Source organism: Citrobacter sp. XY323 (assembly GCF_025106035.1).
Lineage (GTDB): Bacteria > Pseudomonadota > Gammaproteobacteria > Enterobacterales > Enterobacteriaceae > Citrobacter > Citrobacter braakii.
Genome location: NZ_JANYUK010000009.1, coordinates 173,015 through 230,685 on the forward strand (window position 1 = coordinate 173,015; position 57,671 = coordinate 230,685).

52 protein-coding genes and 1 other RNA gene (2 of these 53 running past the window's edge) are annotated in these 57,671 nt (G+C 53.3%); 19 read left to right on the plus strand and 34 right to left on the minus strand.

Going from position 1 to position 57,671, the window contains the following annotated elements; all coding sequences use genetic code 11:
• Together N0B36_RS13520 and bglA are read left to right on the plus strand one after the other, a co-directional pair.
• Nucleotides 1–38, plus strand: the final stretch of a protein-coding gene (locus tag N0B36_RS13520) for a MurR/RpiR family transcriptional regulator (protein ID WP_259688511.1). The gene continues 691 nt to the left of window position 1, outside the view; the window shows 38 of its 729 coding nt (coding positions 692–729); its start codon lies off the left edge, out of view; it ends in the stop codon at nucleotides 36–38.
• Between the two features lie 121 nt (nucleotides 39–159).
• Nucleotides 160–1,593: a 6-phospho-beta-glucosidase BglA gene (gene bglA, locus N0B36_RS13525; RefSeq protein ID WP_016154353.1), complete on the plus strand. Its 1,434-nt coding sequence runs from the start codon at nucleotides 160–162 to the stop codon at nucleotides 1,591–1,593.
• A gap of 94 nt (nucleotides 1,594–1,687) precedes the next feature.
• Here the strand turns inward: bglA and N0B36_RS13530 are convergent, their stop codons facing one another.
• The 8 genes from N0B36_RS13530 to N0B36_RS13565 all read right to left on the minus strand — a co-directional run bounded on the left by N0B36_RS13530 (nucleotide 1,688) and on the right by N0B36_RS13565 (nucleotide 11,950).
• Nucleotides 1,688–2,431, minus strand: coding sequence for an SDR family oxidoreductase (locus N0B36_RS13530; RefSeq protein WP_259688486.1), 744 nt, complete (start codon nucleotides 2,429–2,431; stop codon nucleotides 1,688–1,690).
• Nucleotides 2,432–2,492: 61 nt separating this feature from the next.
• Complete coding sequence (gene gcvP, locus N0B36_RS13535; RefSeq protein ID WP_259688487.1) at nucleotides 2,493–5,366, minus strand: aminomethyl-transferring glycine dehydrogenase; 2,874 nt, start codon at nucleotides 5,364–5,366, stop codon at nucleotides 2,493–2,495.
• 176 nt (nucleotides 5,367–5,542) lie between these two features.
• Nucleotides 5,543–5,932, minus strand: coding sequence for a glycine cleavage system protein GcvH (gene gcvH, locus N0B36_RS13540; RefSeq protein WP_003026965.1), 390 nt, complete (start codon nucleotides 5,930–5,932; stop codon nucleotides 5,543–5,545).
• 25 nt (nucleotides 5,933–5,957) lie between these two features.
• Nucleotides 5,958–7,052, minus strand: a complete 1,095-nt coding sequence (gcvT, locus tag N0B36_RS13545; RefSeq protein WP_047499315.1) for a glycine cleavage system aminomethyltransferase GcvT — start codon at nucleotides 7,050–7,052, stop codon at nucleotides 5,958–5,960.
• Between the two features lie 452 nt (nucleotides 7,053–7,504).
• A complete protein-coding gene (gene ubiI, locus N0B36_RS13550; RefSeq protein WP_016154357.1) occupies nucleotides 7,505–8,707 on the minus strand; it encodes an FAD-dependent 2-octaprenylphenol hydroxylase in 1,203 nt (400 codons plus the stop codon).
• A gap of 139 nt (nucleotides 8,708–8,846) precedes the next feature.
• Nucleotides 8,847–10,025, minus strand: a complete 1,179-nt coding sequence (ubiH, locus tag N0B36_RS13555; protein WP_200047150.1) for a 2-octaprenyl-6-methoxyphenyl hydroxylase — start codon at nucleotides 10,023–10,025, stop codon at nucleotides 8,847–8,849.
• The gene (gene pepP, locus N0B36_RS13560; RefSeq protein WP_259688489.1) at nucleotides 10,022–11,347 is read right to left on the minus strand and encodes a Xaa-Pro aminopeptidase; all 1,326 of its coding nucleotides are present in this window, start codon (nucleotides 11,345–11,347) and stop codon (nucleotides 10,022–10,024) included. Before pepP ends, ubiH begins: the two co-directional genes overlap by 4 nt.
• A gap of 24 nt (nucleotides 11,348–11,371) precedes the next feature.
• Nucleotides 11,372–11,950, minus strand: a complete 579-nt coding sequence (locus tag N0B36_RS13565) for a YecA family protein (RefSeq protein ID WP_141875622.1) — start codon at nucleotides 11,948–11,950, stop codon at nucleotides 11,372–11,374.
• Nucleotides 11,951–12,117: 167 nt separating this feature from the next.
• Here N0B36_RS13565 and zapA point away from each other — a divergent pair, with 167 nt between their 5' ends.
• The 3 genes from zapA (at nucleotide 12,118) to N0B36_RS13580 (ending at nucleotide 13,288) form a co-directional block, all read left to right on the plus strand.
• Nucleotides 12,118–12,447: a cell division protein ZapA gene (zapA, locus tag N0B36_RS13570; protein WP_003026980.1), complete on the plus strand. Its 330-nt coding sequence runs from the start codon at nucleotides 12,118–12,120 to the stop codon at nucleotides 12,445–12,447.
• 41 nt (nucleotides 12,448–12,488) lie between these two features.
• A non-coding RNA gene (ssrS, locus tag N0B36_RS13575) (6S RNA) lies at nucleotides 12,489–12,672 on the plus strand.
• Between the two features lie 19 nt (nucleotides 12,673–12,691).
• On the plus strand, nucleotides 12,692–13,288 hold the full coding sequence (locus N0B36_RS13580) for a 5-formyltetrahydrofolate cyclo-ligase (RefSeq protein ID WP_047414432.1): 597 nt from the start codon (nucleotides 12,692–12,694) through the stop codon (nucleotides 13,286–13,288).
• A gap of 381 nt (nucleotides 13,289–13,669) precedes the next feature.
• Here the strand turns inward: N0B36_RS13580 and serA are convergent, their stop codons facing one another.
• Nucleotides 13,670–14,902, minus strand: a complete 1,233-nt coding sequence (gene serA / locus N0B36_RS13585; protein ID WP_016154363.1) for a phosphoglycerate dehydrogenase — start codon at nucleotides 14,900–14,902, stop codon at nucleotides 13,670–13,672.
• A gap of 270 nt (nucleotides 14,903–15,172) precedes the next feature.
• On the minus strand, nucleotides 15,173–15,832 hold the full coding sequence (gene rpiA / locus N0B36_RS13590) for a ribose-5-phosphate isomerase RpiA (protein ID WP_016154364.1): 660 nt from the start codon (nucleotides 15,830–15,832) through the stop codon (nucleotides 15,173–15,175).
• A 170-nt stretch (nucleotides 15,833–16,002) separates the two neighbouring features.
• Here rpiA and argP point away from each other — a divergent pair, with 170 nt between their 5' ends.
• From argP to N0B36_RS13615, 5 genes are all read left to right on the plus strand, one after another.
• A complete protein-coding gene (argP, locus tag N0B36_RS13595) occupies nucleotides 16,003–16,896 on the plus strand; it encodes a DNA-binding transcriptional regulator ArgP (protein WP_003825477.1) in 894 nt (297 codons plus the stop codon).
• Nucleotides 16,897–17,122: 226 nt separating this feature from the next.
• Complete coding sequence (gene scpA / locus N0B36_RS13600; protein WP_181626959.1) at nucleotides 17,123–19,267, plus strand: methylmalonyl-CoA mutase; 2,145 nt, start codon at nucleotides 17,123–17,125, stop codon at nucleotides 19,265–19,267.
• Nucleotides 19,260–20,255 carry a methylmalonyl Co-A mutase-associated GTPase MeaB gene (meaB, locus tag N0B36_RS13605; RefSeq protein ID WP_181626958.1) on the plus strand — a complete coding sequence of 332 codons (996 nt, stop codon included), beginning with the start codon at nucleotides 19,260–19,262 and terminating at the stop codon, nucleotides 20,253–20,255. Before scpA ends, meaB begins: the two co-directional genes overlap by 8 nt.
• A 10-nt stretch (nucleotides 20,256–20,265) precedes the next feature.
• Nucleotides 20,266–21,051 (plus strand): methylmalonyl-CoA decarboxylase, encoded by a 786-nt coding sequence (gene scpB / locus N0B36_RS13610; protein ID WP_016154367.1) that lies wholly within the window; start codon nucleotides 20,266–20,268, stop codon nucleotides 21,049–21,051.
• A 24-nt stretch (nucleotides 21,052–21,075) separates the two neighbouring features.
• On the plus strand, nucleotides 21,076–22,542 hold the full coding sequence (locus N0B36_RS13615) for an acetyl-CoA hydrolase/transferase family protein (protein ID WP_149382400.1): 1,467 nt from the start codon (nucleotides 21,076–21,078) through the stop codon (nucleotides 22,540–22,542).
• On the opposite strand, the gene srsR is transcribed toward N0B36_RS13615, so the two are convergent.
• The 3 genes from srsR to argO all read right to left on the minus strand — a co-directional run bounded on the left by srsR (nucleotide 22,539) and on the right by argO (nucleotide 25,073).
• Nucleotides 22,539–23,435 carry a LysR family transcriptional regulator SrsR gene (srsR, locus tag N0B36_RS13620; protein ID WP_046274941.1) on the minus strand — a complete coding sequence of 299 codons (897 nt, stop codon included), beginning with the start codon at nucleotides 23,433–23,435 and terminating at the stop codon, nucleotides 22,539–22,541. The genes N0B36_RS13615 and srsR overlap by 4 nt on opposite strands.
• 186 nt (nucleotides 23,436–23,621) lie before the next feature.
• A complete protein-coding gene (locus N0B36_RS13625) occupies nucleotides 23,622–24,344 on the minus strand; it encodes an oxidative stress defense protein (protein ID WP_029139653.1) in 723 nt (240 codons plus the stop codon).
• Between the two features lie 93 nt (nucleotides 24,345–24,437).
• The gene (gene argO, locus N0B36_RS13630; RefSeq protein WP_259688490.1) at nucleotides 24,438–25,073 is read right to left on the minus strand and encodes an arginine exporter ArgO; all 636 of its coding nucleotides are present in this window, start codon (nucleotides 25,071–25,073) and stop codon (nucleotides 24,438–24,440) included.
• A gap of 200 nt (nucleotides 25,074–25,273) precedes the next feature.
• Here argO and dctP point away from each other — a divergent pair, with 200 nt between their 5' ends.
• A complete protein-coding gene (gene dctP / locus N0B36_RS13635) occupies nucleotides 25,274–26,320 on the plus strand; it encodes a TRAP transporter substrate-binding protein DctP (protein ID WP_259688492.1) in 1,047 nt (348 codons plus the stop codon).
• Nucleotides 26,321–26,361: 41 nt separating this feature from the next.
• Here the strand turns inward: dctP and N0B36_RS13640 are convergent, their stop codons facing one another.
• The 6 genes from N0B36_RS13640 to N0B36_RS13665 form a co-directional block, all read right to left on the minus strand.
• Entirely contained in the window at nucleotides 26,362–27,222 is an 861-nt protein-coding gene (locus N0B36_RS13640) for a small-conductance mechanosensitive channel MscS (RefSeq protein WP_019077645.1), read from the minus strand.
• Nucleotides 27,223–27,349: 127 nt separating this feature from the next.
• Nucleotides 27,350–28,282, minus strand: coding sequence for an HTH-type transcriptional activator AllS (allS, locus tag N0B36_RS13645; RefSeq protein ID WP_032931810.1), 933 nt, complete (start codon nucleotides 28,280–28,282; stop codon nucleotides 27,350–27,352).
• Nucleotides 28,200–29,072, minus strand: a complete 873-nt coding sequence (locus N0B36_RS13650) for a DUF2877 domain-containing protein (RefSeq protein WP_259688493.1) — start codon at nucleotides 29,070–29,072, stop codon at nucleotides 28,200–28,202. The genes allS and N0B36_RS13650 overlap by 83 nt, the downstream gene beginning before the upstream one ends.
• Nucleotides 29,073–29,182: 110 nt before the next feature.
• Nucleotides 29,183–30,445 carry a DUF1116 domain-containing protein gene (locus N0B36_RS13655; protein WP_047357831.1) on the minus strand — a complete coding sequence of 421 codons (1,263 nt, stop codon included), beginning with the start codon at nucleotides 30,443–30,445 and terminating at the stop codon, nucleotides 29,183–29,185.
• Nucleotides 30,446–30,461: 16 nt separating this feature from the next.
• Nucleotides 30,462–32,123 carry an acyl-CoA synthetase FdrA gene (locus N0B36_RS13660; RefSeq protein WP_220221983.1) on the minus strand — a complete coding sequence of 554 codons (1,662 nt, stop codon included), beginning with the start codon at nucleotides 32,121–32,123 and terminating at the stop codon, nucleotides 30,462–30,464.
• Nucleotides 32,124–32,136: 13 nt separating this feature from the next.
• Nucleotides 32,137–33,360: an MFS transporter gene (locus tag N0B36_RS13665; RefSeq protein WP_016157430.1), complete on the minus strand. Its 1,224-nt coding sequence runs from the start codon at nucleotides 33,358–33,360 to the stop codon at nucleotides 32,137–32,139.
• Nucleotides 33,361–33,698: 338 nt separating this feature from the next.
• On the opposite strand from N0B36_RS13665, the gene N0B36_RS13670 reads away from it, so the two are divergent.
• Nucleotides 33,699–34,604, plus strand: a complete 906-nt coding sequence (locus N0B36_RS13670) for a carbamate kinase (RefSeq protein WP_016154378.1) — start codon at nucleotides 33,699–33,701, stop codon at nucleotides 34,602–34,604.
• Between the two features lie 48 nt (nucleotides 34,605–34,652).
• Here the strand turns inward: N0B36_RS13670 and fbaA are convergent, their stop codons facing one another.
• From fbaA to tkt, 10 genes are all read right to left on the minus strand, one after another.
• Nucleotides 34,653–35,732 (minus strand): class II fructose-bisphosphate aldolase, encoded by a 1,080-nt coding sequence (fbaA, locus tag N0B36_RS13675; protein ID WP_003027029.1) that lies wholly within the window; start codon nucleotides 35,730–35,732, stop codon nucleotides 34,653–34,655.
• Between the two features lie 88 nt (nucleotides 35,733–35,820).
• The gene (pgk, locus tag N0B36_RS13680) at nucleotides 35,821–36,984 is read right to left on the minus strand and encodes a phosphoglycerate kinase (protein WP_003027032.1); all 1,164 of its coding nucleotides are present in this window, start codon (nucleotides 36,982–36,984) and stop codon (nucleotides 35,821–35,823) included.
• A 39-nt stretch (nucleotides 36,985–37,023) separates the two neighbouring features.
• The gene (gene epd / locus N0B36_RS13685) at nucleotides 37,024–38,052 is read right to left on the minus strand and encodes an erythrose-4-phosphate dehydrogenase (RefSeq protein WP_016154379.1); all 1,029 of its coding nucleotides are present in this window, start codon (nucleotides 38,050–38,052) and stop codon (nucleotides 37,024–37,026) included.
• A 287-nt stretch (nucleotides 38,053–38,339) separates the two neighbouring features.
• Entirely contained in the window at nucleotides 38,340–39,050 is a 711-nt protein-coding gene (locus N0B36_RS13690; RefSeq protein WP_216403478.1) for a nucleoside/nucleotide kinase family protein, read from the minus strand.
• The gene (locus tag N0B36_RS13695; protein ID WP_016154381.1) at nucleotides 39,047–39,556 is read right to left on the minus strand and encodes an MltR family transcriptional regulator; all 510 of its coding nucleotides are present in this window, start codon (nucleotides 39,554–39,556) and stop codon (nucleotides 39,047–39,049) included. Before N0B36_RS13695 ends, N0B36_RS13690 begins: the two co-directional genes overlap by 4 nt.
• 15 nt (nucleotides 39,557–39,571) lie before the next feature.
• Nucleotides 39,572–40,543, minus strand: a complete 972-nt coding sequence (gene glpX, locus N0B36_RS13700; protein ID WP_047499297.1) for a class II fructose-bisphosphatase — start codon at nucleotides 40,541–40,543, stop codon at nucleotides 39,572–39,574.
• Nucleotides 40,540–41,817 carry a zinc-binding dehydrogenase gene (locus N0B36_RS13705; protein ID WP_016154383.1) on the minus strand — a complete coding sequence of 426 codons (1,278 nt, stop codon included), beginning with the start codon at nucleotides 41,815–41,817 and terminating at the stop codon, nucleotides 40,540–40,542. Before N0B36_RS13705 ends, glpX begins: the two co-directional genes overlap by 4 nt.
• Nucleotides 41,818–41,841: 24 nt before the next feature.
• Nucleotides 41,842–43,221, minus strand: coding sequence for a PTS mannitol transporter subunit IICB (locus N0B36_RS13710; RefSeq protein ID WP_141875630.1), 1,380 nt, complete (start codon nucleotides 43,219–43,221; stop codon nucleotides 41,842–41,844).
• Between the two features lie 27 nt (nucleotides 43,222–43,248).
• Complete coding sequence (gene cmtB, locus N0B36_RS13715; protein ID WP_047499293.1) at nucleotides 43,249–43,692, minus strand: PTS mannitol transporter subunit IIA; 444 nt, start codon at nucleotides 43,690–43,692, stop codon at nucleotides 43,249–43,251.
• A 316-nt stretch (nucleotides 43,693–44,008) separates the two neighbouring features.
• Complete coding sequence (tkt, locus tag N0B36_RS13720) at nucleotides 44,009–46,000, minus strand: transketolase (RefSeq protein WP_016154386.1); 1,992 nt, start codon at nucleotides 45,998–46,000, stop codon at nucleotides 44,009–44,011.
• 279 nt (nucleotides 46,001–46,279) lie between these two features.
• On the opposite strand from tkt, the gene N0B36_RS13725 reads away from it, so the two are divergent.
• Nucleotides 46,280–47,038, plus strand: coding sequence for a M48 family metallopeptidase (locus N0B36_RS13725; protein WP_016154387.1), 759 nt, complete (start codon nucleotides 46,280–46,282; stop codon nucleotides 47,036–47,038).
• A 111-nt stretch (nucleotides 47,039–47,149) separates the two neighbouring features.
• Here the strand turns inward: N0B36_RS13725 and speB are convergent, their stop codons facing one another.
• The 5 genes from speB to N0B36_RS24410 form a co-directional block, all read right to left on the minus strand.
• Complete coding sequence (gene speB / locus N0B36_RS13730) at nucleotides 47,150–48,070, minus strand: agmatinase (RefSeq protein WP_038633575.1); 921 nt, start codon at nucleotides 48,068–48,070, stop codon at nucleotides 47,150–47,152.
• Nucleotides 48,071–48,202: 132 nt separating this feature from the next.
• On the minus strand, nucleotides 48,203–48,934 hold the full coding sequence (locus tag N0B36_RS13735) for a hypothetical protein (protein WP_153690032.1): 732 nt from the start codon (nucleotides 48,932–48,934) through the stop codon (nucleotides 48,203–48,205).
• Between the two features lie 152 nt (nucleotides 48,935–49,086).
• A complete protein-coding gene (gene speA / locus N0B36_RS13740) occupies nucleotides 49,087–51,063 on the minus strand; it encodes a biosynthetic arginine decarboxylase (protein ID WP_016154389.1) in 1,977 nt (658 codons plus the stop codon).
• Nucleotides 51,064–51,071: 8 nt separating this feature from the next.
• A complete protein-coding gene (gene yqgB, locus N0B36_RS13745) occupies nucleotides 51,072–51,203 on the minus strand; it encodes an acid stress response protein YqgB (protein ID WP_049041971.1) in 132 nt (43 codons plus the stop codon).
• A 91-nt stretch (nucleotides 51,204–51,294) separates the two neighbouring features.
• Nucleotides 51,295–51,432 carry a hypothetical protein gene (locus N0B36_RS24410; RefSeq protein WP_269149342.1) on the minus strand — a complete coding sequence of 46 codons (138 nt, stop codon included), beginning with the start codon at nucleotides 51,430–51,432 and terminating at the stop codon, nucleotides 51,295–51,297.
• Nucleotides 51,433–51,970: 538 nt separating this feature from the next.
• On the opposite strand from N0B36_RS24410, the gene metK reads away from it, so the two are divergent.
• The 6 genes from metK to gshB form a co-directional block, all read left to right on the plus strand.
• Nucleotides 51,971–53,125 (plus strand): methionine adenosyltransferase, encoded by a 1,155-nt coding sequence (metK, locus tag N0B36_RS13750; RefSeq protein WP_003027071.1) that lies wholly within the window; start codon nucleotides 51,971–51,973, stop codon nucleotides 53,123–53,125.
• A 398-nt stretch (nucleotides 53,126–53,523) separates the two neighbouring features.
• Complete coding sequence (gene galP, locus N0B36_RS13755) at nucleotides 53,524–54,918, plus strand: galactose/proton symporter (RefSeq protein ID WP_016154390.1); 1,395 nt, start codon at nucleotides 53,524–53,526, stop codon at nucleotides 54,916–54,918.
• 77 nt (nucleotides 54,919–54,995) lie between these two features.
• Nucleotides 54,996–55,493, plus strand: a complete 498-nt coding sequence (locus N0B36_RS13760; protein WP_016154391.1) for a SprT family zinc-dependent metalloprotease — start codon at nucleotides 54,996–54,998, stop codon at nucleotides 55,491–55,493.
• 94 nt (nucleotides 55,494–55,587) lie between these two features.
• The gene (gene endA, locus N0B36_RS13765) at nucleotides 55,588–56,295 is read left to right on the plus strand and encodes a deoxyribonuclease I (RefSeq protein WP_016154392.1); all 708 of its coding nucleotides are present in this window, start codon (nucleotides 55,588–55,590) and stop codon (nucleotides 56,293–56,295) included.
• A gap of 75 nt (nucleotides 56,296–56,370) precedes the next feature.
• A complete protein-coding gene (gene rsmE / locus N0B36_RS13770; RefSeq protein WP_181220827.1) occupies nucleotides 56,371–57,102 on the plus strand; it encodes a 16S rRNA (uracil(1498)-N(3))-methyltransferase in 732 nt (243 codons plus the stop codon).
• A 12-nt stretch (nucleotides 57,103–57,114) separates the two neighbouring features.
• A protein-coding gene (gene gshB, locus N0B36_RS13775; protein WP_016154394.1) for a glutathione synthase crosses the window boundary here: on the plus strand, nucleotides 57,115–57,671 show its 5' portion. The gene runs 391 nt beyond the window's last position; the window shows 557 of its 948 coding nt (coding positions 1–557); the start codon lies at nucleotides 57,115–57,117; its stop codon lies off the right edge, out of view.

The following is a 57,671-nucleotide window of genomic DNA, read 5'->3' on the forward strand; positions in this document are numbered from 1 at the left end:
AATCACTCGGTCGCAAGCTGGCGAAAAGAATAGCGTAAAAAAAACAATATGTTTTTTTGATGTAACAAATCACATTAACGCTATTTTGTTATATCGTGACATTTATCTTTCCTTTGTTAGACTCAAAATCAGATTGTATTAATTTGAAACTGAGCGCAGATGAAAAAACTTACCTTACCAAACGATTTTTTATGGGGCGGCGCGGTTGCGGCGCATCAGGTTGAAGGCGGCTGGAATAAAGGTGGCAAAGGGCCCAGCATTTGCGACGTACTGACCGGGGGGGCACACGGCGTTCCGCGAGAAATCACTCAGGACGTCGTGCCAGGTAAGTACTACCCCAACCACGAAGCCGTCGATTTTTACGGACATTACAAAGAAGACATTAAGCTGTTTGCCGAGATGGGCTTCAAATGCTTCCGTACGTCAATTGCCTGGACCCGTATCTTCCCCAAAGGGGACGAAACCCAGCCAAACGAAGAAGGGCTAAAATTCTACGACGACATGTTTGATGAACTGCTGAAGTACAATATCGAACCGGTCATCACCCTTTCCCACTTCGAAATGCCGCTACACCTGGTTCAACAGTACGGTAGCTGGACCAATCGTAAAGTCGTTGATTTCTTTGTCCGTTTTGCTGAAGTGGTCTTTGAGCGCTACAAGCACAAGGTCAAATACTGGATGACCTTCAACGAAATCAACAACCAGCGTAACTGGCGTGCACCGCTGTTTGGCTATTGCTGCTCCGGCGTGGTGTATACCGAGCATGAAAACCCGGAAGAGACTATGTACCAGGTGCTGCACCACCAGTTCGTGGCCAGCGCTCTGGCGGTGAAAGCCGCACGTCGCATCAACCCTGAAATGAAAGTCGGTTGCATGCTGGCAATGGTCCCGCTATACCCGTACTCCTGTAAGCCTGAAGATGTGATGTTCGCGCAGGAATCAATGCGTGAACGCTATGTATTCACCGACGTTCAACTGCGCGGCTACTATCCATCTTATGTACTGAACGAGTGGGAGCGCCGCGAATTCAATATTCGAATGGAAGCTGGCGATGAACAAATCCTGCGTGAAGGCACCTGCGACTATCTCGGATTTAGCTACTACATGACCAACGCGGTAAAAGCGGAAGGTGGTAGCGGCGATGCTATTTCCGGTTTTGAGGGCAGCGTGCCGAACCCGCACGTCAAAGCATCCGACTGGGGCTGGCAGATTGATCCGGTTGGCCTGCGTTACGCCTTATGCGAACTGTACGAGCGTTATCAGAAGCCATTGTTTATCGTTGAAAACGGATTTGGCGCTTACGACAAAGTTGAAGAAGACGGCAGCATCCACGATGACTACCGCATCGACTATCTGCGCGCCCACGTCGAAGAGATGATGAAAGCGGTAACGTATGACGGCGTAGATCTGATGGGCTACACGCCGTGGGGCTGCATCGACTGCGTCTCGTTCACCACCGGCCAGTACAGCAAACGCTACGGTTTTATCTACGTGAACAAACACGACGACGGCACCGGCGATATGTCGCGTTCGCGTAAGAAAAGTTTTGAGTGGTATAAAGCGGTGATTGCCAGCAACGGCGAGAATCTGTAATTTTTTGCCGGATGGCGCTGCGCTTATCGGATTTACGGGAACTGAACCTGTAGACCAGAGCAAACATTTACGCCGCCATCCGGCAAGCAACGCATTACTTCCCGCCGGCCAGCTCCAAAAAACTGCCCGTGACGTAAGACGCCTTCTCACTCAGCAGCCAGGTAATCGCCTGCGCGACCTCTTCCGGCTGTCCGCCGCGCTGCATAGGCAACATGGATTTCACGCGATCGACCCTTCCCGGCTCGCCGCCTGACGCATGCATTTCCGTGTAGATAAGACCGGGTCGCACGCAGTTCACGCGTATCCCCTGCGCCGCAACCTCCAACGCGAGGCCGGTGGTAAGCGTGTCCACCGCACCTTTTGAGGCTGCATAATCAACGTATTCGAACGGGGCGCCAAGCCGTGACGCCGCCGAAGAGACATTCACAATCGCCCCGCCCTGACCGCCGTGCTTAAACGACATGCGCTTTACCGCTTCCCGACAACACAGAAAATAGCCGGTAACATTAGTCGCCAGGACGCGATTAATACGCTCAGCGGTTAGACTTTCCACCGTGCTCTGTTCAAACAAAATCCCGGCATTGTTCACCAGAGCAGTCAGCGGCTCGCCCTCGCGGTCAATGGACTCAAACATCGCCCCGACCTGGCTTTCATCGCTGATATCTGCCCGCAGAGCAAACGCCTTTCCTCCCGCAGCGGCGATATTGTTCACCACCTCCGTTGCCGCACGAATATTGTGATGAAAGTTAACGGCGACCGTGTAACCCTCTAGCGCTAACTGCATCGCGGTTGCCCGACCAATACCGCGACTGCCCCCCGTAACCAGTGCTATAGCCATCACTATTCTCCCCAAAAATAAAGGCGCCGAAGCGCCTTTAAAAGATAGCTGAATCAGTCGATTACTGATAATCGCTCAGCGGCACGCAGGAGCAGAACAGGTTACGGTCACCGTAAACGTCATCAAGGCGTTTCACGGTCGGCCAGTATTTGTTCGCTACGCCCACCGGGAAGACGGCGATTTCGCGGCTGTAACCGTGATTCCACTCCGCGACCAGCTCATTTTGCGTGTGCGGGGAGTTAACCAGCGGGTTATCTGTAAGCGACCATTCACCGGCTTTCACGCGATCGATCTCTGCGCGGATTGCCAGCATCGCATTGATAAAGCGATCCAGTTCCACTTTGCTTTCCGATTCAGTCGGTTCCACCATCAGCGTACCCGCTACCGGGAACGACATGGTCGGCGCATGGAAACCGTAATCGATCAGACGCTTGGCAATATCCAGTTCGCTGATGCCGGTCTCTTCTTTCAGTGGGCGAATGTCGAGAATACATTCATGTGCCACGCGACCATCGCGACCGGTATACAGCACCGGATAGGCATCTTTCAGACGGCTGGCAATGTAGTTAGCGTTCAGGATCGCCACCTGGCTTGCCTGCTTCAGACCTTCTGCGCCCATCATACGGATGTACATCCAGCTGATCGGCAGAATGGATGCGCTACCGAACGGTGCCGCAGAAACCGCGCCCTGACGGGTGAGCATCCCTTCAATCTGTACTACGCTATGACCCGGCACGAACGGCGCCAGATGCGATTTAACACCGATTGGTCCCATACCTGGGCCGCCGCCGCCGTGCGGAATGCAGAATGTTTTATGCAGGTTAAGGTGTGAGACATCGGCACCGATAAAGCCCGGTGTGGTGATCCCAACCTGAGCATTCATGTTCGCGCCATCAAGATAAACCTGGCCGCCAAACTGGTGCACAACGTCGCACACTTCACGGATCGTTTCTTCATACACGCCATGAGTAGAGGGATAGGTCACCATGATGCAGGAGAGGTTTTCACCCGCCTGCGCCGCTTTTTCACGCAGATCGCCAAGATCGATGTTGCCGTTCTTATCACAGGCGACAACCACTACCTGCATACCCGCCATCTGTGCGGAGGCCGGGTTGGTACCGTGGGCAGAGGCCGGGATCAGACAGATATCGCGATGGCCTTCGTTACGGCTTTCGTGATAATGGCGAATCGCCAGCAGACCCGCATACTCGCCCTGCGCGCCGGAGTTCGGCTGCATGCAGACTGCGTCATAACCAGTCAGTTTTACCAGCCATTCGGAAAGCTGGCCGATCATCTGGTGATAACCTTCTGCCTGCTCTGGCGGGCAGAACGGATGCAGTTCAGCGAATTCCGGCCAAGTGATAGGGATCATCTCGGCGGCAGCGTTCAGCTTCATGGTGCAAGACCCCAGCGGGATCATTGCCTGGTTCAGGGCCAGATCTTTGCGCTCCAGCGAGTGCATGTAACGCATCATCTCGGTTTCGCTGTGATAGCGATTAAACACCGGATGGCTGAGGATCGCATCGTCGCGCAGCATGCTGTCCTGAATGGAACGGCTGTCGAGCGCCACGTCTTTGTCCAGCGTTTCGATGTTCAGACCGCGGCTGTCTCCCAGCAGAACATTGAACAACTGCACCACGTTTTCACGGGTGGTGGTTTCATCGAGCGTAATACCTACCGCGTTATGGATATCGCTACGCAGGTTGATTTCTGCTGCTTCAGCACGCGCCAGTACCGCAGCCTTATCGGCCACTTCAACACACAAAGTGTCAAAGTAGTGCGCATGACGCAGCTTCAATCCTTTCTGTTGCAGACCGGCTGCCAGAATATCGGTCAGACGATGGATGCGATTAGCGATGCGTTTCAGGCCAACCGGGCCATGATAAACGGCATACAGGCTGGCGATGTTGGCCAGCAGAACCTGCGAGGTACAAATGTTGGAGTTCGCTTTCTCGCGGCGGATATGCTGTTCGCGAGTCTGCATCGCCATGCGCAGGGCGGTATTACCCGCTGCATCTTTGGAGACGCCGATAATACGGCCTGGCATGGAGCGCTTGAATTCGTCTTTAGCGGCAAAGAATGCCGCGTGCGGGCCGCCGTAGCCCATCGGTACGCCGAAGCGTTGCGCAGAGCCGAAAACGATATCCGCGCCCTGTTTGCCCGGTGCAGTCAGCAGTACCAGCGCCATAAAGTCGGCAGCGACGCTGACCACTATTTTACGGGATTTCAGCTCAGCCATCAGGGCGCTGTAGTCGTGCACTTCACCGGTGGTGCCAACCTGCTGCAACAGCACGCCGAACACATCCTGATGATCCAATGCTTTTGCCGCGTCATCAACAATGACGTCAAAACCAAAAGTTTGCGCACGAGTACGCACTACGTCCAGCGTTTGCGGATGAACATCAGCCGCCACAAAGAAACGGTTAGCGTTTTTCAGTTTGCTGACGCGTTTGGCCATCGCCATGGCTTCAGCTGCAGCAGTAGCTTCATCCAGCAGAGAAGCGGAAGCCATGTCCAGGCCGGTCAGGTCCAGCGTCACCTGCTGGAAGTTCAGCAGTGCTTCCAGACGGCCCTGGGAGACTTCCGGTTGATACGGGGTGTAGGCGGTGTACCAACCCGGGTTTTCCAGCATGTTACGCAGGATAACCGGTGGCAGCTGCACGGCGGTGTAGCCCATGCCAATGTAGGACGTGAAGCGCTTGTTACGCCCGGCGATGGCTTTTAATTCAGCCAGCGCAGCGTATTCGGTCGCCGCCTCGCCCACCTGTGGCGGGGTTGCGAGCTGAATGTCTTTCGGCACAATCTGGCCGATCAGCGCGTTTAACGACTCGGCGCCAACCGCATTCAGCATCTCTTGCTGCTGCGCGGCGTCCGGTCCGATGTGGCGTTCAATGAAAGCGCCGCTATTTTCAAGCTGGCTTAACGTCTGTGTCATGGGCGATGGTTCCTGAAACGTGCAGTGAATCGTAGGTGTCTCTACTTACCTGAATACGCAAAAAATTCGCGTTGCAGGAAGGCGGCGACGCAGCACATCCCCAGGAGCTTACATCAGTAAGTAACTGAGGTGTGCAAGAAAGCCAACACACCTGCAACGTGAAGAATGAAGCGTATTTATTCGTCTTCTAACAAAGCTTCATATGCAGTCGCATCCAGCAGCGATTCAATTTCGCTTTCATCGCTGGCTTTGATTTTGAAGATCCAGCCCCCTGCATACGGCTCGCTGTTGACCAGTTCCGGGGAGTCGCTGAGCGCGTCGTTAACCGCAACAATCTCACCGCCTACTGGCGCATAAATATCGGATGCCGCTTTTACGGATTCCGCAACGGCGCAGTCATCGCCCGCGCTGACGGTTGCGCCAACTTCGGGCAGGTCAACGAAAACCATGTCACCTAACAGCTCCTGAGCATGTTCGGTGATCCCAACGGTGTAAGAGCCGTCAGCTTCTTTGCGCAGCCATTCGTGTTCTTTGCTGTATTTCAGTTCTGCAGGTACGTTGCTCATCAATCAATCTCCAAAAAAGGATGAATTACGCGACGGCTTTGCCGTTACGCACAAAAACAGGTTTAGTCACTTTTACCGGCATTTCGCGGTTACGGATCTGTACGATCGCGGTCTCACCAATACCCGCAGGGACACGCGCCAGCGCGATGCTGTAACCCAGGGTTGGGGAGAATGTCCCGCTGGTGATAATACCTTCCTGCTGATTGCCGGAAGCATCGGTGAAACGCACCGGCAGTTCATTACGCAGTACGCCTTTCTCGGTCATCACCAGTCCAACCAACTGTTCGTGGCCTTTTTCACGCTGCATTTCCAGCGCTTCCCGACCGATAAAGTCGCGGTCAGTCGGTTCCCACGCGATAGTCCAGCCCATGTTGGCCGCCAGCGGGGAAATGCCTTCGTCCATCTCCTGACCGTACAGGTTCATGCCGGCTTCCAGACGCAGCGTGTCGCGCGCGCCAAGACCGCAAGGTTTGACACCTGCTTGTACCAGCGCACGCCAGAAGTCTGCCGCCTTTTCACTCGGCATGGCAATTTCATAGCCTGCTTCGCCGGTATAACCGGTGGTTGCGATAAACAAATCACCCGCCTGAACGCCGAAGAACGGCTTCATGCCTTCTACCGCCTGGCGCTGCTCGTCAGTAAACAATGTGGCTGCTTTTTCCTGCGCGTTTGGGCCCTGCACCGCAATCAGCGACAGATCATCTCGAACGGTGATGTCGATGGCGTAAGGTTCAGCGTGTTGGGTAATCCAGGAGAGGTCTTTTTCGCGGGTGGCGGAGTTTACAACGAGGCGGAAGAAATCTTCAGTGAAGTAGTAGACAATCAGGTCATCTATCACGCCGCCCGACGCGTTGAGCATACCGGAGTAGAGGGCTTTACCCGTCTTCGTTAGCTTCGCGACGTCGTTTGCCAGCAGATAACGCAAGAACTCCCGGGTGCGGCTACCGCGCAGGTCGACGATGGTCATATGTGACACATCAAACATTCCGGCATCGGTGCGAACAGCATGGTGTTCATCAAGCTGAGAACCGTAATGCAGTGGCATCATCCAGCCATGGAAATCTACCATGCGCGCGCCACATAGCGTGTGTTGTTCGTACAAAGGAGTCTGTTGAGCCATCTTTTCCTCGTTGAATAAGCGGGGCTACCAACTCTTTCGCGGTGAAATTTTCGCCACGAAACCCAGCACCGCAGCCGCTCCAGGGGCCACGACGCAAACGTTCTCTTTGTCCTGAACTTACCACCGAAACAGACGCTAAACCATAAGGCAAAATTAACCATCACATTAGCTTATGGCCAAAAACAGCAAAATCACCGGCAGAACAAAACCCCACCCATACGACAAATAATCAGAACAAAAAATAAATACAAGCTGGAATTAACAGCACCAACCAACATTAAATGTGGAAAAATTGTCAAAAATGGCGTTATGAAAAAAACGTAATATTAAAAAAACTAATGCGAAAAAAGGCGTGGAATTAGATTATTTCAAATGAGAGAAGCACCCCGGCGCGCAGGCCGGGAGTGGAAAGTGTGACGGGTCTCAAACTCTTAAGATTGTCCTTACGGACGCTAGCGTAACCACTCAGGAAGATCGTTCAGTCCCATCGCCTGGCGGATGAGCTGTGGTTTTACGCCTGGCAGGGTATCGGCCAGTTTCAGACCAATATCACGCAGCAGTTTTTTCGCCGGATTCTCGCCAGCAAACAGTTCACGAAAGCCCTGCATACCGGCCAGCATCATCGCTGCGCTGTGCTTACGGCTGCGCTCGTAGCGGCGCAAATAGAGATACTGACCAATATCTTTGCCCTGACGCTGTAGCCGCTTCAGCTCATCGATCAGCTCCGCCGCATCCATAAAGCCAAGGTTAACCCCCTGACCCGCAAGCGGGTGGATGGTATGCGCCGCATCCCCCACCAGCGCCAGACGATGAGCAGCGAATTGACGGGCATAGCGTCCCGTCAGCGGAAACGCCTGACGCTCGCTTTCAAGGCTGCACAGCCCCAGGCGATTATCAAAAGCGATATTCAGCGCCTGATTAAACTCATCAACGCTTGCCTGCTGCATGCGTTCTGCTTCCTGCGGCGAGAGCGACCAGACGATAGAGCACAGGTGCGGGTCACTGAGCGGCAGGAACGCCAGGATCCCCTCACCGTGAAACGCCTGCCGCGCAACCGCGCCGTGAGCTTCCTGCGTACGGATAGTCGCCACCAGCGCATGATGACGGTAATCCCAGAAAGTGAGCGGAATATCCGCTTTGTTGCGCAGCCAGGAGTTAGCGCCATCGGCGCCGACCACCAGGCGAGCGGTCAGCATTGCGCCATCTTTCAGGGACAGAAATGCCTCATTCTCACCCCAGGCTACCTGCTGTAACTCAGCGGGCGCCATCAGCGTAATGTCCGCTGAACGCTGCGCTTTTTGCCAGAGTGCGTAATGGATCTCTGAGTTTTCAACGATGTGGCCTAAATGGCTGTAGCCCATGCTCTGGTCATCAAACGCAATACGCCCAAAGCTGTCTTTGTCCCAGACTTCCATGCCGTGGTAGCAACAAGCGCGACGGGCAACAATGTCGGACCAGACGCCCAGTCGGCTAAGCAGTTTTTCACTGGCGGCATTAATGGCCGATACGCGAAGCTGAGGAGGTGCATCCGCCGCCAAAGGCTGCGGAACATGTTGTTCTAACACCGCAACGCGCAACCCGCTGCCCTGCAAGCCGCAGGCAACCGCCAGTCCCACCATGCCGCCACCAACAATTGCTACATCAACACTTTGCACTGTTTGCTCCTGAAAATAGGACAATCAAAAACCGTAGGCCGGATAATGCAAATCCGCCATCCGGCATTACTTCCGCGACATTGCCTGATGGCGCTGCGCTAATCAGGCCAGCTTCTTTAATTCGGCCTACAGGATATATCTATCGCGCAACCCAACCGAGGGTCCGCTCCGCCAGCGCATCGCGTGCAGGCGTGAATAATTCCATCGCCATCAGCCCGACATTACGCCCAACGATCAGCGGGGCCCAGCGATTGGCAAACAAATACACCAAATTGTTGGTCACACCAATCGTCGTTTCGCGATCGCGTTCGCGGCGCTGCTGATAGCGTGCCAGTACCGCATAATCACCGATATCTTCCGCGCAGTTTTGCGCCTGCGTCAACGTCTCAGCCAGGCTCATCACATCGCGCAGACCAAGGTTGAAACCTTGTCCGGCAATGGGATGCAGCGTCTGTGCTGCGTTCCCCACCAGCACAGTACGATGGATAATGGCTTTTTGCGCCGAGGTTAATGAAAGCGGATAGGCGTTGCGTTTACCGGCCTGGGTAATACGCCCCAACCGCCAGCCAAACGCAGTTTGCAGTTCGCGGCAAAATTGTTCGTCGGACCAGGCCATAATCTCATCACGCCGCTCCAGCGGATGGCACCACACCAGCGAGCAGCGACCATCAGACATCGGTAGCATTGCCAGCGGACCATATTGTGTGAAACGTTCAAACGCTCGCCCGTCATGCGCAACGGAGGTCGTGACGTTGGCAATCACCGCCAGTTGTTCATAGGGTTGTTGCTGCCAGTCAACGCCGCAGGCGGTAGCCAGTGCGGAGCGCGTGCCATCGGCGGCCACCAACAGGCGACCATTGATCATCTCGCCATTTTCCAGCGTAACCTCAACGCGTTCCTGCGTGCGTGACACGCTGGCTACACGGTCGGGGCAGTGTAGCGTGATGCCCGGCGCTTTACGCAGCAGCGCAAACAAACGCAGCCCGACATCGTGCAGTTCCACCACCTGGCCCAGCGCCGGAATACGGTATTCCTGCGCATCCAGCGTCACAAATCCGGCATGGCCGCGATCGCTGACGTGAACCGTTTTGATCGCCGTTGCGCAATCGGCAATCGCCTGCCATACGCCAATTCGCGCCAGCTGTTGGCAGGTCCCTGCCGCCAGCGCGATCGCCCGGGCGTCAAACCCTGGATGGCGGTCAGTTTCAGGTTCGCTCGCTTCTATCAGGTGAACAGGCAGAGTCCCGTGGCTGAGCTGAGAAATGGCCAGCGCCAGCGTTGCACCGACCATACCACCGCCAACGATAATCACGCTCATTGCAGCCGCGCCGCAGCCATTAAGGCTTCAATGTCATCCGCTTTCTTCACCACGCTGGCGGTCAGGTTCTCATTGCCGTCCTCGGTGATGAGGATGTCATCTTCAATACGAATGCCGATACCACGATAAGCAGGCGGCACATCGGCGTCCGGCGCGATATACAGCCCCGGTTCGACGGTGAGCACCATTCCTGGCTCGAGAATACGTGAGCGGTCCTGACCATAAACGCCAACGTCGTGCACATCCAGTCCCAGCCAATGGCTAAGACCATGCATAAAGAATGGGCGATGCGCATTTTCGGTAATCAGTTGGTCGATCTCGCCGTGCAAAATGCCAAGCTTCACCAGACCCGTAATCATGATGCGCACCACTTCGCCGGTGACTTCCTGGATGGACGTCCCCGGGCGATACAGGCGCAGACTGGTCTCTAATGACTCCAGTACGATGTCGTAGATTTCACGCTGAGCAGGGGAAAATTTGCCGTTTACCGGGAAGGTACGCGTAATGTCGCCCGCATAACCTTTGTATTCACACCCGGCGTCAATCAACACCAGATCGCCATCGCGCATTTCACTTTCATTTTCGGTGTAATGGAGAATACAGCCGTTTTCGCCGCTGCCGACAATCGTGTTATAGGATGGGTAACGCGCGCCATGGCGAGTAAACTCGTGGTGAATCTCCCCTTCCAACTGGTATTCAAACATTCCCGGACGGCATTTTTCCATCGCGCGGGTATGCGCCAGCGCACTGATCTCTCCGGCACGGCGCATGACCGCAATTTCTTCTGCTGATTTGAACAGGCGCATTTCATGCACCATTGGACGCCAGTCGATGACCGCAGCGGGTGCGTGCAGATTTTGTCTGGAGCCTTTACGCAGTTTATCCAACGCCGTGCACACAATCTCATCTGCCCAGGCATATTCGCCCTGTGCGTGGTACACCGCGTCCAGGCCATTGAGCAACAGGTGCAGTTGTTGGTTGATTTCACTGAAGGCCAGCGCCCGGTCAACGCCGAGTTTTGCCGGTGCGGCGTCCTGGCCCAGACGGCGGCCAAACCAGATCTCCGCCGTCAGATCGCGAACCCGATTAAACAAAACGCTGTGGTTATGAGTGTCATCACTTTTAATCAGCACCAGCACGGCTTCCGGTTCGTTAAAACCGGTGAAGTACCAGAAATCACTGCTTTGGCGGTACGGGTATTCACTGTCCGCGCTGCGCGTCGCTTCAGGCGCGGCAAAAATCAGCGCGGCGCTGCCGGGCTGCATTTGTGCCAGTAAAGCCTGGCGACGACGCTGGAATTCTTGCTGAGATATCTCGCTCATCACACTCTCCTTTGCGTTTCGTTCTTAGTGCAGAGTCGGTTTACGGATTTCCGGCGCGGTCGGCTGCTGACGCGTAAACGTGTCATGACACAGCAAGGCGGCTACGCGCACGTATTCGATAATCTCTTCGAGCGACATTTCCAGCTCTTCCTGATCTTCGTCTTCGTCATATCCCAACTGAGCGATATTGCGCAGGTCGTCAATCGCTTCACCGGTTTCACCGGTCACCTTGTCGAGCTTTGGCTGCGTAACGCCAAGGCCCAGCAAAAAGTGGTTTACCCACCCCGCCAGCGCATCGGCACGATCAAACACGCTAACATCGTCGCCTTCAGGCAGATAAAGCTGAAAAAGGAAACCGTCGTCCTCGAGGGCATCGCTGGTGGCAGAGTGCATTTTCATCAGTGCCTGAGCCAGCTCGTGACCGAAGGCCAAACCTTCGTTCGTCAGGTCGTGCAGCAGCGGCTGCCATGAGCTGTCGTTGTTGCCGCCGCAAATCATCCCGCTGATCAAGCCGTGCATTTCGGCCGGGGTTAATCCAGCCCCTTGTTGGTTCAAAAACTGGCTAACGTCGTTGTAGCCAGGCATTTCGTTCTGTATAGACATAAGCATTCGTCATCAAAGGGAGGAATATTCATGGTATGCTACCACTTTGGGCCCTGGTGGACCAGAAAAGGGCTTGTATCTTGATACCAGGGTAGCTATAGTGTCGCCCCTTCGCGGACCCAAGGTCTGGAGACGAAGGCAGCGCAGTCAATCAGCAGGAAGGTGGCATGTCTGCACAACCCGTCGATATCCAAATATTTGGCCGTTCACTGCGAGTGAATTGCCCGCCTGAACAAAGGGATGCGTTGAATCAGGCTGCGGACGATCTCAATCAGCGATTGCAAGATCTGAAAGTTCGCACTAGAGTCACAAATACTGAGCAGTTGGTTTTCATCGCCGCGTTGAACATCAGCTATGAATTAACTCAGGAAAAAGCGAAGACGCGTGAGTACGCGGCGAGCATGGAACAACGTATTCGGATGCTACAACAGACCATCGAACAGGCGTTGCTTGATCAGGGTCGCATAACCGAAAAAACGGGCCAAAACTTTGAATAACACTTTTCGGTTTACTGTGGTAGAGTGACCGTGAAGACAAAATTTCTCTGAGATGTTTGCAAGCGGGCCAGTCCCCTGAGCCGATATTTCATACCACAAGAATGTGGCGCTCCATGGTTGGTGAGCATGCTCGGCCCGTCCGAGAAGCCTTAAAACTGTGACGACGCATTCACCTTGAACCAAGGGTTCAAGGGTTACAGCCTGCGGCGGCATCTCGGAGATTCCCTTCTACCTGGCAACAGCCATGACACTACTTTCTGAACTCCCTTTATCCCGGCAAGAAATTCGTCAACTGATTCGACAGCGTCGTCGCGCGCTGACCTCTGAACAGCAACGACACTACGGTCAGCAAGCCGCGACCCGAATGCTCAGTTTTCCCCCTGTTGTACTCGCGCATACTGTGGCGGTATTTCTCTCGTTCGATGGCGAACTCGATACCCAGCCGCTGATAGATCAGCTGTGGCGAGCGGGCAAGCGCGTTTACCTTCCGGTTCTTCATCCCTTCAGTCCCGGTAATTTACTGTTCCTGCACTATCATCCGCGCAGCGACCTGGTGACCAATCGCTTAAAGATCCAGGAACCACGGCTTGATGTACGCGACGTATTGCCGCTGTCAAAGCTGGACGTACTGATTACGCCGTTAGTGGCATTTGATGAGGACGGGCAACGCCTGGGCATGGGCGGCGGATTTTACGACCGCACGCTACAAAACTGGCAGCAGCATAAGATCCAACCCGTGGGCTACGCGCATGACTGCCAGTTGGTAGAAAAATTGCCGGTTGAAGAGTGGGATATCCCGCTGCCAGCGGTGGTGACGCCGTCCAAAATCTGGGAGTGGTAGCCGTTTTTTGCCGATTGACAGCGCCGTTTTTTTGACCTAAATTCCTCGGTGAAGGGTGAGGGAGGCGAACCTCCCTCCTGCGTACTCTCTGTTAATATGCTGGGCAAGCGATGATTAACAGGATCAGCAGCATGATGACGTATCTCATCATCGTCCCTTTCCTTTTTAGAGCCCCTGCTTCGGTAGGGGCTTTCCCGTTTCAGCGCTATGCTGCGCCCCTATCGTAAATTCCTTTTATTGCTGTACAACACGCAACGCTGCCTTTAGTTGCCAACTGCGGCAAAGCTCGAAAACAGAATGTATGCGTTACAGAAAGAGATTTTGAGGCAGGGAAATCAGAGGAAAGATGGGCAGGTCAACCGCCTGCCCATGTAGAGGAAATCAGTACAGCAGACGAGCGCGAATGGTTCCAGGAAGGGCTTTCATCGCCAGCAGCGCTTTCTCCGCCACATCTTCATCCGCTTCAATATCGATAACCACATAACCTACCTGCGCGGAAGTTTGCAGATACTGCGCGGCAATGTTGACGCCCTGCTCGGCAAAAATCTGGTTCAGTGCCGTCAGTACGCCCGGACGGTTTTCGTGAATGTGCATCAGACGACGACCACCGTGCAGCGGCAGCGAAACTTCCGGGAAGTTTACCGCAGACAGCGTAGACCCGTTGTCGGAATACTTGGTCAGTTTCCCAGCTACTTCCAGACCGATGTTTTCCTGCGCTTCCAGCGTTGAACCACCAATGTGCGGCGTCAGGATCACGTTATCGAAATCACACAGCGGCGAAGTGAAAGGATCGCTGTTAGTTGCCGGCTCGGTTGGGAATACGTCGATTGCAGCCCCCGCCAGATGTTTAGTCGCTAATGCGTCGCACAACGCAGGAATATCAACAACCGTACCGCGTGCGGCGTTAATCAGCAGCGCCCCCGGCTTCATCAGCGAAATCTCACGCGCGCCCATCAGGTTTTTGGTGGAGGCATTTTCCGGCACGTGCAGACTGACCACGTCGCTCATATTGAGCAGGTCGGAAAGATGCTGTACCTGCGTGGCATTGCCAAGCGGGAGTTTATTTTCAATATCATAGAAAAAGACATGCATCCCGAGCGATTCCGCCAGAATGCCCAACTGAGTACCAATGTGGCCGTAGCCGATGATCCCCAGTTTTTTACCACGCGCTTCAAAAGAGCCGGTAGCCAGTTTATTCCACACGCCGCGGTGCGCTTTGGCGTTCGCTTCGGGTACGCCACGTAGCAGTAGCAGCAGTTCGCCAATCACCAGCTCAGCAACGGAACGTGTGTTAGAGAATGGTGCGTTAAATACAGGGATCCCGCGCTTTGCCGCTGCACTTAGATCAACCTGGTTGGTGCCAATGCAGAAGCAGCCAATCGCGACCAGTTTCTCTGCGGCGTCAATCACATCTTCAGTCAGATGGGTACGGGATCGCAGGCCAATGAAGTGGGCATCACGGATGGACTCTTTCAGTTGTTCAGTGTCCAGAGCACCTTTGTGAAACTCGATGTTGGTATAACCTGCTGCACGAAGGCTTTCGAGTGCTTTTTGGTGCACGCCTTCAACCAGCAGAAATTTAATCTTATCTTTCTCCAGTGATACCTTTGCCATTTCCCCGACCCTGTCTTTTTTGTTCAAACTGATGTGTTGTGTGTGGGATTTTCATCCGTCTCTTCAACATATCAAAAAATAATATTGCGGCAATATGAACGTTTGCGTCGCCGTGCTGAAGAAATGTCATTCAACGGGAAATGTCAGAGGAAAATACTGGCGATAACTTTTTCTTTGGAGAGATCGGCAGGACAATATTATAAACGTGACACAAGTCACCAAATTTGCCCTGCCAAAATTTTTTTAACGGGAGAAGACGCTCCCGTCAGATCATTTTACGATAGTTTTCACGCCGTCAGGCGTACCGATCAGCGCGACATCCGCACCACGGTTGGCAAACAGGCCGACGGTTACCACACCTGGAATCGCATTGATGGCATTTTCCAGCGCGATGGCGTCGAGGATCTCCAGACCGTGCACATCGAGGATGACGTTGCCGTTGTCCGTCACGACGCCCTGACGGTATTCAGGACGACCGCCCAGCTTCACCAACTGGCGAGCCACAGCGCTGCGCGCCATTGGGATCACTTCGACCGGCAGCGGGAAGTTGCCGAGAATATCGACTTCTTTAGACGCATCCGCGATGCAAATAAATTTCTTCGCCACGGAAGCAATGATTTTTTCACGGGTCAACGCTGCGCCGCCGCCCTTGATCATCTGCATGTGACCGTTGATTTCATCCGCGCCGTCAACGTATACGCCGAGGCTATCCACTTCGTTAAGATCGAACACGTGGATGCCAAGGCTTTTGAGTTTTTCAGTCGATGCGTCCGAACTGGATACCGCACCTTCAATCTGACCTTTCATTGTGCCCAGCGCATCAATAAAGTGTGCGGCTGTTGAACCTGTACCTACGCCCACAATGGTGCCGGGCTGTACATACTGAAGTGCCGCCCATCCTACTGCTTTTTTCAGTTCATCCTGCGTCATGATCGTTTCGCCTGTGGTGTGAATATGGTGGGAAAATTCACGCGCATTATAGAACATTGTGCAGAAAAATGTCCCCACACCCGCTCGCAAGCGGCGGATTTCGTCTTTACCCAATCAAAAATTGTGTCATAGTGCAGAACAAGCAAAAATTTCAGGAGTGCGTCAAAGCAATGAAACGTCCGGACTACAGAACACTACAAGCACTGGATGCGGTTATTCGTGAACGAGGATTTGAACGCGCGGCGCAAAAGCTGTGCATCACGCAATCCGCGGTTTCACAGCGCATAAAACAGCTTGAGAATATGTTCGGACAACCGCTGCTGGTGCGCACCGTACCGCCGCGCCCAACGGAACAGGGACAGAAACTACTGGCGCTTCTGCGCCAGGTTGAACTGCTGGAAGACGAGTGGCTGGGCGATGAACAAACCGGCTCGACGCCGCTTCTGCTTTCGCTGGCGGTGAACGCCGACAGTCTGGCGACCTGGTTACTTCCGGCGCTGGCCCCGGTACTGGCTAATTCACCGATTCGACTGAACCTGCAAGTTGAAGATGAAACCCGAACCCAGGAACGTCTGCGTCGTGGTGAAGTAGTCGGTGCGGTGAGTATTCAACATCAGGCGCTGCCAAGCTGTCTGGTGGATAAACTGGGCGCGCTGGACTACCTGTTTGTTGGCTCTAAACCTTTCGCCGAGCGTTATTTCCCAAACGGCGTCACCCGTTCCGCCCTGCTGAAAGCCCCGGCGGTCGCGTTTGACCATCTTGATGATATGCACCAGGCGTTCTTGCAACAAAACTTCGACCTGCCGCCGGGCAGCGTACCGTGCCATATCGTTAACTCGTCTGAAGCCTTCGTCCAGTTAGCCCGTCAGGGAACAACCTGCTGCATGATCCCACACTTACAGATTGAGAAAGAGCTGGAAAGCGGTGAGCTTATCGACTTAACGCCAGGCCTGTTCCAGCGTCGGATGCTATACTGGCACCGCTTTGCACCAGAAAGCCGCATGATGCGCAACGTCACCGACGCGCTGCTGGCCTATGGCCACAACGTACTGCGTCAGGATTAATTCCTCGAACAGAGGCCGGATAGCGGCGTGACGCCTTATCCGGCCTGCAAGCCTTTCCCCTCTTTTCATGCTATTCCCGCCACGTCTTTGAAATACATCACAAAATAAAACACGCCACACGGCAAAAAACGACGTCCTGTTGGCTATTTTTTGCTGGCGACAAGCCAAATGAAAAAGCACACCGTATTCGCAAAGATTCAACTTATTGCGTAATACGGAGCAAAAAATGGCTAATGTGCAGGAGTGGCAAACACTCGCCAATAAAGAACTCAGTCGACGGGAAAAAACCGTTGAGTCGCTGGAAAGACAGACGGCGGAAGGGATTACCATCAAGCCGCTGTACACCGAAGCGGACCTCGATAATTTGGAAGTCACGGGCACCCTGCCCGGTCTGCCGCCTTACGTGCGTGGCCCGCGCGCCACAATGTATACCGCGCAGCCGTGGACGATTCGCCAATACGCCGGTTTCTCTACCGCCAAAGAGTCCAACGCCTTTTACCGCCGTAACCTCGCCGCTGGGCAAAAAGGGCTTTCCGTCGCCTTTGACCTTGCCACTCATCGTGGTTATGACTCAGACAACCCGCGCGTAGCGGGCGACGTCGGCAAAGCCGGCGTGGCGATCGATACCGTCGAAGATATGAAGGTGCTGTTCGACCAGATCCCGCTGGATAAGATGTCGGTATCGATGACCATGAACGGCGCGGTGCTGCCGGTGCTGGCGTTTTATATCGTCGCGGCGCAGGAGCAAGGCGTGACGCCGGAACAGCTCACCGGGACCATTCAGAACGATATTCTGAAAGAGTACTTGTGCCGCAACACCTACATTTATCCGCCAAAACCCTCCATGCGCATTATCGCCGACATCATCGCCTGGTGCTCAGGCAACATGCCGCGCTTTAACACCATCAGCATCAGCGGCTATCACATGGGTGAAGCCGGGGCAAACTGCGTACAGCAGGTGGCGTTTACGCTGGCAGACGGTATTGAATACATCAAGGCCGCGCTTTCCGCCGGACTGAAAATTGATGACTTCGCCCCGCGCCTGTCATTCTTCTTCGGCATCGGCATGGATCTGTTTATGAACGTCGCCATGCTGCGCGCTGCACGGTATCTGTGGAGCGAAGCGGTCAGCAGTTTTGGCGCGACCAACCCGAAATCTCTCGCTCTGCGTACCCACTGCCAGACCTCAGGCTGGAGCCTGACCGAGCAGGACCCGTACAACAACGTGGTACGAACCACCATTGAAGCGCTCGGCGCTACGCTTGGCGGCACCCAGTCTCTGCATACCAACGCTTTTGATGAAGCACTCGGTCTGCCCACCGATTTCTCCGCCCGTATTGCGCGTAATACGCAGATCATCATTCAGGAAGAATCAGAGATCTGCCGCACCGTCGATCCGCTGGCCGGATCGTATTACGTCGAATCACTCACCGATCAAATCGTGAAGCAGGCGCGCACGATCATCAAGCAGATTGATGAGGCAGGCGGCATGGCGAAGGCGATTGAAGCCGGACTTCCTAAACGGATGATCGAAGAAGCGTCCGCGCGCGAACAGTCGCTGATCGACCAGGGTAAGCGCGTTATCGTCGGGGTGAACAAATACAAGCTGGATAAAGAAGACGACACGTCGGTGCTGGAGATCGACAACGTGAAGGTGCGCAACGAGCAGATTGCCTCACTGCAGCATATCCGCGCCACCCGCGACAATGATGCGGTTAAAGCCGCGCTATCCGCGCTGACCCACGCTGCGCAACAGAATGAAAATCTGCTGGCCGCCGCCGTCAACGCCGCCCGCGTTCGCGCCACGCTCGGTGAAATCTCCGATGCGCTCGAGGCCGCCTTTGACCGTTATCTGGTTCCCAGCCAGTGCGTTACCGGGGTGATTGCACAAAGCTATCACCAGTCCGACAAATCCGCCGATGAGTTCGATGCCATTGTTGCGCAAACCGAACAGTTCCTCGCAGAAAATGGCCGCCGCCCGCGTATTCTGATCGCCAAGATGGGTCAGGACGGCCACGATCGCGGCGCAAAAGTGATCGCCAGCGCCTACTCCGATCTCGGCTTCGATGTCGATCTCAGCCCGATGTTCTCCACACCGGAGGAAATTGCCCGTCTGGCGGTAGAAAACGATGTGCATGTCATTGGCGCATCATCGCTGGCGGCGGGTCATAAGACATTGATCCCGGAGCTGGTCACCGCGCTCAAAGGCTGGGGACGCGAAGACATTTGCGTCGTCGCCGGCGGGGTTATTCCGCCACAGGATTACGCTTTTCTACACGAACATGGCGTGGCAGCCATTTATGGCCCAGGCACGCCAATGCTCGACAGCGTCCGCGATGTGTTAACCCGTATCAGTCAGCATCATGATTAACGCCGCCACGCTTGAGGATACCGTCCGCCGCTTGCGACTCGGTGAACGGGCTACGCTCGCCCAGGCGATGACGCTGGTCGAAAGCAATCACCCGCGCCACCAGCCGCTGAGTACGCAATTGCTGGACGCGATTATGCCGTTCACCGGTAACGCCCTGCGTCTGGGGATCACCGGCACGCCGGGCGCGGGTAAAAGCACCTTTCTGGAAGCATTCGGCATGCTGTTGATTCGCCGCGGGTTACGGGTAGCGGTGATCGCCGTCGATCCCAGCAGCCCGGTCAGCGGCGGCAGCATTCTGGGTGATAAAACCCGCATGACGGAACTGGCTCGCGCAGAATCTGCGTTTATACGTCCGGTTCCTTCCAGCGGTCATTTAGGCGGTGCCAGCCAGCGCGCCCGCGAATTAATGCTGCTGTGCGAGGCGGCGGGCTTCAACGTGGTGATTGTGGAAACCGTCGGCGTTGGGCAGTCAGAAACCGAAGTCGCAGGCATGGTGGATTGCTTTCTCTCACTGCAAATCGCCGGCGGTGGCGACGATTTGCAGGGCATCAAAAAAGGCCTGATGGAGATGGCGGATCTGGTCGTCATCAACAAGGACGACGGTGATAACCGTACCAGCGTTGCCATCGCCCGCCATATGTACGAATCCGCCCTGCATATTCTGCGCCGCAAATATGACGAGTGGCAGCCGCAGGTTCTGACCTGTAGCGCCCTGGAAAAACGCGGCATTGAGGAGGTTTGGCAGGCGATAACCGACTTTAAAACGTGCCTTACCGCCAGCGGTCGACTGGAAAAAGTCCGCCAGCAGCAGGCGGTGGAATGGCTACACAAGCAGGCTGAAGAAGAAGCCCTGCATCTGCTGTTTGCCCGGGCTGATTTCGACCGGTATTTCCAGCAGACGCTGCTGGCCGTCAAAAACAATGATCTTTCGCCGCGCACCGGCCTGCGGCACATCAGCGAATTTATCCAGCATCATTACTTTCAATAAAGAGAACATTATGTCTTATCAATACGTCAACGTGGTCATCATCCAGAAAGTCGCGGTCATTGAGTTCAATTACGCCCGCAAGCTCAATGCCCTGAGCAAAGTGTTTATTGACGATCTGATGCAGGCGCTGAACGACCTCAATCGTCCGGACATTCGCTGCATCATTCTGCGCGCCCCGAGCGGGGCCAAAGTGTTCTCTGCCGGGCATGATATTCATGAACTCCCCACCGGACGTCGCGATCCGCTCTCTTATGACGATCCGCTGCGTCAGATAACTCGTATGATCCAAAAATATCCGAAGCCGGTGATCTCCATGGTTGAAGGCAGCGTCTGGGGCGGCGCGTTTGAGATGATCATGAGTTCCGATCTGATCATCGCAGCCAGTACGTCTACCTTCTCCATGACCCCGGTCAACCTCGGCGTGCCCTATAACCTGGTGGGCATCCACAACCTGACCCGCGACGCTGGTTTTCACATCGTTAAGGAGCTGATTTTTACCGCCTCGCCCATCACCGCTCAACGCGCCATGGCGGTCGGGATCCTCAACCATGTCGTTCCAACCGAGGAACTGGAAGATTTCACCCTGCAAATGGCGCATCACATCTCGGAAAAAGCGCCGCTGGCAATCGCCGTCATCAAAGAAGAACTGCGCGTGTTGGGCGAAGCACACACCATGAACTCTGACGAATTCGAGCGCATTCAGGGCATGCGCCGCGCGGTATATGACAGCGAGGATTATCAGGAAGGGATGAACGCGTTTATGGAAAAACGTAAACCTAATTTTGTTGGCCATTAATCACGTCCGACGAAGGAGACGGCCATGAAACGGATGAGCGCCGAACAGGCGGCAGAAATTATCCAGCACGATGATATGGTGGCGTTCAGCGGCTTTACCCCCGCGGGTTCGCCAAAAGCGTTACCCACCGCAATTGCCCAACGCGCCTGCGAACGGCATCAGGACGGGCAGCCTTTTCAGATCCGCCTGTTGACCGGGGCGTCAATTGGCGCCGCCGCTGATGATGCACTATCCGCGGCGGATGCCGTTTCCTGGCGTGCGCCTTATCAAACCTCATCTGGCCTGCGCGAGAAAATTAACCAGGGCCAGGTGAGGTTTGTCGATCTCCATTTGAGCGAAGTCGCGCAGATGGTTAATTACGGCTTTTTTGGCGAAATCGATGTTGCCGTCATTGAAGCCTCCGCCATTGCGCCGGATGGCCGGATTTGGCTTTCCAGCGGTATTGGCAATGCGCCCACCTGGCTGCTGCGGGCGAAAAAGGTGATTATCGAGTTGAATCATTACCATAATCCACGCGTGGCTGAGTTTGCCGACATCGTAATACCCGGCGCACCGCCGCGGCGTAACAGCGTGCCCATATTTCATACCATGGATCGCGTGGGCAGTCAGTGCGTGCAGATAGACCCCAGGAAAGTGGTCGCGGTGGTGGATACCGAGCTGCCCGATGCCGGGAATGCGTCGGATAAAACCAATCCGGTCAGCCAACAAATTGCCGATAACGTCGTCACTTTCCTACTGGCAGAAATGGCGCACAAACGCATTCCAGCAGAGTTTCTGCCCTTACAAAGCGGCGTGGGCAATATCAACAACGCGGTAATGGCGCGACTGGGGGAGAATCCGGATATTCCGCCCTTTATGATGTATTCAGAGGTGTTACAGGAATCGGTGGTGCATCTGCTGGAAACGGGCAAGATCACCGGTGCCAGCGCCTCCAGCCTGACCATCTCAGCCCCGTCGCTACAGAAGATTTACGACAATATGGACTTCTTCGCCAGCCGAATTGTGCTGCGCCCGCAGGAGATCTCCAATAACCCGGAAATCATCCGTCGGCTGGGGGTCATTGCGCTCAACGTTGGGCTTGAGTTTGATATCTACGGCCATGCCAATTCCACGCACGTTGCGGGCGTGAACCTGATGAACGGGATCGGCGGCAGCGGGGATTTCGAGCGCAACGCCTACCTGTCTATCTTTATGGCGCCGTCGATTGCCAAAGGCGGGAAAATCTCAACCATCGTGCCGATGTGCAGCCATGTCGACCACAGCGAACATAGCGTTAAAGTGATCGTGACCGAACAAGGGATTGCCGATCTGCGTGGGTTATCTCCGATGCAGCGGGCGCACACGATTATCGATAACTGTGCGCATCCCCTTTACCGGGACTACCTGCACCGCTATCTGGAAAAAGCACCCGGCGGGCATATCCATCACGATCTCAGCCATGCGTTCGATCTGCATCGCAACCTTCTCGAGACAGGATCGATGCTCGGTTAACTTGCCGTACCGTCACGATCTTCAGCAATATGCTGGAGCATGGTGCCGGTATAACGATGATTTTTCAGAGAATAGAGAAACTCCTGCATATACATGGGGCTGCCGGGCGCGTCGAAATACTTTAGCGTCGACGGATTCACCAGCCGCCAGGCAAAATGAGGAATCACCGTCAAAAACTGCCCGCGTTCCACCGCGCTAATCTTGGCCATAAAGCTGTACGGACGGTAGATAATCGTCGGATTGATCCCGCAGGGCCGCATGTAAGCATCCAGCATTGCCTCAAAGTTGGCGCGATTCTGGAAGCGCATTTGCAGCCAGGGTAGCTCGCGCAGCAGATCCTGCGGCTGTTTCTCTTCGTAGCGCCGGGAAACGAGAAACCCCAGACGTAGCGGAGGCAGTTCGCTGATCGCCAGATTTTCCAACTCCTGTACGCGGGGGGAAACGTGCTGTGGCGAGATAATGAAATCCAGTTTGCGGTCGAACAGATTATCAATCACCCCATTCTCACTGAATTCAACGGCCTGGGCCGTCACGCCGTCATATTTATCGCCAAGGCTAATCAACTGGTCAAAAATAATCGTTGGATAAGTATTATCGATACCGATGACGATTTCCCGCGAGCGACAAGAGGCGTTATGGATTTCATTATCAATGGCAGAGAGGCGCTGATAGACGGGAAACAGCTTCTGATACAGCTCCTGTCCGGCTTTATTCAGGCTGATGTTGTTATCTTTACGGGTAAACAGCGTATAGCCGATTTGATCTTCCAGTGCAGCAATGCTTTTACCGAAAGGCGATGCGGTCATATGTATTTTTTCTGCCGCTCTGGCGATGTTATTGGTTTGCGCCAGCAGAATGAAATTACGCATCTTTTTCGAGATAAAAATATCCATAGCGTCCCCTTAAAAATCGCTATGGCCTATCCTCATTACCACGAAAAAAAAGACTGAATGTGAGGTCTCATTTTTACAGTTGCTCACAGAAAAAACCGGCTGGAATGTTTTGTCGGCCTGATGAGACGCGTAAGCATCGCCATCAGGCTAAAATCTTGCCGGATGGCGACTTACGCCTTATCAAGACTACTTATTGGTTACTGTAGGCTCAATCTGGAAGACGACATCAACCTGATCGTCAAACTGAATAACCGGCTGTTCGTAGGTTTCCTGAGCGGAGGTTGCAGGCGCTGCATCTGCTTTCATCATCCGTACCATCGGGCTCGGTTGATAATTGGAAACGTGGTAACGCACACTGTAAACGGGACCCAGTTTGCTATTAAAGCCCGCGGCCAGCTGTTCAGCCTGATGAACAGCATCATCAATCGCCGCTTTACGCGCTTTGTCTTTGTAAGCATCCGGCTGGGCAACGCCCAGCGATACCGAACGAATCTCATTCAGACCGGCCTTCAGCGCGCCATCAAGCAGAGCGTTGAGTTTGTCCAACTGACGCAGCGTGACTTCAACGGTGCGCACTGCACGATAACCTTTGAGGATGCTTTTACCGTTCTGGTAGTCGTAGTCCGGCTGCGTACGCAAGTTTGCAGCGCTAATGTCTTTCTTCGCTATCTGGTTCTGTTCAAGGAAAGACAGATATTGCGCCACGCGCTCATCGGCCTGCTTCTTCGCGGAAGCCGCATCCTTTGCAGCAACGTTCACTTCAATCGCCAGGGTGGCGATGTCTGGTGTTGCATCTACGCTTGCCGTTCCGGAAGTCACGATGTGCGGTCCATTTGGCAACTCATTTGCCTGTACCGATAGTGCGCTGAATCCGACTAATGCCGCCAGGGCCATTATTTTGAACTTCACGGTCGTTCCTCCATGTTTCATTAATTACCCCAAAACTCAGGGCACATGCAGGCAAGCTTAGCCGATCTCGCTGCGTTGTCCATCAGACAACACTTAGTTGAACAGCGCATGAACGTGCGCAACACCTTCTTTTGCCAGCTGAAAAGCGATAAACCACATCACTAATCCTACCAGCGTATTGATGATGCGCTGTGCTTTCGCAGTTCGCAGACGCGGTGCCAGCCAGGCCGCCAGCAATGCCAGACCGAAGAACCACAGGAACGAAGCGCTGACGGTTCCCAGTGCAAACCAGCGTTTAGGCTCAACGTCCAGTTGCCCCCCCAGACTCCCGAGCACCACAAAGGTATCCAGGTAAACATGTGGGTTGAGCCATGTCACCGCCAGCATAGTGGCGATGATTTTCCAGCGCCCCTGCTTCATCACCTCGGCGCTGGCCAGTTCCAGATTACTGCTCATCGCCGTTTTTAGCGCACCGAATCCGTAGCAGAGTAAAAATGCGACCCCGCCCCAGGTGACCAGCGCCATCAGCCATGGCGACTGCATCAGCAAGGCGCTACCGCCGAAGATCCCCGCGCAAATCAGCACTAAGTCACTGATAGCGCAGAGTAAAGCAATCATGATGTGATACTGACGACGGATCCCCTGGTTCATCACGAAGGCATTTTGTGGACCAAGCGGAAGTATCATGGCTGCACCAAGCGCAAGCCCTTGAAAATAGTAGGATAACATGTAAAGCATCTCACATAATTGTCTTGTGGGCAGACTATACTGCGCGGGATTCATTAGAGGAAATGGATAATATTAATCAGTAATTAGCATTATTAATAATACCGCGCACACTCCCCTCCATATTCAGTCTCTGACAATAGCGATTGTGCGTTACCCGAGGTATGCTGAAAGATAAGTCTGTCTATACCAAAGGAATGGGTATGAAGCATAACGCGAACATTTTTCTCTTCTGTGCCTCGCTGGTAGTTACCAGTTTGTGGCCCACTGTCGCCAGCGCAGACAGAACGCTGCGCTATACCGATCACGAGCCATATGGCAACATGCGTACCCGGCTCATAAAAGAGACTTTTTTTCGCGCGATCGAACAAGAGTCGCTTGGACGTTTGAAAATCGACGCTCACTGGAACGGCGAGCTGTCCACCAGCTATGACGCCTTAAAAACGATCGGCCAGGGCAGCGTGGCGGATATGGGGATCGTGGTCCCTGAGTACACGCCCGAACAACTGCCGCGACACCAGATTTTTAAGAGCTTCCCCCTCGGACCGGGTCGTGGTGAAGCGCAGGTTAACGCCTTTCAGCGGATTTTCCGCGAGTATCGCCAGTTTGGTCGCGAGCTGGAAAACAACAATCTGGTGAATCTTCAGTTTTTCCTCGGCTATCCGGTTGGATTTTTTACTACCAAGCCGAACGTCGATTTGGCACAGCTGAATGCAAGCCAATGGCGGACCGCCAGCTTTTGGCATCAATCATTTTTACGCAACGCGGGCGGCGTGCCGGTCAGCATGCCATGGAATGAAAAAATTACCGATGCGCTTCAGACCGGACAGCTTGACGGCCTGATGGTTAACCTCGACAGCGGAGATGATATCCATGCCCAGCGGGCGGCCCCCTATATTCAGCTCTCCCCTTCGCTCTGGCTCGGACACGTTTATCTTCTGGTGATGAATAAAGACGTCTGGGATAGCCTGGATGTGAAAGATCGCGCAGCCATCAATCGGGCCGCCGCCATGACGCAAAAGCGTATTGGCGCAGTGCAGGACGCAAGCCTGACCGCAATGGCGAAAAAGATGGCAAAAGAGGGCGCACACGTTCACTACCTGAGCAACAGCGAGCTGAATGCGTGGCAAGCCGCTACCGGTTATCAGCACGTTCAGGCCGAATGGATTGCTCAACAGGAAAGTAAAGGAATAAGCGATGTTGGCGAGCTGATGCAGGGTGTCAGCGCAATTCTTAACAAGACGAGATAAATCAACGCCCGCCTCTCTCTGGCGGGCGTTTTTAGCTGAAGTTACTCGGTCGCGTTCTCTTTCACGCGTTTAAAGTTCACATCCATCTGCGGGTACGGGAAGCTGATACCGTTGGCGTCAAACTCGCGCTTAATACGCTCCAGTACATCCCAGTAGACGCTTTGCAGATCGCTGCTGTTGCTCCAGACGCGTACGACGAAATTAATCGAGGATGCGCCCAGCTCATTCAGGCGTACCGTCATTTCACGGTCTTTTAGGATGCGATCTTCAGACTGGATGATATCAGTGAGGATTTTTTTCACCTGATCGATATCAGAGTCGTAGGCCACGCCGATAATAAATTCGTTACGACGGACCGGCTCGCGAGAGAAGTTAATGATGTTCCCGGCAATGATTTTACCGTTTGGGATCACCACAATCTTACCGTCTACGGTACGCATAGTTGTGGAGAAAATCTGCACGTTAAGCACGGTTCCCGCAACGCCGCCAAGGTCTACATATTCACCCGCGCGGAACGGACGGAACATCACCAGAAGCACGCCTGCGGCGAGGTTGGACAGCGACCCTTGCAGCGCCAGACCGACAGCTAAACCTGCGGCACCGAGAACGGCGATCACGGAGGCAGTTTGCACCCCAACGCGACCCAGCGCGGCAATCAGCGTGAAAGCGATAATACCGTAGCGCACCAGTGCAGAAAGAAAGTCGGCAACGGTGGCATCAATTTTACGCGCCAGCATCAGGCGGTTAACGGTGTTTGATACGATACGCGCCACGATCATACCGATAATGACAATCGCGAGAGCCGCAACGATGTTGACGGCATAGCTCAACAGTAGCTCCTGATTGCGGACCAGCCAGGTGCCCGCACCGTTTATGCTGTCGACAACATTCAAATCTTCCATTCAATATTCCTTGAGCATGTCAAAAAAATTACGAGATCAATCTCACGAAAACACCCTATTAAAGGTAAACAAAAAAGACCGAATCTGCCATTTTTTCAACATGATCCCTTAAAAAACCGCCGTAAACTCAGTTCTCCGCCGGTCGGTCGACCATCCGCAGGAACCCGCTCACCAGAGAATCTTTTTGCTTAAAAATGTCCGCAATTTCACTGACCACCTTTCCGCTGCCCGCATTCTTCCAGGCAATCGAGAGCGGCGATGGCTGGCGCGGATTAATCACCTCACGGGCAACCAGTGCCCCGGATTCAACATAAGGACGACACATCCGCTCGGGTAAAAAACCGACGCCAAGCCCGCTTAAATGACAGGCCAGCTTAGTGCTGAGATCCGGCACTTTGATCTCCTTTTGTCCGCTAAGCAGCCAGGCGACGCGGCGCGTAAGCGTACGCGAGGTATCTTCAATATTGATAGCCGGATAGCGGCGCAGCATATCGTCTGACAGTACCGGCACTGGATGGCTGGCCAGCGGGTGATTTTGCGCTACCACAAACCGCCAACTGATATCTCCCAGCGGCAACAGAGAGATATTATTGGAGAGCGATTCCGATCCGGTGACGCCAATCGCCAATTGGAAATCGTCATACAGTAGCGAATCCCACACGCCCATATAGACCTGTCGGGAAATTTGAAATCGGGTGAAGGGAAATTGTTGGTGCAGCCAGGTCAGTAAATCTGCCGTGGTCTGCGGCTGGTACAGCAGATTGTTGATAACGATGTTCACCTGCCGTTCAACGCCCGCGTTGATCTGCTGAAGCTCGTCCGGCATTGCATCCAGCCAGTTAAGCCACTGTCGACAATGCTCAAGCAGATGTTGTCCGGCTAGCGTCAGACTGACGGAGCGGGTTGTACGTAAAAAGAGCTGCGTCCCCACCTGCTCTTCCAGCGTTTTAATGCGATAGCTAATCGCCGCGGGCGTTTTATGCAGGGAGCTGGCCGCGCGGGAAAAACTCTCCGTCTGTGCAACCCGAATAAAAGTGCGTATTGTTTCCTGATCGAGCATGCGTTCCCCTTGAGTCGACCACCTGTAACCACCGTTGCGCTATCGCGATTCCCAGCAATATGTCCGCCCCCGAGGAGTGCCCGACAGCAAGCAGGCGTCTGATTGCAGAATGCGGATCGCGTCCGGACTGTAAACCACGTATCACCTTCTGTAGCGGCGTTGAAAATTCGCCCACTCTGGCGCTGTTCAGATAGCTACAGCTTACTGACGTGGTGAGCGGCACAAGTTGCTCCGTCGGGGGTAAAAAATAGCGCAATTTGGCAGAAAGCCCCGCAGCATACAGCACAGCCAGCATCCCCGTCAGCATATCATCGCCGCTGGGCGTCAGTCCTGGGCCGTATCCGATCAGCCAGCGCCAGTCAGGCGTCACGCCACGATGCCAGCACTCAAGTTGCTCAATGATTTCAGGGTAGTGCAACATCGTATTGAGTGGCTGATTCAGCGCTCCGGAAAGACCACTGTGTTGAGTGCAAAAAGAGAGAGCGACAGGGGCAAGTACGGCAGGATCCAGCGACATCCGGAGTGTGCGACGCGAGCAAAGCGCTATACCCTGTCCCCGCAGGATGCTCCCCTGTTTGATAAGTCGTTCAATATGCGCCACGCGGGAAAACTGTGTGGTGCTCAGCAGCATGCCCGTCGGTCCCATCCCCTTTCCGTAGCGAAACAGCGTCAACAGCTCGCCGTCAGGACGGCAAAAATTAATCGCCTGCGAGAAGCGGCTGTGCAACCTCCATTCGCCATCGGGAAGTCGATAAAAACCCGCGCTGGCTAATGCCTTAATCGTCACCATCGATACACTCCAGGACACTGGATGGCAGGGAGAGCGCCCGAGCCGGCCTACGGAATGAACTCATTCGCAGGCCGGATAAAACGCAACTGCGTCGCCTTCCGGCAACGTTGTTATGCCGTGATGTGATGCAGTTCCGCCAGCGCTTCAAGCGCTTTTTCAAAACAGAGCAGCGGTGCGCGAACGGTGCCCGCCCCCACCTGGCCGATCCCCGCATCCTTGTGAGCAATACCGGTGTTAATCAGCGGCGTAATCCCCGTTTCCACGACGCGACGGATATCCAGCCCCAGACATGCCCCTTTGAAATCCCATGACGGGATCTGGAACAGCGGACTGTTGGCAAGATAGATCTCCGCCATCTCTTCCGATGTCTCCAGCGCAGCCCCCATGCCACCCGCGCCAACGAAGCGCGTTACGCCCGGTGCGGCGATCATCGCAGCACCGCCAATCCCCAGCGTTTCCGTGATGGCACTGTCGCCGATATCCGGATTGGCATCAGTCTGGCTATAGCCGGTAAAGAACAGCCCCTGCGGCGTGTTCACCGGCGCGGTAAACCAACGATCGCCTGTGCCGCTCACGCGAATACCGAAATCACGGCCGTTACGCGTCATGGCGGTCACCACAGAACCTGCTTTAATTTCCGCCGCCGCATCCATAACGGCTTTACTGTAGGCCATTGCCAGGTTAAGGAAGAACTGGTCGGTGACGCTCAGGAATTGCAACACCTCAATGATTTCCGCCTTCGGACGCGCCAGTCCGGCAATCACCGGAGAAAGCGTGCGTAGCAGCAGAGAAGAGGCCGCAATATTACGTTGGTGGAACTCATCGCCCATCGTGATAGCCTGCGCCATCAGTGCCGTCAGATCGACGCCGTTTTCCATCTGCGAGAGCGCTTCCTGCAATACCGGCGCCAGCGTATCACGCATCCAGCGCAGACGTTTCTGCACGTCATCGCCGTAAGCGCCAAAGCGCATCACTTTGCCGATCCCCTCATTGAGGTTGCAGCAGGCCTGATTGCCGTGGACGATATCACGCACGACCAGCACCGGCATATTGGCGGACGTAATACCACCCATCGGACCGACCGCGCCAACGTGGTGGCAAGGAATAAACTCGACCTCTCCCTGCTCCAGCATCCGCAGGGCATCTTCCTCCGTGACCGCCCAGCCTTCAAACAGCGATGCGCCAATACAGGCTCCGCGCATTGGGCCAGTCATCTCTCCCCAGGCAATCGGCGGACCAGCGTGCAGTAATTTGCGTCCAGAAGATAATTCGGCCACCGCTTCTTTTGCAGGACGCACGGCAACCCAGTGGGGGCGTGCAGCTTTAATTCGTTCGATAATGGCTTCGTTGGCCTGTGCAATAGATGAATACATATCCGTACCTCTGAACTTAATGTAACTGTTTGAGTAAGTTGGCAAGACGGGCGTTGCCACCGGCAACAGGCGCCCACTGATAATGCACAACCGGCGTACCGCTACTTTGCAGATCCAGCGCGAAGCTGCGCAATCCGGCGTTGATAACCTGTACGCCCGCAAGAAGCGCGCTATGCGTCTGTGGAATATTGTGATTCTGGTGATGCGTCAGGCTAACGGCGAGCAGTACCGCCTCTTCGAGGGTTTCTACCACGGCAACCCCGGCTTCACGGAGTTTCTCTTCCTGCTCGCTGCGGCCCTGCGGATCGCCCTCGGTTCCGGTCAGAGTAGCAATCACCACCAGCGGCGCAGTGCGTTTGGCGCGCACTTGATCTACCGCCTCAACAACCGCCCCCGCTGGATCGGCGCAGGCGCCATAGCCCAGTACGACATCCAGCAGCAGTACCCCTACATCCGGAAACGCGGCCAGTTTTTCGATTTCAATGCTGCGGGTGGTTGGGTCAATCATCGGATGCGGTCTGCCCAGGGTGTAGCTGTCGTCCCCGAGGTCGACAATACGATGACCACCAGCGTCCAGCATCACGCCCTGGTCGTGGCTTTCACTCACGGGAACCCCCAGCCCCGCTGAGAGCAGCATGGCGGCTTCCGCGGCCAGCGTCCCCCCGGCATACAGGCCGTAAATCCCTTTGCCTGCCACTTCCGGCTGAGCCCGTCTCTGCTGCGCCACGCGCATCAGCAGCACCGCCAGCCGCGCGGCATCAGAAAGTGAATTCGCCAGCCAGACGTTTCCTTCGCGACGCTGCTCCGGCTTGCTGCCCAGAAACAGCGCGACAACCGGTTTCCCCACCTTTTGCATCGCAGCAATAATGCGGGTTCGCACCTGCGGAGACGGCGGCTTGGAGACAAAAGCCATTACCCGCGTGGCATCATCCGCAGCCAGCATCTCCAGCGCGGTCAATGCGCTGATACCGCCCACGTCAGCGCTCAGGTCACGTCCCCCCAGGCCAATCGCATGGCTAATGCCCTGCTGATGCAGCGCAATCTGCGAGGTAATTTCCTGAATACCAGTGCCTGACGCGCCAATCACGCCAATCCCGCCTTCAGGCAGGACGTTGGCAAAAGCTAATGGGCTTCCGGCAATCATCGCCGTTCCGCAGTCTGGTCCCATGACGATCAGCCCGCGCTCGCGGGCCATGGTTTTCAGCTCAACTTCCTGCTCCAGCGGTACGTTATCGGAAAACAACATGACGTTTTTATTGGCCTGCAACCCCTCTCTGGCAACAGATGCGGCATATTCTCCGGCGACGGAGACCAGCAGAAGATTGGCCTGAGGTAATTTCTGGCACGCGCTTTCGAAGCGGCGAGCTTTCACCAGATGATGTGAACTCCCCGACGCGTTGGCGATCGCGCTTAGCTCTTTCTCCAGTTGCTCACGAATCAAATCCAGGATCTCAGGCTGCTCACCTTCGGTTCTGACCGCCACACAAATATCATTTGGCGTGGCATCGGCAAAGTCGTCGTGCCAGAACCCTGTGGAATCCAGCATCGATTTATTGGCTGGTGTTCCCATCATGACCGAAACCTGATCAACTTCCGGGCGCTCACTGAGTTTTCGGGAAATGATCATCAGGCTGACGGAATCCTGAAAACTTCCCTTTTTAATAAAGGCGTAAATCATTACCACTACCTCTTTATGTGCGTTGTTCTTTTAAAAACAGCATTGCGAATAAACCAATAGCCAGCAGTACGGCTGAAACATAGAAACTGGAAGCCAGGCTTCCGGTCATATCACGTGCAGCCCCGGCAATAATCGGTGCCAGAATGGATGAACTCATGCCAATAAAATTAAATAAGCCAAATGCGGTGCTGTAATTATTTTCATCCACGCTGTCGGCTACCAAGGCAACCAGTACCGGATCCAGCGCCAGTTTACCCACCAGACCATAGACACACAGCGCAGTGATAACACCTGTCATATTCGGCATCCAAATAATTGACAACATGCTGATAATCGCGACCGGCACCAGGAACATAATTAAAGGTTTACGCTTGCCTAATTTGTCAGACAGGCTGGAGAATAGCAGCGCCCCAGGAATGGAAATCCAGGCCACCAGCGAAGAGATAAATCCGGTTTCGCTGCCAGCGATACCCCGTTCATTTTGCAGATAATAGGGAAGCCAGGTCAGGATAACGAAGAAACCGAACAGGCTACAGAACACCATAATATAGGTGATAATTAAATTACGGTTTTTCAGCAGATCGCTGAATTTACCCTTTTTAACCGGCGCGCCATCGGCGTCGGCAGTACGTTTCTTCTCTTTCACAAATAGCCAGATAGCCACCCCAACCAGCACGGATGGAACCGCCATCGCATAGAATGGCATCCGCCATGAATATCCCTGATCGTATACCAGCCAGCTTGAGGTCATCAGCCCCAGCGCAATACCAAAAGCCATACCGCTGTTGATGATTGCGCTGCCAAGAGAGCGGTACTTCTTCGGGATCTGCTCAGAGGAAAGACCGTATTGCGGACCATAATAGGTTCCTTCACCCGCCCCCGTCACCACGCGGGCAAACAGCAGGGTGTACCAACTTTTTGCCCAGCCGGTTACCGCGGTGAAAACACCAAAAAGAATAAACCCCGGAACCAGCACCTTTTTCTTACCAATTTTGTCACCCAGAATTCCGGCAGGTACCTGAAGTAATGCGTAAGAAAAATAGAACACAGAATTAAGAATACCCAATTGTGTGCCGCTTAAGCCAAATTCTTTTTCTAATTCGCCCATCACCGGATTGAGCACCGTGCGGTCGGCATACATAAAAATCCATCCCAGCCAGAACAGAAAAACGGTGACCCACCAGGCCGGTATTCCTCTTTTCTTTGTGGCCTCAGCCACTTCATATGAACCAGACATAATTAATCTCCCGGTAATCATTACCGCTGAATACCTCATGTTATCTGACAGGATACGTGAGGTTTGATGTTTTAACTGCGTCTACCATATCGGGGTAAAAATTCATTTCATTTGAACAAAATCACACAAAATCCATTGTTATAAATTCCTGGGAACTGGCCGCAACATTATTAAAAAAAGTCTAATAATCACTTTCAAAGCAATTTAAATAAAGAGACAGAAAACATCATTAATTATCGAGATATTTTTACAGGTATTTAAGTTGTCGACCTTATCACATAATAAAAGCGATAAAACGCTATGTTGACCACGAGATATTTTTCACAATGAGGTCATTAATGAAAAAGAAGATTGTCATTGCGCTTGGCGGCAATGCCTTATTACAGCGCGGAGAAATTTTGAGTGCAGAAAACCAGCAGCGTAGTATTCAGGTATTTGCCGAAATGGCATCCGAATTAGCCCGTGATTATCAACTGGTCATTGTTCATGGCAACGGTCCTCAGGTTGGTCTGCTGGCGCTACAGAACGCGGCTTACAAAGAGTCCCCGGCCTGGCCGCTGGACATTCTGGTTGCGGAAAGTCAGGGGATGATCGGTTTTGCCATTGCCCAGGCGCTGGCGTCATCCACGGGTAACGCGCCCGTGACGACGCTGATGACCCGCGTTGAGGTCGATCCGCAGGATGACGCTTTCTCAACCCCCGGTAAATATATCGGCCCCGTCTACCAGCCGGATCAACAGACAGAGCTGGAAGAACGCTATGGCTGGCAGATGAAAGCGGATGGGCAATATATTCGCCGCGTGGTTCCCTCCCCGACACCGCTAAAAATTCTCGACAGTGATGCCATCTGCACGTTGATGGATGCGGGACACATGGTGATTTGCTGTGGCGGTGGTGGTATTCCGGTCATTGCGCAAGGCGATGGCTATCAGGGAACCGAAGCCGTCATTGATAAGGATTTGACCGCTGCCGTGCTGGCGCAATCCATTAACGCTGACCACCTGCTGATCCTGACGGACGCCGATGCCGTGTATGAAAACTGGGGAACCCCCCAGGCGCGTGCGCTACGACATGTCACACCAGAAGAGCTGGCGCCGTTTGCCGCGCCTGACGGTGCAATGGGCCCGAAAGCGGCGGCGGTGATACAGTTTGTCAAACAGACCGGAAACGCAGCATTTATCGGCGCCCTGAAGGATGCGCCGCAGGTCCTGGCGGGTGAAAAAGGAACCTGCGTTATGCAGTAAAAAAAATGGCTTCCCAAAGGAAGCCATTTTTACTGTCCGCAGACGGAATTACAGAACGTCAACCGCGTTCAGTTCTTTGAAAGCCTGTTCCAGACGGGTGATCATAGTTGCCTGACCAGCACGCAGCCATACGCGCGGATCGTAGTATTTCTTGTTCGGCTGATCTTCGCCTTTCGGGTTGCCCAACTGACCCTGCAGGTAAGCTTCGTTTGCTTTGTAGTAGTTCAGAACGCCTTCCCAGGTAGCCCATTGGGTATCGGTGTCGATGTTCATTTTCACTACGCCGTAGCTTACGGAGTCTTTGATTTCCTGAGCAGTAGAACCGGAACCACCGTGGAAGACGAAGTTCAGGCTGTTATGCGGCAGGTTATGTTTCTTAGAAACATAGTCCTGAGAGTCGCGCAGGATGGTCGGGGTCAGAACTACGTTACCCGGCTTGTAAACGCCGTGTACGTTACCGAAGGACGCTGCGATGGTGAAACGCGGGCTGATTTTGCTCAGCTCGGTGTATGCGTAGTCAACGTCTTCCGGTTGGGTGTACAGTGCAGAAGCGTCCATGTGGCTGTTGTCCACGCCATCTTCTTCACCACCGGTGCAACCCAGTTCGATTTCCAGAGTCATGCCCATTTTGGACATGCGCGCCAGGTATTTGGAGCAGATTTCGATGTTCTCTTCCAGAGACTCTTCAGACAGGTCGATCATGTGAGAAGAGAACAGCGGTTTGCCAGTTGCTGCGAAGTGTTTTTCACCCGCGTCCAGCAGACCGTCGATCCACGGCAGCAGTTTCTTCGCGCAGTGGTCAGTGTGCAGGATAACCGGAACACCATAGTGTTCAGCCATCTGGTGAACGTGATGCGCACCAGAGATAGCACCCAGGATTGCAGCGCCCTGAGGAACGTCAGACTTCACGCCTTTACCCGCGATGAAAGAAGCACCACCGTTGGAGAACTGGACGATGACCGGCGCTTTAACTTTTGCAGCGGTTTCCAGAACGGCGTTGATGGAGTCGGTACCAACGCAGTTAACAGCTGGCAGAGCAAAGTTGTTTTCTTTAGCTACCTGGAAAACTTTCTGTACGTCATCACCAGTGATTACGCCTGGTTTTACGAAATCAAAAATTTTAGACATGTTGCGAGTCCTGTATCTTCGGCCTTGGAAAGGGGGCGCGCTCGACAGCGCGCTAATAATTGGGCAGGTTTCCCTGCCCATCAATGTCTTACTTTTTAGCACGCTCTTCGAGCATGGCTACTGCTGGCAGTACTTTGCCTTCCACGAATTCGAGGAATGCGCCGCCGCCAGTAGAGATGTAGGAGATTTTGTCAGCAATGCCGAACAGGTCGATTGCTGCCAGGGTGTCACCGCCGCCTGCGATAGAGAATGCTTCGCTGTCTGCGATAGCATTAGCAACGATTTCAGTACCTTTGCGGAAGTTCGGGAATTCGAACACGCCAACCGGGCCGTTCCACAGAATGGTTTTCGCATTCTTCAGGATGTCAGCCAGCTGCTGTGCAGAAGCGTCGCCGATATCCAGGATCTGCTCGTCTTCTTTTACATCGCTAACGGATTTAAGCGTAGCCGGTGCAGTTTCAGAGAATTCAGTCGCTACGCGAACGTCAGTCGGGACCGGGATATCGCAAGTCGTCAGCAGACGCTTAGCTTCATCAACCAGGTCAGCTTCGTACAGGGATTTGCCGACGTTGTGGCCTTGAGCAGCAACGAAGGTGTTCGCGATACCACCACCAACGATCAGCTGGTCAGCGATTTTTGACAGAGAGTCCAGAACGGTCAGTTTGGTAGAAACTTTAGAACCACCAACGATAGCCACCATCGGACGAGCAGGTTCTTTCAGCGCTTTACCCAGCGCATCCAGCTCAGCAGCCAGCAGCGGACCAGCGCAAGCTACGTCGGCGAATTTACCGATACCGTGGGTAGAAGCCTGTGCACGGTGAGCGGTACCGAAAGCGTCCATTACGAATACGTCGCACAGCGCAGCGTATTTTTTGGACAGTGCTTCGTCGTCTTTCTTCTCGCCTTTGTTGAAGCGAACGTTTTCCAGAACAACCAGTTCACCGGCAGCGACTTCAACGCCGTCCAGGTAATCTTTTACCAGGCGAACCGGAGCAGACAGTTTGTCTTTCAGGTAGTTAACAACCGGCAGCAGAGAGAATTCTTCGTTGTACTCGCCTTCGGTAGGACGACCCAGGTGGGAAGTTACCATCACTTTAGCACCCTGTTTCAGGGCCAGTTCGATGGTCGGCAGGGAAGCACGGATACGCGCATCGCTGGTTACTTTCCCTTCTTTAACTGGTACGTTCAGGTCCGCACGGATAAAAACGCGTTTACCAGCCAGATCCAGATCGGTCATCTTAATTACAGACATGGTGAATCCTCTCGTTGATTCATAAAGTTTTGTCGACGCTCAAGCGTCGAGCCTGAAACCAATAGCAGCCATCGCTAACGTTGTGTCGAGCATACGGTTAGCAAAGCCCCATTCATTATCACACCAGACCAGCGTTTTGATCAGGTGAGCGCCACTCACGCGCGTTTGCGTACCATCAACGATGGCGCTGTGCGGGTCGTGGTTAAAATCTACAGAGACCAACGGTAATTCCGTATAGTCAACTATACCATGAAATGCACCTTGTGCTGCTTTTTGCAGCAACTGGTTGACTTCACTGGCTTTTACTGGTTTTTTCACCGTCACGCTTAAGTCGATCGCCGTCACATTTATGGTCGGTACACGCACCGCAATCGCTTCAAAACGATCGTTAAACTGCGGGAAAATTCGCGTGATTCCCGCCGCCAGTTTGGTATCAACCGGAATAATAGACTGGCTGGCCGCTCGCGTGCGACGCAGGTCAGGATGATAGGCATCAATAACCTGCTGATCGTGCATCGCGGAGTGGATCGTGGTGACGGTACCAGACTCAATGCCGTAAGCATCATCCAGCAATTTAATGACGGGTATTATGCAATTCGTGGTGCAGGAGGCGTTGGAAACGATCCGGTGTTCAGCGCGGAGCTGATCCTGATTAACGCCATACACAACGGTTGCGTCGATGTCGTGACTACCAGGATGTGAAAAGAGCACTTTTTTTGCACCAGCGGCAATATGCGCCTCGCCGTGTTCGCGGTTGCCGAAAACCCCCGTACAGTCCAGCACAACGTCGACACTCAGTTCGCGCCAGGGAAGCGCATCGAGCGTTCGCTCATGCAGAATGCGGATCGCGTCATCGCCAACGATGAGCTGGTCACGTTCCTGACGAACATCCCAGGCAAAACGTCCATGGCTGGTGTCATATTTCAACAAATGCGCCATGCCTGCAGCATCCGCCAGTTCGTTGATTGCCACCACGGTGATTTCCGCCCGACGCCCGGATTCATACAAAGCACGAACCACGTTGCGTCCGATGCGACCGAAACCATTAATCGCTACGCGTACGGTCATAGGTCTCCTGCAAGGATTTCTCAGAAACGATGTGGCAGACAGAGTAATGCAGCAAATCGCTCAGGGAAACCTTACCTGTCGCAAACTGCGACTAATTGGTTAATTGTCGAACATTTAATCGACTGAAACGCTTCAGCTAGAATAAGCGAAACGCGGAATAAAAGGAATGATTGTCCAGCCAAAGAAAACAGTTATCTGACGTACATCACACTTTTCCCGCTAAGACCGGGGGAAATTATTCCAGTAAGCCGTAATAATCATTACGGCTTAACAGGAATAATTGGCCTTCACGCTATCCGATATTCACCAGATTCCAGCATCTCCAGCGTCAGGTCACCTGGCAGACTCGCTTCCAGTACCCGATGAACATTCGGTCCGTCGGTACGCTCATAAAACGCCTCAGCGTCAGCTTGTGATAGTCCGCCCGCCAGTTTACGGCCTACCAGTCGTGTACGGAGCGCGTTGGCAGGAGCACGAATAAACAGCGAGTAATCACAAAACTCAGCTAACGCCCGCCACCTTTCATCATCGCGTAATAACCAGTTGCCTTCCACAATCACAATCGGCGCGCTCACTGTTATGGCCGCTTCTACCGGATCGTGTTTTTGCCGGTCGTACTGTGGCCAGGTGCCCTCCCCTTCCCTTATCAGACGTAGATTCTGCGCAAGCTTATCCACATCAAAGGTTTCCGGCGCACCTTTGTATGCTCGCAGGTTATGAGCATCCAGCCAGGTGTTGTAGTGATGGAAGCCATCCATCGGCAGCGTCTGGATCTCCGGCAGGCCAGGATCCTGACGGGAGAGATATTCCCAGAAGGTGGTCAGCGTCGATTTACCCGTACCAGGCGGTGCGCTGAGAAAAACGATCGTTCGTCGCTGCGGGTGAGTGGCATGTATTTTTGCCAGCTGTTGTAATAACGGTTTGTGGACGTTCTCTATCTCATCATCACGGTAATGTGCTTCAACCTGTAGCCCATTCACCGTTAGTTTGATTTTCACGGCGTTAATTCCTTTAAAATCGCCGTCACTGCCAGCGTCATTGCCGTCTTGACCATTGCGCTAAAGCGCACTTCGGACCACGCAGCAAAGTCGGCAAATTTCATCGACTCCAGCGCACCGTAGAGCGTTGCGTTGCGGGTGATACTGTTCACGTTGCTGACAAAATCCCAGGTAATGTCATCGGCAAAACCGGGGATATTATCCTGCTCGTTCAGGTACTGATAAAACTGAGAGAAATGGGTGATGTCGGCATAAAGCCATTTATCCATTTTTCCCAACGCATAAATCAGACGTAACGCAACGTCGATATCGTCAAGCGGTCCACTCTGGGCGAGTAACGGCTTCACTGCATATTCCACGATCTCTTCATCGTTATTAACGAACAGCGACGGTAGAAAGCGCTTAATGCCCTGGAGCAAAATGTTATGTGCCGTCGTCATAAACGAGAGTAAATTATTTTGAGCATCCAGTTGCTCAAGCACATCGTCTTCTGTCAGCGTCGTCATTCGTTTCTCGATAAATCACCATGAATGCAGAGAGTCTATTATATTACACGTTCGATCCGCGCCGCCGATCAGTAAAGTTTGCGTGCGCACACCATTCGCAACCTGTTGGATCCCTTTCACAAGATCGCCACCCGTGACCCCTGTCGCGCTAAAGAGGATCTTATTTCCCCCTACCAGTTCGTCCAGCGCGTAGATCCGGTTGATCGCAACGCCCATTTCCGCGCAGCGCTGATGTTCCTGTGCCGCAATCAGACGATTATCTGCGTTATTTCCTTTCGCTTCACAAAAATCAATCAGTTCAGCCTGCATATCGCCCCCCAGCGCTTTAACCGCACAGGCTGAAATAACCCCTTCAGGCGCGCCGCCAATTGTATACATCAGATCATAAGGATTCTCCTGCATACAGGCCAGCACGCTGGCGGCCACGTCGCCGTCGGGCAGAGCAAAGACCTTTACGCCAAGCCGTGTCGCCTCGGCAATCGCTGGTTGAAGGCGCGGCTTATCCAGCGTCACCATCCGCAGTCGCTTCAGCGGTTTACCCAACGCCTCTGCCACATTACGCAGATTATCTGCCAACGGCAGCGCCAGATTAATCGCCCCTTTCGCAAACCGATTAACAACCAGTTTTTTCATGTACATATCAGGGGCGTGTAACAAACTACCGCGAGGGGCAAACGCCATGACGGCCAGCGCATTGCTTTGCCCCATAGCCACCATTCGGGTTCCTTCGATAGGATCAACGGCGATATCTACCTCAGGTCCGGTGCCGGTTCCCACTTCCTCACCAATCCACAGCATCGGGGCTTGATCAATCTCCCCTTCGCCAATAACGATGCGTCCGCGAATGGCAATACAGTTCAATGCTTCCCGCATTGCCGTCACAGCCAGACCATCAATCTTGTTTTTATCGCCGCACCCGGTTTGCGGCCAGGCTGCCAGTGCAGCCTGCTCCGTGATACGAAATAGCGGCCATGCCAGCGACATCATATCGCCGCCTCCCCGATATCAACGCCAAAGTGTGCCAAAAGGTATTTTTCTGCCTTTTCATTCCAGATACCGTGCGTCTCCTCCACCAGCAGCGCCAGTTCTTTGAATAATGGGTCAGTTTTCCCTTTCTCGGCAAAATCAGCAATGGCGGTTAGTGGCATGGTAACGCCGTTATATATCAGCTTCTTACCGCCGGGGATCGCCGGTAAATTCAATACAGTTTCCGGAACTGCATCAAGGCCGCCAATGTGCGTCACCATAAAAGACGGTTGCAGTTGGCCAGTTGCACTGAGCGCAATGGCCTCTTTCATATCATCCGTTGAACCACCGGATGTCCCGACAACGTGAGTGCTGTTGTAGTGCACGTTATAAAAATTAAACGGCACTTTGAAGTTACTGTCCGTAGGGCCGGCAAAAAAATTCAGGCAACCATCTTCCGCGAGTAAATCATCAGCCATCTCAACAACTGCAGGCACTGCCGCATACACAAAGACATCATCAAAACCTGCGTCATGAGTTAACGCTCGCAGCATCGCTGTCGGAGAATCCATGCCAGTAGTATTCACATAGATGAGCTCAATCCCCTTTTCAGCCGCCAACTCAACGGGCAACAGTTTTTTAGCTTGCGCCAGTCGTGCTTCGTCAATATCGACCACCACCACGCGCGACGGCTGAATATTCCCGTTAATGGCATAATCTATTGCACCAATACCCATCGGCCCGGCGCAGGCCAGAAGCGCAATGTTCCCCCCTGGCTTAATCCCCATGCGATGCTCATAAACGTAAGGCGTGGTATGAAAATTCGCGTTATACGCCCCAATAATGCAGCACATCGGTTCTGCCAATGAGGCAGCGGCAAAATAAGAGCCGTGGTAAGGCAAAACGCATCCCAGGTTAATCGCCACTTCCGGGATAATCATATATGTCGCATTGCCGCCAAAATATTCATAGCTGTATCCTGCTGAATATCCACTTGGCAATCCCATCGCGGGTTGCAACACAAAACGCTGACCTTTCTTATATTTATCCGTCAGGTTTTTTCCCACCTCAACAATAATACCTGCACATTCATGTCCGGTAATAACCGGATGATTTTCCAGATCGTCCGGTACGCGTTTATGATCGCTCCCCAATGCTGCTGCTTTCCAGGTGGACAAACAAACGCTATCGGATATTACGCTTACTAACAATTCATTATCTGTAATTGCAGGTAGTTCAAACTCGCGGATACGAATATCCTGCTTGCCATATATGGCAGCAACTTTCGTTTTCATATTCACTCCAAAAATAGAAGAAGGCTAGTTCGCAGTAATGCGTTTAAATAAATCATCCAACAATGGGTCACCAATATAGTTCTTAATCAGCACTAATGGCTTTTCACTTACACGTTTAACACGACCTTCAAGACTGGCATGGGTGACAATAATATCGGCATCTTGCGGAACGTTTTCGATAGCATAATGCGTCACAGTAATATTCAATCCCGCTTTCTCCAGACGCTTACGAAATGTGGTTGCCCCCATAGCACTGGAACCCATTCCTGCATCACAGACAAAAGCGACGCGTTTAATGTTTTTGTAAGAGAATTGCCCTTCCTGCTTCATCGCTTTGACGGTTCTGGCTGATTCAGCAAAGTCATCTTCACTTTCTGTTTCAACGTTCTTTTCCATTTTCAGGATGACAGAGGTAATAACAAAAGTAACAACGGTTCCCGCGGTAACTCCTGCAATGGTCGCGAGGAAAGAACCTTTCGGCGTTAATGCCAGATAGGCGAATATAGATCCTGGGCTTGGCCCCGCAACTAACCCACCGTCCAGCAGGTGGAATACCCACGTCCCGGTCATTCCCCCGGCAATCATCGCGATCAGGGTCAGAGGCTTCATCAGCACATACGGGAAATACAGTTCATGAATACCACCGAGGAAGTGGATAATCATGGCGCCTGGCGCAGACTTTTTACTCATCCCTTTGCCAAAGATAGCAAAGCCGAGTAACAAACCTAATCCCGGCCCTGGGTTAGATGCCACCATGAAGAAAATCGATTTTCCCGTTTCAGAAGCTTGCTGCATCCCCAGCGGATAATACACCCCCTGATCGATGGCATTGTTCAGAAAGAGGATTTTTGCCGGCTCATTGATTACGGATAGCAACGGCAGATAGCCCGCATGAACCAACGCTTCAATACACTCCTTCACGAAATTATTGGCAATGAGAACCGCTGGGCCGATAACTTCAAACCCCAGCAAGCATAAAAGCATTCCCGCAATACCAAGAGAGAAATTATTGATAACCATCTCGAAGCCTGCAGGAATGCGTTTTTCCAGCAGACGGTCGATATGCTTAATCACCCAACCGCCAAGCGGCCCCATTACCATCGCGCCAAGGAACATCGGGATATCCGCGCCCACAATAACGCCAATAGAACCAATGCCCCCCATTACCGCACCGCGTTTCCCGCCAACCAGATGTCCCCCTGTGGAGCCAATCATGACGGGCAGTAAATAGGTAATCATCGGACCGACAATTTTGGCGAAATGCTCATTCGGCATCCAACCAGTAGGAATAAATAATGCGGTAATAAAACCCCAGGCAATAAACGCGCCGATGTTGGGAATGACCATTGCCGTCAAAAACCCACCAAAAGCCTGGACTTTGGCACGAGCAGACTTGTTTTCCATAATAATGTCCTGAAAGGAAACCGTTAATTATGCTTGAGCGATAATATCCGCCAATTGTTTTTCTGATTTAGCCGCCAACAAAGCGGTTAGTGCTTCCTCTTCACATAATAATTCGCTTAAGGCCTGAATAGCGCCAATGTGTGAATCAGCATTAGCCGCCGACAATCCGATTAATAATCTGATACCTTCATCATCTTCGGCAAATTTCACTTCCTGTTTGAGAAGCGTTAATGACATACCGGTTTTTAACGCGCCACACTCCGGTCGAGCGTGCGGCATGGCGACGCCTGGCGCTAAAATATAATAAGGACCATTGTTAATCGTTGAGTCTTTGATGGCCTGAATATAATTTGAATTGACATAATGATTGGCAAGTAAGGATGACATAGAAAAGTCAATTGCCTCCTGCCAGTTCTTTGCTGAATTTTTTATTGAGATAGATGATTCGGGAAAGTAATCAATCAGCCGCATACATTTTCCTTATTTTATTTTTAGGGTACGAGTTAGCGTTAAAAATAAAATACGCGCACGGCGAAATGAAATCAATCGAGGAGAAAACTACATACAGCGCAGAATGTTTTTTGGTGATGCCTTTAAAAACAATGGATTGAGAAAAGGAATATAAAAATCAACAGTAATAATGTGATTCAAGCTGCAAATATAAAACATCGCTAAATATCATATTTGTGATGCAAATCTACATTTTCGGGTTGCGCACGATCAAATAAATTTACTTACTTTAAAAAAACGGGCCGCATAAGCGACCCGTTTTCACCTGTAATCAAAATTACAGCAGTTCTTTTGCTTTCGCGACAACGTTGTCGACAGTGAAGCCAAACTCTTCAAACAGCAGCTCAGCCGGTGCAGACTCACCAAAGGTAGTCATACCAACGATAGCGCCGTTCAGGCCCACGTATTTGAACCAGTAGTCTGCGATACCCGCTTCCACTGCAACACGTGCGGAAACAGCTTTCGGCAGTACGGACTCGCGATAAGCGGCATCCTGTTTGTCGAACGCGTCGGTAGACGGCATGGAAACCACGCGCGCTTTAACGCCTTCAGCGGTCAGTTTGTCCCAGGCAGCCACAGCCAGCTCAACTTCAGAACCGGTAGCGATGAAGATCAGTTCCGGCTGACCGGCGCAATCTTTCAGCACGTAACCACCGCGCGCGATGTTCGCCAGTTGCTCTTCGGTACGTTCCTGCTGTGCCAGGTTCTGGCGGGAGAGGATCAGCGCGGTCGGACCGTCCTGACGCTCTACACCGTATTTCCATGCAACGGCAGATTCAACCTGGTCACACGGACGCCAGGTGCTCATGTTCGGGGTCACACGCAGCGAAGCTACCTGCTCTACCGGCTGGTGAGTCGGGCCATCTTCGCCCAGACCGATGGAGTCGTGGGTATAGACCATCACCTGACGCTGTTTCATCAGCGCAGCCATACGCACCGCGTTACGGGCATATTCGACAAACATCAGGAAGGTGGAGGTGTACGGCAGGAAGCCACCGTGCAGGGAGATACCGTTAGCGATAGCGGTCATACCGAATTCACGTACACCGTAATGGATATAGTTACCGGCAGTATCTTCGTTGATAGCTTTAGAACCAGACCACAGAGTCAGGTTACTTGGTGCCAGGTCAGCGGAGCCGCCGAGGAATTCAGGCAGCAGAGGACCAAACGCTTCAATCGCGTTCTGAGACGCTTTACGGCTGGCGATTTTCGCCGGGTTAGCCTGCAGCTTAGCGATGAACTCGTTCGCTTTTGCGTCGAAGTCAGACGGCATTTCACCTTTCATACGACGGGTGAATTCAGCGGCTTCCTGCGGGAAGGCTTTCGCATAAGCAGCGAACTTCTCGTTCCATGCAGCTTCTTTTGCCTGGCCTGCTTCTTTCGCATCCCACTGCGCGTAGATTTCAGACGGAATTTCAAACGGCGCGTATTTCCAGCCCAGCTGTTCGCGGGTCAGTGCGATTTCTGCATCACCCAGCGGCGCACCGTGAGAGTCGTGGGTACCAGCTTTATTCGGGGAACCGAAACCGATGATGGTTTTGCACATCAGCAGGGACGGTTTGTCGGTCACAGCGCGAGCTTCTTCAACTGCGCGCTTAATCGCGTCAGCATCGTGACCATCAACGCCACGAACCACGTGCCAGCCGTAAGCTTCGAAACGCTTAGCGGTGTCATCGGTGAACCAGCCTTCAACGTGGCCATCGATAGAGATGCCGTTGTCATCGTAGAACGCTACCAGTTTACCCAGCTTCAGCGTACCGGCCAGGGAACATACCTCGTGAGAGATGCCTTCCATCATGCAGCCGTCGCCCATGAAAGCATAGGTGAAGTGGTCAACGATGTCGTGACCAGGACGGTTAAACTGCGCCGCCAGCGTTTTTTCGGCGATAGCCATACCCACAGCATTCGCAATGCCCTGACCCAGAGGACCGGTAGTGGTTTCAACACCCGCGGTGTAACCCACTTCCGGGTGACCCGGCGTTTTGGAATGCAGCTGACGGAAGTTCTGCAGCTCGGACATCGGCAGATCGTAGCCGGTGAGGTGCAGCAGGCTGTAAATCAGCATGGAGCCGTGGCCGTTGGACAGCACGAAGCGGTCACGGTCAGCCCAGGACGGGTTAGTCGGGTTGTGGTTCAGGAAATCACGCCACAGGACTTCGGCAATGTCAGCCATACCCATCGGGGCACCCGGGTGACCGGATTTGGCTTTCTGTACTGCGTCCATGCTCAGCGCACGAATAGCATTGGCAAGCTCTTTACGTGAGGACATTTTGACTCCAGATCGGATAATGAAGGCTGAGCCCTTAACGACTTGACGACAGCGCGTTTTGGGCTACGCCGGAAAAAAGTGCCAACAATGTAACCCAAGCCGCGTGTCATGTACATGGAGCATCCTTTTACCGCTTCAGAAATCTCTGGATCATGCGCGCAAGTTGCGCAATCTTCTCGCCCGCTGAATGTTCTTTTCTTTATACTTAGGCCGAGCGTCGGTTTACCTGCAAACGACGCATTTTTTAGAATAATCCTGACTTTGTGCGGAAGAGAAAAAATGAAAATTCGCGCTTTACTGCTTGCTACGAGCATGGCGGCGGCATTGACCGGCTGCCAGAACATGGACTCAAACGGACTGCTTTCTTCTGGTGCAGAGGCTTTTCAGGCCTATAGTCTGAGCGATACTCAGGTAAAAGCGCTGAGCGATCAGGCCTGTAAAGATATGGACAGCAAGGCTACTATCGCCCCTGCCAGCAGCGAGTACGCAACGCGTCTTGGCAAAATCGCCGCCGCGCTTGGCGACAACATTAACGGCCAGCCGGTGAACTACAAAGTCTATATGGCGAAAGATGTGAATGCCTTTGCCATGGCGAACGGTTGTATCCGCGTGTACAGCGGCCTGATGGACATGATGACCGATAACGAAGTCGAAGCGGTGATCGGCCACGAAATGGGCCACGTCGCGCTGGGTCATGTGAAAAAAGGCATGCAGGTCGCGCTGGGCACTAACGCCGTACGTGCAGCAGCGGCTTCCGCTGGCGGCATTGTCGGCAGCCTGTCGCAGTCGCAATTGGGCGATCTTGGCGAGAAACTGGTGAACTCGCAGTTCTCCCAGCGTCAGGAATCCGAAGCGGATGATTACTCGTATGATTTGTTGCGCAAACGTGGGATCAATCCGGCAGGACTGGCCACCAGCTTTGAGAAACTGGCTAAACTGGAAGCAGGACGCCAAAGCTCAATGTTTGACGATCACCCGGCATCTGCAGAACGTGCGCAACACATTCGCGATCGCATGAGCGCAGACGGGATAAAATAATCCTCGAACAGTGCCGGATGGCGGCGTGAACGCCTTATCCGGCCTACAAATTCAGCAATAATGTAGGCCGGACTAGCGTCAGCGACATCCGGCAAAATAGTCCGAAACCCGTTATTCGCCTTTCTTCGCCGCCTGGATATACAGCATTTCCAGTGCCAGCGTAGCCGCCGCCAGCGCGGTGATCTCTGACTGATCGTAGGCCGGAGCCACTTCCACCACATCCATCCCGACGATATTCAGATCTTTCAGACCACGTACCAGCTTGATCGCGCGATCGGAAGTCAGACCGCCGATCACGGGCGTACCGGTTCCAGGAGCAAACGCCGGATCGAGGCAGTCGATATCAAAGGTCAGATACACCGGCATATCACCAACAATCTGCTTAACCTGGGCGATGACGTCATCTACGCCGCGATCGTTCACCTGGCAAGCATCCAGCACGGTAAAGCCGTTATCTTTGTCGAACTCGGTACGAATACCGATCTGCACAGAGTGATTCGGATCGATCAGACCTTCGTTCGGCGCAGTGTAGAACATGGTACCGTGGTCGAATTCACAGCCGTTAGCGTAGGTGTCGGTGTGGGCATCAAAGTGCACCAGCGCCATTTTACCAAAGTGTTTAGCGTGCGCGCGCAGGAGCGGCAGCGTGACGAAGTGGTCACCGCCGAAAGAGAGCATGCGCTTACCGGCAGAAAGCAACTTCTCAGCATGCGCCTGCAGTTTTTCACTCATTTCACGGGCATCACCGAACGCATAAACCAGATCGCCGCAGTCCACCACGTTCAGACGCTCGCGCATATCGAAGTTCCACGGGAAGCGATTGTGTTCCCACGCCAGGTTAGTGGAAACCTGACGGATCGCAGCCGGACCATGACGACCGCCCGCGCGGCCAGACGTTGCCATATCAAACGGTACGCCGGTGATCACCCAATCGGCGTCGCTGTCGTACGGCATGAAGTTCATCGGCAGACGCAAAAAACCAAAGGCGTTAGAAACCAGGGAGTTGTCGTATTGATGACCTAAGGTGCTCATGGCAAAAACCTCATATTCGTCGGTATAAAAAAACCCTTCCGCGTCGTTAGGCCCGACGAGGAAGGGTTAGATTTTTTAAAACAGATTTTGTGTAATTATCGCCTTAAAACTTCCCCGCTTCAAGCAGCGCTTTTATTGACGACATGGCGGCGGGGCATAACCATTACTGTCCGCCGGGAATGCCTGCGCAGAGCAAGGCGAGAGCGTTTTAACGACCAGGCCCTGCAAAGCAAATGCGGCGAAACCAATCACTCCGATGTTGCGCCTGTCACCCTGCGCAGAGTTAGCGGCGTAGGAGTTTGAAGCATCAGAAAACCGAAATTCGGCTTCAGTATACTTATCTTTTCTGAACCCTTTGATTGCCAGCGAATCTCCCGCATTAACAATATAACCGCTGTTATTCAGCGAACCAGGTTTGCCGTTAAGTACATCAAGCCCATCTACAGTCGCGACGATTTCATAGTTCGTATCTCGACTGTGATTGCGCACATACAATTGATAATTTGTCCCCACCCTGGCTGGAAGACTATATTGCCATTGCCCAACAGAGGAGTTGTAAAGACGGGTAATAGGGATAGAATTAAAATTAGCATCGCGAACAGCATATTCCAAATCACTAATGCGTATGCTGTATACTCTATCGTAACCCGTCGAATACTTTGCAGAATAATTTATTAATATGACTTCGGCAGGGTCGCGCTCCGCACGTTCTACAGATACGCCCGTTACCGTTGAGTGCACGTCGCCGCCCCAGGCCGTTCCCACGCCTGGCGAAGGTGCACTGCTATAATATGCGGGCACGGAACAGCCACCAGCAAGTAAAAAAATTACGGCAAAAAACACGTTCCACTTAAATCCCTTCATCTCGATTCCTTTTCTGTTTCCGAGTTATTACATCGGCAACAGTAGAGTTCTAAAAAGATAAAAGAAAGAGTTGCCACCATATTTCAGATTTCATTAATAAAAAAAGAGCCGGTTTATATAAATAAGCCGGCTCTCAAGCAGATATATCTCAATTACTCGTCTTCGAGATAGGTATATCCGTACAGACCTGCCTCAAACTCTTCGAGGAACTGCTGCTGCAACTCGGTATCCAGATCGGTGTTTTTCACTTGATCACGGAACTGCGTTAGCAGGGTGTTCGGATCCAACTGCACATACTGCAGCATATCCGCCACGGTATCCCCTTCGTCAGACAGCTCAACTTCCACGCTGCCGTCAGGGAAGACGAACACGTCAACCGCTTCAGTATCACCGAACAGGTTGTGCATGTTGCCAAGGATCTCCTGGTACGCACCCACCATAAAGAAGCCCAGCATCGGCGGGTTCTCCGGGTCGTATTCCGGCATCGGCATGGTGGTCGCAATGCCGTCACCATCAACATAGTGGTCGATAGCGCCATCAGAGTCACAGGTGATATCCAGCAGCACCGCACGGCGCTCAGGAGCCTTGTTCAGCCCTTCCAACGGCATCACCGGGAACAGCTGATCGATCCCCCACGCATCCGGCATCGACTGGAACAGCGAGAAGTTGACGTAAATCTTATCCGCCATACGCTCCTGCAACTCGTCGATAATCGGACGGTGCGCGCGGTTGCTCGGGTCGAGTTGTTTTTGCACATCGTGACACATGTTCAGATAGAGCTGTTCTGCCCACGCGCGTTCCTGCAGGCTAAAGGTGCCTGAAGAGTACCCAACGTGAATATCGTGCAGATCCATCTGGCTGTCGTGCAGCCATTCACGCAGCGAACGACGGGTTCCCGGCTCATGCATCTCTTGCCAGGTTTCCCACATGCTTTGCAGGGCACGCGGCGCATCGTCAGCCGGAGGCGTTGCTTCGGTATGCTCGCTACGCTCAACGCCGATAATATTAGACACCAGCACGGTATGATGCGCGGTAACAGCGCGACCGGATTCGGTAATTACCGTCGGGTGCGGCAGACCGTGCTCTTCACAGGCGTCGCCAATGGCCCAGATGATGTTGTTCGCGTATTCGTTCAGGCCGTAGTTTACGGAGCAGTCAGACTGCGAACGGGTACCTTCGTAGTCCACGCCCAGGCCACCGCCCACGTCGAAGCACTGGATATTTACGCCAAGCTTGTGCAGCTCAACGTAGAAACGCGCCGACTCACGTACGCCGGTGGCAATATCACGAATGTTCGCCATCTGTGAGCCGAGGTGGAAGTGCAGCAACTGAATACTGTCCAGACGACCGCGCTCGCGCAGCATTTCTACCAGTTGCAGCACCTGGTTTGCCGCCAGGCCGAATTTCGATTTCTCTCCGCCGGAAGACTGCCATTTGCCGGACCCTTGCGACGCCAGACGCGCACGCACGCCCAGACGCGGAACAACATTCAGTCGTTCAGCTTCATCCAGCACGATAGCGATTTCAGACATCTTCTCGATGACCAGATAGATCTTATGGCCCATCTTTTCGCCAATTAGCGCCAGGCGGATGTATTCGCGGTCTTTATAGCCGTTACACACGATCACGCTGCGGGTCATTCCGGCATGAGCCAGAACGGCCATCAGTTCAGCTTTAGAACCGGCTTCCAGCCCCAGCGGTTCGCCGGAGTGGATCAGCGATTCAATCACGCGACGGTGCTGGTTAACCTTGATCGGGTAAACGAGGAAATAGTCACCGTTGTAGCCGTAAGACTCACGGGCGCGCTTAAACGCGGCGTTAATCGAACGCAGACGGTGTTGCAGGATCTGCGGGAAGCAGAACAATGCAGGCAAACGCTGGCCCTGCGCTTCACGGGCTTTCACCAACTCAGCAAGGTCAACGCGCGCTTCTGGTACGTCGGGATCCGGGCACACGCTGATGTGGCCCAGTTCATTGACGTCATAATAGTTATTACCCCACCAGGCAATATTGTAAGTACGCAGCATCTTGCTGGCTTCCTGGGAACTCATTGCAACCTCCTGCATGGAGCGTAGTACACCGTGTTCGCCTGCTGACGAAGGCGAACCCAAAGAAATGTCGTCAGACATAGCGAACCTCAAATTTTATTAACAAGTGTAAAACAGTTGACTACTATCGCAATCCGAAGACGCGATAACAACCCAAATACAGGCAGAATTTCCAGCAGATAGTGCTGACGCTCCGACTGTGCGACCGGTTTCTTTTTCATATCAATGTAAACACGTAACCGAACTTAATGCTGACGGTTCGGCGAAACCACGAGAAAACTCTTGTTTACCAAGAGCGCCCTTGTTCAGTTCTTAGTGACCGTTGCCGGCCCTGGAGTCCTGAGAAGCGCCGAGATGGGTATAACATCGGCAGGTATGCAAGATGCAGATTGCGGGGGACATATGTACACCAGAACGGTGCGACAGATTCAGCAGAATACAACGGTTCATTATCTCGTATCACCTCCACGGTTGCTCCTGACGGAACGAACCCACAAGCCAAAGCTAAAGTTTTAACCCGGCTGGAAGTGGCAACACGATGAAAACGTCGTGTGCTTTTTTGTCTATCCTCAATAAATCGAGTTGCGGGAAGGCGGCAACGCAGTGAATCCCCGGGCGCTTACAGGAGTAAGTGACTGGGCGAGTATTGCCAACGCACATGCAACTTGAAGTATGACGGATATGAGCCGCGCGCCGCGTTTTATACCGACAACAGTACGAAAAAGCAAAAGATAAATACGCGCATTGCCAGCACCGTCAGGAAAAATTTCCAGTTACATTTTCAGTACAATGCGAGCTCAATCAAAAAAAGCTGGAAATCAGGCGCAGAACCGCCTTAAAATAGCCGTCCAGATGTTAATCCATCTATACCGATTAACACTCAGACTGCCAGTGTCCGTCATCTGCAGACTCATGGTAGAATCTTCTACACATGGCTATTCCACTCGACAGTTTGAGCTAACTACATTCTCCTTAGGTGAAATTAAATATGGCAAAACACCTTTTTACGTCCGAGTCCGTATCAGAAGGGCATCCTGACAAAATCGCTGACCAAATCTCTGATGCCGTGCTGGATGCAATCCTGGAGCAGGATCCGAAAGCACGCGTTGCCTGCGAGACCTACGTCAAAACCGGCATGGTTTTAGTTGGCGGTGAGATCACCACCAGCGCATGGGTTGATATCGAAGAGATCACCCGTAACACGGTTCGCGAAATTGGCTATGTGCATTCCGACATGGGCTTTGATGCCAACTCTTGCGCGGTACTGAGCGCGATTGGTAAACAGTCTCCGGACATCAACCAGGGTGTTGACCGTGCGGATCCGCTGGAACAGGGCGCAGGCGACCAGGGTCTGATGTTTGGTTATGCAACCAACGAAACCGACGTGCTGATGCCAGCCCCGATTACCTATGCTCACCGTCTGGTGCAGCGTCAGGCTGAAGTGCGTAAAAACGGCACCTTATCCTGGCTGCGCCCGGATGCAAAAAGCCAGGTAACCTTCCAGTATGACGACGGTAAAATCGTCGGTATTGATGCGGTTGTTCTGTCGACTCAGCACTCTGAAGATATCGATCAGAAATCGCTGCAAGAAGCCGTTATGGAAGAGATCATCAAACCGGTACTGCCGACTGAATGGCTGACAGCTTCAACCAAGTTCTTCATCAACCCAACTGGTCGTTTCGTTATCGGCGGTCCAATGGGTGACTGCGGTCTGACGGGTCGTAAAATCATCGTTGATACCTACGGCGGCATGGCCCGTCACGGCGGCGGCGCATTCTCTGGTAAGGATCCGTCTAAAGTTGACCGTTCCGCAGCTTATGCAGCCCGCTACGTAGCGAAAAACATCGTTGCCGCTGGCCTGGCTGACCGTTGTGAGATTCAGGTTTCCTACGCAATCGGCGTGGCTGAACCGACCTCTATCATGGTGGAAACGTTCGGTACTGAAAAAGTGCCTTCAGAACAGCTGACCCTGCTGGTGCGTGAGTTCTTCGACCTGCGCCCGTATGGCCTGATTCAGATGCTGGATCTGCTGCACCCGATTTACAAAGAAACCGCCGCTTACGGTCACTTTGGTCGCGAACATTTCCCATGGGAAAAAACCGACAAAGCCGCCCTGCTGCGTGAAGCTGCCGGTCTGAAGTAATTCCTCTACGGCTCAATGCTTATGAAGACCAGCCTCGCGCTGGTCTTTTTTTATGTCATTTGCTCTCCCATCCCCCATCGCTATAACCACGCTAATTTCATTTGCTTCAATAACAAATGAAAGCGATTACATAGCACGGTATTTCTATCTACCTTGAATTCACATCTCTTCGTTACCAGCATTGCATCACTGTTACATCATATTTCAGCATTGTCTTAAAATCAGCCAATCAACTTTAATCTATAATAATAAATAATGTTAACTTTCAACTCATTAAACAATAATCCAGATGAATGCCAGTGTAACCGATTACACTAATGTGATGTGATTCGCATTTTTTTACCCCGTACTCACCTACCCTTAACATCAACAAAACTAGCTACCCAACGGAGGGCATCATGCCTGACAATAAAAAAACGGGGCATTCCAACAAAGCCATGACATTTTTTGTCTGCTTCCTGGCAGCCCTGGCTGGATTACTTTTTGGCCTGGATATCGGTGTTATTGCCGGTGCTTTACCATTCATCACCGACGAGTTCCAAATTACCCCACACACTCAGGAATGGGTGGTGAGTTCCATGATGTTTGGTGCGGCAGTGGGCGCCGTCGGCAGCGGTTGGCTCTCCTTCAAGCTGGGGCGTAAAAAAAGCCTGATGATCGGCGCAATCCTGTTTGTTGCCGGTTCGCTGTTCTCCGCCGCAGCGCCAAACGTTGAAGTGCTGCTGGTTTCCCGCGTGCTGCTCGGCCTGGCAGTCGGCGTTGCGTCTTATACCGCACCGTTGTACTTGTCCGAAATCGCCCCGGAAAAAATTCGCGGCAGCATGATTTCTATGTATCAGTTAATGATCACCATCGGTATTTTAGGTGCGTATCTTTCCGATACGGCGTTTAGCTACAGCGGCGCATGGCGCTGGATGCTGGGCGTGATCATTATCCCTGCCCTGTTACTGCTGGTTGGCGTCATCTTTCTGCCGGACAGCCCGCGTTGGTTTGCGGCTAAACGTCGTTTTGTCGATGCCGAACGCGTTCTGTTGCGTCTGCGTGACACCAGCGCTGAAGCCAAGCGCGAGCTGGATGAAATTCGTGAAAGCCTGCAGGTGAAGCAGAGCGGCTGGGCGCTGTTTAAAGAAAACAGCAACTTCCGCCGCGCGGTTTTCCTTGGCGTTCTGTTACAGGTGATGCAGCAGTTCACCGGGATGAACGTCATTATGTATTACGCGCCAAAAATCTTTGAGCTGGCGGGTTACACCAACACCACCGAACAGATGTGGGGGACCGTTATTGTCGGTCTGACCAACGTGCTGGCAACCTTTATCGCCATTGGCCTGGTTGACCGCTGGGGCCGTAAACCTACGCTGATCCTCGGCTTTATCGTCATGGCCGTCGGCATGGGCGTGCTGGGTACCATGATGCACGTGGGTATTCACTCGCCAGCCGCACAATACTTCGCTGTGCTGATGCTGCTAATGTTTATCGTTGGCTTTGCGATGAGCGCCGGTCCGCTGATTTGGGTACTGTGCTCTGAAATCCAGCCGCTGAAAGGTCGCGATTTCGGCATCACCTGCTCTACCGCAACTAACTGGATTGCCAACATGATTGTCGGCGCAACCTTCCTGACGATGCTGAACTCGCTGGGCAGCGCCAACACCTTCTGGGTCTACGGTGGCCTGAACGTACTGTTCATCTTCCTGACCCTGTGGCTGATCCCTGAAACTAAAAACGTCTCTCTGGAACACATTGAACGTAACCTGATGAAAGGTCGTAAACTGCGCGAAATTGGCGCACACGACTAATCTCGTTAGGCTTCCTCCCCCGTGGGAGGGAGCCTTCCTCTTGCAGTCCCTTCCCTGTCGCACTATCCTCTGGCGTTATGAAAACCTCCCGTCTCCCGATCGCCATCCAGCAAGCCGTTATGCGCAGCCTGCGGGAAAAACTCGCTCAGGCCAATCTCAAACTCGAACGCCAATACCCGGAACCAAAGCTGGTTTACCAACAGCGCGGAACCGCCGCGGGTACCGCGTGGCTACAAACCTACGAAATTCGTCTTAATCCAGTTTTGCTGATGGAGAATGTTGACGCGTTCGTTAACGAAGTGGTGCCCCATGAACTGGCGCATCTACTGGTGTGGAAACACTTTGGCCGCGTACCGCCGCACGGGAAAGAGTGGAAATGGATGATGGAGAGCGTGCTGGGCGTACCGGCCCGGCGCACGCATCAGTTTGAGCTGCAATCCGTGCAGCGTAAGACCTTTACATACCGCTGTAAGTGTCAGGAACACCAACTGACCGTCCGCCGCCATAACCGCGTTGTACGCGGCGAAGCCACCTACCGCTGCGTCCACTGCGGTCAACCGCTGGTTGCAGAATAATCTTCAGAATTATCAGGAACTTTTCTGATCTAACTGATTGCATACAGGAATGACTTTCGCTACGTTGCGGGCTCGTTTTGACACGGAGTTCGTGATGTACCGTAATCTTTCTTTTGCTGCGGCCTTGTTAGCCGCTGCGTTTTCAGGCTCGGTTTTAGCCGAAGGCATCAACAGTTTTTCTCAGGCAAAAGCAGCAGGCGTTAAAGTTAACGCCGATGCGCCAGGCGATTTCTATTGCGGATGTAAAATTAACTGGCAAGGAAAAAAAGGGGTCGTTGACCTCGAATCCTGCGGCTATAAAGTGCGAAAAAATGAAAACCGCGCCAGTCGAATTGAATGGGAACACGTGGTCCCCGCCTGGCAATTTGGTCATCAGCGCCAGTGCTGGCAGGACGGAGGGCGTAAAAACTGCGCTAAAGATCCGGTCTATCGCAAAATGGAAAGCGATATGCATAACCTGCAGCCCGCGGTGGGTGAGGTCAATGGCGATCGCGCAAACTTTATGTACAGCCAGTGGAACGGTGGCGAAGGCCAATATGGACAATGCACCATGAAGGTTGACTTCAAAGAGAAAGTTGCCGAGCCGCCAGCCCGCGCCCGTGGCGCCATCGCGCGTACCTATTTTTACATGCGCGACCAATACAACCTGACGCTCTCCCGCCAGCAAACTCAGCTTTTTAATGCCTGGAATAAGCAGTATCCGGTCACCGATTGGGAGTGTGAGCGCGACGAACGCATTGCAAAGGTACAGGGGAACCATAACCCCTATGTGCAACGCGCTTGCCAGGCGCAAAAGAGCTAACCTACACTAGCAGCAATATTTTTTAACCATGCCCTAGCCTTTTGCAGCCCAGGGCCATGACGCGGATGTTTAACTATGCGCATTCCTCGCATTTATCACCCTGAGCCACTCACTTCCGGCCGCCAAATTTCACTGTGTGAAGATGCAGCCAACCATATCGGCCGCGTACTGCGTATGGGGCCAGGCCAGGCGCTACAGCTGTTTGATGGCAGCAATCAGATATTCGACGCCGAAATCACCCACGCCAGTAAGAAAAGCGTGGACGTGAAGGTGCTTAACGCTGAACTCGACGATCGAGAATCGCCGCTGCACATCCACCTGGGCCAGGTGATGTCGCGGGGTGAAAAAATGGAATTTACTATCCAAAAATCGATTGAACTGGGTGTAAGCCTCATTACGCCACTTTTTTCTGAGCGCTGCGGCGTTAAACTGGACAGCGAACGCCTGAACAAGAAGCTCCAGCAGTGGCAGAAAATCGCCATTGCCGCCTGCGAACAGTGCGGTCGTAATCGGGTGCCTGAAATTCGCCCGGCGATGGATCTGGAAGCGTGGTGCGCCGAACAGGATGAAGGTCTGAAACTGAACCTGCATCCCCGCGCCAGCGCCAGCATCAATACGCTGCCGCTCCCGGTGGAACGCATCCGCTTGCTGATTGGCCCCGAAGGTGGGCTGTCGGCAGATGAAATTGCCATGACCGCACGGTATCAGTTTACTGATATTCTGTTAGGACCTCGCGTTCTGCGTACTGAGACAACTGCGCTCACCGCCATCACCGCGCTACAGGTGCGTTTTGGCGATCTGGGCTAACGGAGAAGAACAATGATCAAGCTCGGCATCGTGATGGATCCCATCGCAAGCATCAACATCAAGAAAGATTCCAGCTTCGCTATGCTGCTGGAAGCGCAACGTCGCGGTTACGAAATTCATTATATGGAAATGGCCGATCTCTATCTGATCAACGGTGAAGCCCGCGCCCGTACACGTACCCTGAGCGTAGAGCAGAACTACGACAAATGGTATGAGTTCAATAGCGAGCAGGATCTCCCGCTGGCAGATCTGGACGTCATTCTGATGCGTAAGGATCCGCCGTTTGATACCGAGTTCATCTACGCAACCTATATTCTGGAACGTGCAGAGGAGAAAGGGACGCTAATCGTCAACAAACCGCAGAGCCTGCGCGATTGTAACGAGAAGCTGTTCACCGCATGGTTTGCCGACCTGACGCCGGAAACACTGGTCACGCGTAACAAAGCGCAGCTGAAAGCCTTCTGGCAAAAACACAGCGACATCATTCTCAAACCGCTGGACGGCATGGGCGGCGCATCTATTTTCCGCGTGAAGGAAGGCGATCCGAACCTTGGCGTTATTGCCGAAAC

What these genes read in the sequence shown, in the direction of transcription:
- bglA (WP_016154353.1), top strand. Translation starts at nt 160, where the DNA reads ATGAAAAAACTTACCTTACCAAACGATTTTTTATGGGGCGGCGCGGTT.
- N0B36_RS13530 (WP_259688486.1), bottom strand. Translation starts at nt 2,431, where the DNA reads ATGGCTATAGCACTGGTTACGGGGGGCAGTCGCGGTATTGGTCGGGCA.
- gcvP (WP_259688487.1), bottom strand. Translation starts at nt 5,366, where the DNA reads ATGACACAGACGTTAAGCCAGCTTGAAAATAGCGGCGCTTTCATTGAA.
- gcvH (WP_003026965.1), bottom strand. Translation starts at nt 5,932, where the DNA reads ATGAGCAACGTACCTGCAGAACTGAAATACAGCAAAGAACACGAATGG.
- gcvT (WP_047499315.1), bottom strand. Translation starts at nt 7,052, where the DNA reads ATGGCTCAACAGACTCCTTTGTACGAACAACACACGCTATGTGGCGCG.
- ubiH (WP_200047150.1), bottom strand. Translation starts at nt 10,025, where the DNA reads ATGAGCGTGATTATCGTTGGCGGTGGTATGGTCGGTGCAACGCTGGCG.
- pepP (WP_259688489.1), bottom strand. Translation starts at nt 11,347, where the DNA reads ATGAGCGAGATATCTCAGCAAGAATTCCAGCGTCGTCGCCAGGCTTTA.
- N0B36_RS13565 (WP_141875622.1), bottom strand. Translation starts at nt 11,950, where the DNA reads ATGTCTATACAGAACGAAATGCCTGGCTACAACGACGTTAGCCAGTTT.
- zapA (WP_003026980.1), top strand. Translation starts at nt 12,118, where the DNA reads ATGTCTGCACAACCCGTCGATATCCAAATATTTGGCCGTTCACTGCGA.
- N0B36_RS13580 (WP_047414432.1), top strand. Translation starts at nt 12,692, where the DNA reads ATGACACTACTTTCTGAACTCCCTTTATCCCGGCAAGAAATTCGTCAA.
- serA (WP_016154363.1), bottom strand. Translation starts at nt 14,902, where the DNA reads ATGGCAAAGGTATCACTGGAGAAAGATAAGATTAAATTTCTGCTGGTT.
- rpiA (WP_016154364.1), bottom strand. Translation starts at nt 15,832, where the DNA reads ATGACGCAGGATGAACTGAAAAAAGCAGTAGGATGGGCGGCACTTCAG.
- argP (WP_003825477.1), top strand. Translation starts at nt 16,003, where the DNA reads ATGAAACGTCCGGACTACAGAACACTACAAGCACTGGATGCGGTTATT.
- scpA (WP_181626959.1), top strand. Translation starts at nt 17,123, where the DNA reads ATGGCTAATGTGCAGGAGTGGCAAACACTCGCCAATAAAGAACTCAGT.
- meaB (WP_181626958.1), top strand. Translation starts at nt 19,260, where the DNA reads ATGATTAACGCCGCCACGCTTGAGGATACCGTCCGCCGCTTGCGACTC.
- scpB (WP_016154367.1), top strand. Translation starts at nt 20,266, where the DNA reads ATGTCTTATCAATACGTCAACGTGGTCATCATCCAGAAAGTCGCGGTC.
- N0B36_RS13615 (WP_149382400.1), top strand. Translation starts at nt 21,076, where the DNA reads ATGAAACGGATGAGCGCCGAACAGGCGGCAGAAATTATCCAGCACGAT.
- srsR (WP_046274941.1), bottom strand. Translation starts at nt 23,435, where the DNA reads ATGGATATTTTTATCTCGAAAAAGATGCGTAATTTCATTCTGCTGGCG.
- argO (WP_259688490.1), bottom strand. Translation starts at nt 25,073, where the DNA reads ATGTTATCCTACTATTTTCAAGGGCTTGCGCTTGGTGCAGCCATGATA.
- dctP (WP_259688492.1), top strand. Translation starts at nt 25,274, where the DNA reads ATGAAGCATAACGCGAACATTTTTCTCTTCTGTGCCTCGCTGGTAGTT.
- N0B36_RS13640 (WP_019077645.1), bottom strand. Translation starts at nt 27,222, where the DNA reads ATGGAAGATTTGAATGTTGTCGACAGCATAAACGGTGCGGGCACCTGG.
- allS (WP_032931810.1), bottom strand. Translation starts at nt 28,282, where the DNA reads ATGCTCGATCAGGAAACAATACGCACTTTTATTCGGGTTGCACAGACG.
- N0B36_RS13650 (WP_259688493.1), bottom strand. Translation starts at nt 29,072, where the DNA reads ATGGTGACGATTAAGGCATTAGCCAGCGCGGGTTTTTATCGACTTCCC.
- N0B36_RS13655 (WP_047357831.1), bottom strand. Translation starts at nt 30,445, where the DNA reads ATGTATTCATCTATTGCACAGGCCAACGAAGCCATTATCGAACGAATT.
- N0B36_RS13660 (WP_220221983.1), bottom strand. Translation starts at nt 32,123, where the DNA reads ATGATTTACGCCTTTATTAAAAAGGGAAGTTTTCAGGATTCCGTCAGC.
- N0B36_RS13665 (WP_016157430.1), bottom strand. Translation starts at nt 33,360, where the DNA reads ATGTCTGGTTCATATGAAGTGGCTGAGGCCACAAAGAAAAGAGGAATA.
- N0B36_RS13670 (WP_016154378.1), top strand. Translation starts at nt 33,699, where the DNA reads ATGAAAAAGAAGATTGTCATTGCGCTTGGCGGCAATGCCTTATTACAG.
- fbaA (WP_003027029.1), bottom strand. Translation starts at nt 35,732, where the DNA reads ATGTCTAAAATTTTTGATTTCGTAAAACCAGGCGTAATCACTGGTGAT.
- pgk (WP_003027032.1), bottom strand. Translation starts at nt 36,984, where the DNA reads ATGTCTGTAATTAAGATGACCGATCTGGATCTGGCTGGTAAACGCGTT.
- epd (WP_016154379.1), bottom strand. Translation starts at nt 38,052, where the DNA reads ATGACCGTACGCGTAGCGATTAATGGTTTCGGTCGCATCGGACGCAAC.
- N0B36_RS13695 (WP_016154381.1), bottom strand. Translation starts at nt 39,556, where the DNA reads ATGACGACGCTGACAGAAGACGATGTGCTTGAGCAACTGGATGCTCAA.
- glpX (WP_047499297.1), bottom strand. Translation starts at nt 40,543, where the DNA reads ATGATGTCGCTGGCATGGCCGCTATTTCGTATCACGGAGCAGGCTGCA.
- N0B36_RS13705 (WP_016154383.1), bottom strand. Translation starts at nt 41,817, where the DNA reads ATGAAAACGAAAGTTGCTGCCATATATGGCAAGCAGGATATTCGTATC.
- N0B36_RS13710 (WP_141875630.1), bottom strand. Translation starts at nt 43,221, where the DNA reads ATGGAAAACAAGTCTGCTCGTGCCAAAGTCCAGGCTTTTGGTGGGTTT.
- cmtB (WP_047499293.1), bottom strand. Translation starts at nt 43,692, where the DNA reads ATGCGGCTGATTGATTACTTTCCCGAATCATCTATCTCAATAAAAAAT.
- tkt (WP_016154386.1), bottom strand. Translation starts at nt 46,000, where the DNA reads ATGTCCTCACGTAAAGAGCTTGCCAATGCTATTCGTGCGCTGAGCATG.
- N0B36_RS13725 (WP_016154387.1), top strand. Translation starts at nt 46,280, where the DNA reads ATGAAAATTCGCGCTTTACTGCTTGCTACGAGCATGGCGGCGGCATTG.
- speB (WP_038633575.1), bottom strand. Translation starts at nt 48,070, where the DNA reads ATGAGCACCTTAGGTCATCAATACGACAACTCCCTGGTTTCTAACGCC.
- N0B36_RS13735 (WP_153690032.1), bottom strand. Translation starts at nt 48,934, where the DNA reads ATGAAGGGATTTAAGTGGAACGTGTTTTTTGCCGTAATTTTTTTACTT.
- speA (WP_016154389.1), bottom strand. Translation starts at nt 51,063, where the DNA reads ATGTCTGACGACATTTCTTTGGGTTCGCCTTCGTCAGCAGGCGAACAC.
- yqgB (WP_049041971.1), bottom strand. Translation starts at nt 51,203, where the DNA reads ATGAAAAAGAAACCGGTCGCACAGTCGGAGCGTCAGCACTATCTGCTG.
- N0B36_RS24410 (WP_269149342.1), bottom strand. Translation starts at nt 51,432, where the DNA reads ATGAACCGTTGTATTCTGCTGAATCTGTCGCACCGTTCTGGTGTACAT.
- metK (WP_003027071.1), top strand. Translation starts at nt 51,971, where the DNA reads ATGGCAAAACACCTTTTTACGTCCGAGTCCGTATCAGAAGGGCATCCT.
- galP (WP_016154390.1), top strand. Translation starts at nt 53,524, where the DNA reads ATGCCTGACAATAAAAAAACGGGGCATTCCAACAAAGCCATGACATTT.
- N0B36_RS13760 (WP_016154391.1), top strand. Translation starts at nt 54,996, where the DNA reads ATGAAAACCTCCCGTCTCCCGATCGCCATCCAGCAAGCCGTTATGCGC.
- endA (WP_016154392.1), top strand. Translation starts at nt 55,588, where the DNA reads ATGTACCGTAATCTTTCTTTTGCTGCGGCCTTGTTAGCCGCTGCGTTT.
- rsmE (WP_181220827.1), top strand. Translation starts at nt 56,371, where the DNA reads ATGCGCATTCCTCGCATTTATCACCCTGAGCCACTCACTTCCGGCCGC.